This is a genomic window from Candidatus Methylomirabilota bacterium, from assembly GCA_036005065.1.
Classification (GTDB): domain Bacteria; phylum Methylomirabilota; class Methylomirabilia; order Rokubacteriales; family DASRDR01; genus DASYQW01.
This window is the reverse complement of sequence record DASYQW010000065.1, coordinates 1-57542: the sequence shown is the minus strand read 5'-3', so window position 1 is coordinate 57542 and position 57542 is coordinate 1. Positions and strand designations below refer to the sequence as shown.

Here is a 57542-nt window from a genome sequence, read left to right as displayed (position 1 = left end):
CGACTGGGTCGACCTCGCCGGGACCCTCCGGCAGATCTGGGGCGACGGGCGCGTCACGGCGGCGGTGATCCACTGCTCGGTGGACGCCTACGTCCACAACGGCTGGAGCATGGATCATCAGGGGCTGCCGCCGGTCGATCTCCCGATCCTCGCGGAGCCGGACGTCGTCGTGCCGCCCCTCCTCGCCCGCCTCGAGGGGCCGCGCGGGGGGCGGCGAGCCCCGGCGGCGCGACGCCCCAGGCCGGCGCCGGCTCCGGCCCGCCGGCCGGCCCCGCGAAAGGACGCGCGCGGCGTGGGGTTCCACGACCTCGCCGCCGCGCTCTCCGAGGCGGTGGGAGCGCGAGAGATGTGCCTCATCCGCCTGCCGCTCGGCTGGCCGGGAGACGCCTGCGCCTTCCGCTCGCCGCTCGACTACCTCGGCAGCGACGGCGGCGCCGGCATCGGCTCGGGGCCCGGCATGGCGGTGGGCGCTGCCCTGGCGCTGCGGGGCAGCGGGCGGCTGCCGGTGGCCATCCTGGGAGACGGCGACTACCTGATGGGCGTGACCGCACTCTGGACCGCGGCCCACTACGGCATCCCGCTGCTCGTGATCGTGGCCAACAACCGGTCCTACTGGAACGACGAGATGCATCAGGAGCGCGTGGCCCGGCAGCGCGGCCGGCCGGTCGAGAACAAGTGGATCGGGCAGCGGCTGGACGCCCCGGCGTTGGACCTCGCCGCGATGGCGCGCGCGCAGGGGCTGGTGGGGGAAGGCCCGATCACCGAGGCCCGCGACCTGGCCAAGGGACTGGCCGCCGCGATCGCCGCCGTCGAGAGCGGGGCGCCGTACGTGCTCGACGTGGTCGTCCCGCCGCGCGAGGCGAGCCCGCCGGGCGCGTCGAGGCCCGAAAGGAGCACGCGGTGACACGGACTCTCCGCCGCACGCTCGGTGGCATCCTGACGCTGATCCTGCTCGTCCCCGCCGGGGCCGGAGCCGCGGAGGCGCCGCTCATTCGCTTCGGCCACGGCTTCGCGGCCGAGGAGCAGGTCTGGCTGATGGTCGCCCGCCCCGACCTCACTCCCAACCAGGGGAAGCGGTACCGGCTGAAGTTCACCTCGTTCCAGGCGAACCCGGAGCGCTTCCAGGCCTACCTGGCCGGAGAGCTCGACGGCGGCACCGCCCCCGGCCTGGCCGCGATCTTCGGCCGGTCCCAGGGGCTGGACATGAAGGTGGTGGCCGGCATCTGCCAGGAGGCTGCCGGCAAGGAATGGTTCACCACGCAGTACATGGTCCGCGAGGACGGACCGATCAAGAGCGTCAAGGATCTCAAGGGCGGGACGGTCGCCATCGTCGGGATCAAGAGCGCCACCGACCTGTGGGCCCGGATGGCGATCCTGAATGCCGGTCTGGTTCCCGACAAGGACGTGAAAGTCGTTCCCATGCCGTTCCCCGCCATCGGGCCCGCCGTCCGCTCGGACAAGGTGAGCGCCGGGACCTTCGTCGAGCCCTTCTACTCCGCGGAAAAGGCCAAGGGTGGCCTCCGCACGCTCTTCAACGCCGTCGACTCCGTCGGCTTCGATCACGAGCTGCTCGACGTGTGGTTCGGCGAGAAGTTCCTCAAGGCCCAGCCGGACGCGGTCCGGGCCTTCCTGGCCGACTACGTGGCAGTGACGAAACACTACCTGGCCAACCCCGCCGAGGCCAAGCGAGACCTCCACAAGGCGGGGTTCGTGCGCACCCCGCTCGACATCTATCTCCGGAACGCCGACTGGAAGCGGGACCCCGGCGCCCACGTCGACGTGGCGAGCCTGAAGAGGCTCAGCACCCTCATGCTGGACAAGCTCGGCTGGCTGGAGAAGCCGGTCAACGTGGACGAGCTGGTGGACCTGAGCTACCTGCCGAGGTAGCGCCGGGCCGGATGAGCGGGCCCGGACCGATACCCGTCGCCGCGGGTCGTCCTCGGTCGTCGGCGGGCCTCAACGTATGCGGCATACGCGAAAGGCGGCCGGATGAGCGCGCTCGCCCTCGAGGTGGTGGGCCTCCAGAAGGTCTACACCAAGGACGGCCGCCGGTTCCCGGTCCTCGACCTCGACCGCTTCGCCGCCCGCGAGGGCGAGTTCGTCACGGTGGTGGGGCCCTCGGGTTGCGGCAAGAGCACCCTGCTCCACATCGTGGGCGGCTTCATCAGGGCGGAGGCCGGGACCATCCGGATCTACGGGCAAGACGTGGACGGGCCGGGCCCCGACCGCGGGATGATGTTCCAGGAGTTCGCCCTCTTCCCCTGGCGCACGGTGGCCGGAAACATCGAGTGGGGGCTCGAGGCGCAGGGAGTGCCTCGGCGGGAACGCGAGGCCATCGTGCGGAAGTACCTCGAGCTGATGGACCTCCTGGAGTTCCGGGGCCACCTGCCCTCCGAGATCTCGGGCGGGATGAAGCAGCGGGTGGCGCTGGCCCGCGTCCTGGCCTTCGACCCCAAGGTACTCCTCATGGACGAGCCGTTCGGGGCGCTGGACGCCCAGACTCGCGAGGTGATGCAGGAGGAGCTGACGCGCCTGTGGGAGCGCACGCGGAAGACGATCATCTTCGTGACCCACGACATCGAGGAGGCCGTGTACCTGGGCGATCGGGTGGTCGTGCTGACGGCGCGTCCGGCGCGCATCAAGGAAGAGGTCACCGTCCGGCTGGGGCGTCCCCGCGACATCACGGTGAAGAAGTCGGTCGAGTGCCTCGAGTACCGGAACCACGTCTGGGACCTGATCCGGAGCGAAGCCAGCGACCGCCGCGTCTGAACGGGCTTCCGGAGCAGGGTCACGTGTAGTAGGACTCGAGCCGCTCCCAGAACACCAGCCGGTCGCGGAGGAGCAGCAGGATCCGGTCGAGAGCCAGGCCGAGGAGCGCGATCGCCACCACCGCGGCCAGCATCCGGTCGGTCTTGAGCGAGGACAGCGAATAGATCACCAGGTAGCCGAGGCCGTCGGCGGAGCTGATCATCTCGGTGATGATGACGACGATCATGGCGATCGGCAGGGCCACCCGGAACCCGGCGAAGATGAAGGGTGCGGCGGCCGGGACGACGACCCGCCACAGGACGCGCCCTGGGGACGCCCCCATGTTGAGGGCCGACCAGACCAGCACCCGGTTGACGACGCGGGTGCCGGCGTAGGTGTTGATGACGATGGGGTAGAGGCACTCGAGGAAGACGAGCAGGATCTTCGAGAGGCTGCCGATGCCGAAGACGAAGATGAAGATGGGGAACAGGGCGATCTTGGGGATCGGGTAGCTCCCGGCGAAGAGCGGGTCCAAGACGCCGGCGGCCAGCCTGGAGCGTCCCATCAGCACCCCGATGCCCACCCCGGTGGCGGCGGCCAGCCCGAAGCCCCCCAGCGCCCGGTAGAGCGAGTGCCAGGCCTCGGTGAGGGCGTCCACGCGCACGGCCAGCAGGCCGAACTCGCGGAGGATACTCGCCAGCGAGGGGAAGATGATCGGGCTCAGCGTCCCGCTGCGGGCGGTGACCTCCCAGGCCAGGAGCCCGGCCCCCAGCAGCGCGATCCGCCGGAGACCGCGCAGCGCTCGGGCCCAGGCCGGGCCGTCGCTCACGCCGCCGCCTCCTGCCATGCCAGCACGCGCTTCCGGGCGGCGGCCAGCAGCCGGTCGCTCGCGTAGCCCAGGATGGCGATCGTCACGATGGAGACGTACATGAGGTCGAACCGCAGGCTCGCCTCGGACTGCCGGATGAGGAACCCGAGCCCCGAGCGCGCGTTGATCATCTCGGCCGAGAAGAGCAGGATGAACGACAGGGCGAGCGACACCCGGAGTCCCGCGAAGACCAGCGGGAGGGCGCTCGGGATCACGACCTTCCAGAAGATCCGCCGCGGGCGCGCCCCCATGTTCAGCCCGGACCAGACCAGGAGCGTCGGCGTCGAGCGCGCCCCGTAGTAGGCGTTGATGAAGGTCGGGTAGAAGCAGGCCAGCGCGATGACGAGGACCTTGGAGGCATCACCGATCCCGAACCACAGCATGAAGAGCGGCAGCATGACGATCTTCGGCACCGGGTAGGTCACGAAGATCACCGGACTCAGCATCTCGTCGAAGCCGCGGGCCACGCCGGCCCCCAGGCCCAGGCCGATCCCCAGGGCCGAGCCGAGGGCAAATCCGGGAAGCGAGCGCGCCAGGCTCGCCCCGATGTGGGGCAAGAGCTCCCCCGAGAGGAGTGCGGCGGCGAACTCCCGGGCGACCTCGACGGGGCTCAGCACGAAGTCGGGCAGACCGGAGAGCCAGAGAAGCTGCCAGAGCCCGACCAGGGCCAGCAACACGGCGATCCGAGCGAGGCGCTCCACGTCGCGCCGGCATGGTAGCAAGGAGTCGGGGACACGCGCAAGGCGCGCCGATGGCGAGCGGCGAGACTGGCGAAGGGCCCGAGCCCGCTGTTCGGCCGTCCCGCGCTCTGCTAAGGTAGTCCCAGGGAGGCGACGGGCGATGAGCGAGATGACGACGATCGCCGAGGCCGAAGAGCGCGGGCGCACGGACCTGTGGCCCTTCTGGCGGAAGCGCTATGCCCAGGGCGACCCCCTCCCCAAGCTCACCTGCACGGTGAGTCGCCCCATCTACCGGTTCGACGAGGGCGACCCCTTGCCCGAGGAGTACAAGGGCCTCCTGCTCCGCATGCTTCGCCACGAGGGGGAGCGCGCCGGCAACAAGAGCTTTCTCGGGCTCATGGGGACCTGCCTCGAGCTGGCCGAGGCGATGTTCCCCACTCCCGAGACGAAGCTCCTCAAGGCGGAGTATCTGGCCGAGGAGCTCAAGCACGCGATCATGTTCCACCGGTTGGCGGTGGGCCTCGACCGCAGCTTCGCGCTCAAGGACGTCCCCTACGCCCATTACGCCTTCCACCTGCCGCGCGAGACGTGGGCCGACGACGCCTACTTCCACTTCTTCGTCGACCTCAACGGCGCCTTCCACGCCCGCGACTGGCGGGAGTCGAGCTACGTCCCCCTGGCCAAGATGGCGGCGACGGTCGAGCGCGACGAGCTCGGGCATTCGGAGATGGGCTACTACTTCCTCTCCCAGATCGCGGGCGATCGGAAGGGGAGGATCCTCGCTCAGCACCTCCTCGGGAAGTGGTATCCGGCCGCCCTCGACATGTTCGGGCGCTCCGACTCTCCCAACGTGCCCAAGTTCATTCAGTGGGGGCTCAAGAGCGTGGGGAACGCCGACATCCGCCAGGCCTACAAGCGCTACGTGGACCGAAAGCTCGAGACCCTCGGCCTCGACGTTCCGGACGAGCGCAAGCACCGCCGGTTCCTCTGACGCCCGGCGCCGTCCCCCGCCCCGTACGTGGATCTCCGGTACTTCGAGCTGCACGATCTCCTCTGCGACGCCTTGATCGCGCTGGAGGCGCGGGACTATCCGCGCGCCGCCGCGCAGGTGCAGCGCGCGCTCGCCTGGGCCGAGGCGGACTGGCTGGCCACGCCCGCCAGCGGGCCGGGGCCAGCGTTGCGGTCGGTCCTCGGCGCCGAGGCGGCGGCCGACGCGGACGACGACGAGTAGCCGATGCTCGACGGGATCGTCGGCTGGCCGCCCGACGTCGCCCGGCGCTACCGGGAGCGCGGGTACTGGGCCGACGTTCCGCTCGGTGACGCGGTGGATCGGTCGATCGCGCGGCACGCCGAGCGGGAAGCGGTGGTGGACGGAGCCCGGCGGCTCACCTATCGTGAGCTCGGCCAGCTCGTGGATCGGCTCGCCCTGCACCTCGCGGAGCGGGGAATCGCCTCGGGCGCGCGCGTCGTCTTCCAGCTTCCCAACGTCTGGCCGTTCGTGGTCGCCTACCTCGCCTGCCTCAAGGTCGGCGCCATCCCCCTCACGTGCTTGCCGGCCCATCGCCACGCCGAGATCGAGTACCTGGCGCGCTTCACCGACGCCGCCGCCTGGCTCATCCCGTCCGAGTTCCGCAAGTTCGATTACGTGGCGATGGCGGCCGAGCTGCGCGAGCGCCTGCCCGCCCTCCGCGAGATCCTGGTCGTCGGCGACCGCGCGGGGCCCGGCATGACCGGGCTCGCCGACCTCCTCGGCGACCCGATCGAGGCGCGGAGGCCGCCGGGGACGCTGGCCAAGCTCCGTCCCGACGCCGACGCGCCGGCCGTCTTCCAGCTCTCGGGCGGGACGACGGGCCTGCCCAAGGTGATCCCGCGGACGCACAACGACTACCTCTACAACTCGCTCTGCTTCGCGGGCGTCGCGAACTTCGACCGGGACAGCGTCCTCCTCGTCACGGTGCCCGTCGCCCACAACTTCCCGCTGGCCTGTCCCGGGATCCAGGGCGCGGTCCTCGTCGGCGCCCGGATCGTCCTCGCCCCGGCCGCCGACCCCGAGACGGTCTTCCCGCTGATCGAGCGCGAGCGCGTGACCTGGATTCCCGCGGTTCCGGCCATGGCCATCACGTGGCTGAACGATCCCCGTCTCGGCCGCACGGACCTCTCCTCGGTCCGCACGCTGGCGGTCGGAGGCTCGCGGCTCAACCCGGAGCCCGCGCGGCGGATCCTGGCCGACATCGGGCCCGTCCTGATGCAGGTCTTCGGGATGGCCGAGGGTCTGCTCTGCTGCACGCGCCGGGGTGACCCGGCCGAGGTGATCGTCGAGACCCAGGGCCGGCCTGTTTCCCCCGACGACGAGATCCGGATCGTGGACGACGACGGCCGCCCGGTCCCGGACGGAGAGGCCGGGGAGCTTCTCTGCCGGGGTCCGTACACGCTGCGCGGCTACTATCGGGCCGCCGAGCACAACCAGGCGGCGTTCACGCCCGACGGGTTCTACCGAACGGGCGACCTGGTACGCCGCCACCCCAGCGGGAACCTGGTCGTCGAAGGGCGGAAGAAGGACCTCATCAACCGGGGCGGCGAGAAGGTCAGCGCCGAGGAGGTCGAGAACCTGATCCTCGCCCATCCCGCCGTCCTCAACGCGGCGGTGGTGGCCATGCCCGATGCCCTGCTGGGAGAGCGCGCCTGCGCCTACGTGGTCCTCCGGCCCGGCGCCCGGCTCACGCTGGCCGAGCTCACCGGGTTCCTCGAGACCCGGCGGATCGCCCGGTTCAAGCTCCCCGAGCGCCTGGAGGTGGTGGAGCGCTTCCCGGCCACCGCGGTCGGCAAGATCGCCAAGAAGGCGCTCCGTGACGAGATCGCCCGGAAGCTCCGGGGCGAGGGGCGGGCCGAGGCATGAGCGACCTCGTGGACGAGATCCGCGCGGCCTACGCGCGCTTCGGCATCGAGCTCGAGACCCCGGTGACCTACGGGACCTACTACCGCCTCCGCTGCGCGCGGTGCGGCGTCATGGTGGGCAATGTCGGCGACAAGCTCCTGCCCGGGATGATCGGCGCGCTTCTCGAGGAGAACTTCGACCTCTACGCGGCGGGCCTCCTCGGCTGTGCCTGCGGCCACCAGGCCGAGCGGGCCCGGGCCCTCGATCCCGCCCGGGCCGACGCCGCCCGCCAGCGCCTGGGGTGAGCGGGCCCCGGCCCGGGGCCCATCGCAGCTCGGCGTCCTCGGCCCTCGCTGGCGCTCAAACGAGCGGAGCGGCCGCAGAGGCAGGCGGCGTCAGCATCAGGTCCACCCTGGTCACACCCTCCCTCATGAGCCCTGTCAGGATAGTCCACCCCGGGCGCGGCACGCCAGCGGCCCCGTTCAGGATCGCCTCAGCTCCTCCCAGGACCTGATGGCGGCCGGCCGACGGGAGCCGGGCGCAGGAAGTCGAAGTCACACCCCTCGGACGCCTGGAGGACCCGCTCGACGAAGAGCCGCCGGTACCCGCGCGCCGGCGGCGGCGCGGGCGGCTGCCAGGCGGCCCGCCGCTGCGCCAGCTCGGCGTCCTCGACCAGGAGATCGAGGCGCCGGGCCCCGGCGTCCAGCAGGATCTCGTCGCCGTCCCGGACCAGGGCCAGCGGCCCGCCGACGGCGGCTTCCGGCGCCACGTGAAGGACCACGGTGCCCCCCGCGGTCCCGCTCATCCGCGCGTCGGAGACGCGGACCATGTCGCGCACCCCCGCCGCCAGCAGCTTGGCCGGGATCGGCAGCGAGCCCGCCTCGGGCATCCCCGGCGCTCCCACCGGTCCCGCGTTCTGGAGGACGAGGACGCTCTCCGGCGTGACGGGTAGCGCCGCCTCGTCCACCCGGGCCGTGAGGTCGGCGAGGTCGCGGAAGACGCAGGCCGGCCCCCGATGGCGCAGGAGGGCGGGCGTCGCCGCCGAGACCTTGAGCACGGCGCCGCCGGGGGCCAGGCTCCCGCGGAGAATCACGAGGCCGCCGTCGGCCTTGAGCGGGCGCTCGAGCGGGGCGATGACGTCCTGCCAGGCCCCGGGCGCCGGCGTGGCGTCGAGGACGGCGCCGAGCGACCGGCCGGTCACGGTGAGGGCGTCCTCGCGGAGCAGCGGCCGGAGGACGGCCATCACTCCGGGGATGCCCCCCGCCTCGGCGAGGTCCTCCATGTGGTAGCGCCCCGCGGGACGCACGTTGGCGACGACCGGCGTGGAGCGGCCGAGACGATCGAAGTCGTCGAGGCCGAGCGGTACCCCGGCGCGCCCGGCGATGGCCAGCAGGTGGACCACGGCGTTGGTGGAGCCCCCGAGCGCCATCAGGACGCGCACCGCGTTCTCGAAGGCCGCCCGGGTCAGGATCGCCGAGGGGCGCAGGTCTTCCCGGATCATCTCGACGATCCGGCGCCCGGCGGCCTCGGCCAGCCGCAGCCGCCGGGCCAGCGGCGCCGGAATCGCCGCCATGCCGGGGAGCGTCATCCCGAGCGCCTCGGTGAGCGCGGCCATCGTGCTCGCCGTCCCCATGACCATGCACGTTCCCGTGGAAGGGAAGAGCTCGCCCTGGACCGCTTCGAGGCGGGCGGCGTCGAGCGTCCCCGCCCGGTGCTCGCTCCAGAACCGGCGGCAGTCCGTGCAGGCGCCGAGGCGGGCGCCCTCGTAGCGCCCGGCCAGCATCGGCCCCGCCGTCACGACGAGCGCGGGGCGGTCTGCGCTGGCCGCGCCCATGAGCTGGGCGGGCAGCGTCTTGTCGCAGCCGCCGAGGAGGACGACGCCGTCCATGGGCTGGCCGAGGATCATCTCCTCGGTGTCCATGGCCATCAGGTTGCGGAAGAGCATGCTGGTCGGAGAGAGGTAGATCTCGCCGAGCGAGATCGTGGGGAACTCGAGCGGGAGCCCGCCGGCCTGCCACACGCCGCGCTTGACGGCCTCGGCGACCTCGCGGAGGTGGCGGTGGCAGGGATTGAACTCGCTCCAGGTCTGGGCGATGCCGACGATGGGCCGCTCGAGGTCATCCGGAGTGAGCCCGGCGCCGCGGGCATAGGCGCCCCGGATGAAGAGGCTGAAGGCGGGATCGCCGTAGTGCGTGAGACCGCGCCGGATGCCCTGCGGCGCCCGGTCGGCGGTCGGAGTCGGCTGGCTCATGAGAACCTCCTCCCTGGTGATGGCGCGTGGCTACGCGGTAAGATACCTCATCCCATGGAGCCGACGCCGGCCGGAAGCCATCTGACCGCCGAGGAGCGCCGGATCCTCGCGCGCATCCAGGACCGGCTGCTCTGGCTCGCCACCTATACGATTCACTACGCCAACACCCGGCGGGCGAACCCGTCGCCGGAGCGCGTCGGGGGGCACCAGTCCAGCTCGACCTCCGTCCTCACAGTGCTGACAGCCCTCTACTTCAAGCTGCTGCGGCCCGGTGACCGCATCGCCGTCAAGCCGACGGCGGCGCCGATCTTCTACGCGATCCAGGTGCTGCGCGGGCTGCTGCCGCCCGAGGCGCTCCTCCGGTATCGCGCGCTGGGCGGGCTGCAGGCCTATCCCAGCCGTGCGAAGAACCCCGACTGGTTCGACTTCTCTACGGGCTCGATGGGGTTGGGCGCGGTGGCGCCAGCCTTCGCGGCGCTCGTGGATCGGTACGTCGCCGACCACTTCGGCGGCCCGGGCGAGCCGGCCCCGGGATCGCCGGCGGCCTCGACGACGATCGGGCGCCCGCGCAACATCGCGCTGGTCGGCGACGCCGAACTCGACGAGGGGAGCGTGTGGGAGGCCTGGACCGAAGAGGCGATGGCCGACCTGGCGGGTCACATCGTCGTGGTGGACCTGAATCGCCAGAGCCTGGACCGCGTGGTCGGAGACCGCCGGAGCCGCCAGCTCGAGGCGCTCTTCGGCGCCCTGGGCTGGCACGTGATCCGGCTCCGCTTCGGCGGCCGCCTCCGGGCGCGCTTCGCCGCGCCGGGTGGGGCGTGGCTTCGCGCCCGCTTCGAGGCCATGGAGAACCTCGAGTACCACGCCCTCCTGCGGCTTCCTCCGGCGGCGGCCGGCCGGGCGCTCCTGGAAGGCGCGCCGGCCGACGTGCGGGCGGCGCTCGACAGGCTCGAGGATGGCGAGGCTCGGGCGCTCCTCACGGATCTCGGCGGCCATGACCTCGACGCCATCGTGGCCGCGTTCGCCGAGGCCGATCGGGTGGCCGACCGGCCGGTGGCCATCCTGGCCTGGACGCTCAAGGGCTGGCGGCTCCCGTTCGCCGGCGATCCGCTGAACCACGGCGCCCAGGTCACGGCCGACCAGCTTCAGGCCATGCAGCGCGAACTCGGCGTGGCGGACGGCGAGGAGCTCCGGCCGTTTCCGTCCGGCAGCGAGGAGGACCGCTACATCCGGCACGTGATGGCGGCCGGGATCGGGCTCCCGCGCCCGTACACCGACCCGCCGCCGATCCCGATTCCCGATCGCCTCGAGCTCCCGCTCCGGCCCGAGACGTCGACCCAGGAGGCCTTCGGCGATGTGCTGGCCGCGCTGGGACGTGATCCGGAGCTGAGCCGGGTCCTCGTCACCCTCTCGCCCGACGTGGCGACGACGACCCACCTGTCGGGCTGGGTGAACCGTCGCGGCGTCTATGCCGCTCGCAAGCGCGACGACGCATTCGAGCGCCACGGCCTCGCCTCGGTGGTGCGCTGGCGCGAGAGTCCCGGCGGCCAGCACATCGAGCTCGGCATCGGCGAGGCGTCCTTCTTCATCCTGCTCTCGGTGCTGGGCCTGGCCCCCGAGCTGACGGGTCGCCGGCTCCTGCCGATCGGGACCCTCTACGACTGCTTCCTGCCGCGCGGGCTCGACCCGCTCCTCCACGCCACGTACTCCCGGGCCCGCTTCATCCTCGTCGCGAGTCCCTCCGGGATCACGCTCGCCCCCGAGGGCGGCGCCCACCAGTCGGTCCTGACCCCGAGCCTGGGGCTGGAGGTGCCGAACCTCGTCGCCTTCGAGCCCGCCTTCGCCCGGGAGGTGGAATGGCTCCTGCTCGAGGCGCTGCGGCAGATCCAGGACCGCGAGCACGGGCAGGCCATCTACCTCCGACTCTCGACCAAGCTCGTGGACCAGGCCCTGCTCGACCCCGCGGTCGGGCGGCTGGGGGAGGCGGCCCTACGGGCCCAGGTCCTGCGCGGCGGGTACCGGCTGATCGATCACCGCGCGCGTCCCGGCTACGAGCCCGGCGCCAACGTCGTGAACCTGGTCGCTACCGGCGTGATGATCCCGGAGGCGGTCGCGGCCAGCCGCACGCTCGAAGCGGAGGGGATCTTCGCCAACGTCCTGGCCCTGACGAGCGCCCGCCGCTGCTACGACGGATGGCGGGCGGGGCTGGAGGCGCCGACTCGGAGGACCGGGCGGCCGGCCCGCGCCTGGATCCGGGCGCTGATGCCGCCCGACGAGGTGGAGGGCGAGGTGCCGGTGGTGAGCGTGCTCGACGGGCACTCGCACGCGCTCGCCTGGCTCGGCGTCGCGCTGGGCGTGCCCCAGGTCGCCCTCGGGGTCGACGGCTTCGGCCAGTCCGGCGCGCGCGACGACCTCTATCGCCACTACGGGATCGATGCCGGGGCGATCGCCGAGGCGGCCCGCCTCACCCTGGCCTGATGGCGGTGAGGCTCGTGAGTTTTCCGTACGCACTCTCCTTTGAGAGTGCGCCATGAGCCAAGAATGCTTGACACACCGAAGCCCTCTGGGCTATGAAGAGGCAATCCCGCCGCCAGCGACCTCGAACCGAGGCTGGGGACAGGTTGGGAGTGTCGGTATGGTCAAGGAGGCGTGAACATGGCATTATTTGGTCAGCAGCCCCGCAAGGATGACCCGGTGACCAAGCCCGAGCCCAAGGTCGAGACGCCGCCTGCCGCGCCGTTTCCGGCCCCGATGCGTTCGGCGGAGCCCCTACGGGGAGCGGAGGAAAAGCCGATGGCGATCAGCCAAGCGAAGCCGTCCGAGTCGGTCCTGGCCGCGGGCCTCACGATCGAAGGGAAGATCGAGGGCAACGGCAACATCCGCGTGGCCGGCCGCTTCAAGGGCAATGTCAACGTCAAGGGCGAGTTGACGATCGAGCCCGGCGCGTCGATCGACGGCGAGGTGAAGGCCGACACCGTGCTCGTCGGGGGCGAGGTGCGCGGGCACATCGTCTCCAAGGCCCGCGTGGAGTTCAAAGAGTCCGGCACGCTGATCGGCGACCTGAAGGCGGGCAGCCTCACGGTAGCGGCCGGGTCGAAGATGCGGGGCAAGGTCGAGTTCGGGTGGAAGGAGGGTGAGATCGAGGGCGCGACCGCACCCGAAAGCGCACCCCCCTCCGTTCGATGACCCTGCGCAGCGCCATGGCGGGCGACGCCTGGAACTGCCCGCACTGCGGAGAGCGCATCCTCCGCAGTGCGGCCACCTGCCCGGCGTGCCAGCGCCACCTCCGGTTCGATGCCGTCAGCGTCGCGCGGCCGTCGCCGTCTACCGTCTGTCCTCTGAGCGTGGACGGCACGATCCGCCACCCGGGAACCGAGGCCGCGTGGGAGTACTCCGTGCTCATCGAGATCCATGACGAGCGGGGCGAGCTGGTCGCCCGCCGCGTCGTCGGCGTCGGGGCCCTTCGTCCCGGCGAGACGCGGAAGTTCACCCTCCGCGTGGAGGTCCTCGTCCCCGAGAAGTCGACGCTGAGCGCCGCGTCCTAGGTCATTTCGGGGGGTCTCGGAAGACCCCGATGCCCCCCCGGCGTGGCGGCGGCGAAGCCGCCGCTCGGAGCACTCCTCGATGCACCACCGCGCTCGGTGGGTCGCTCGCCATCCTCCATCCGGAGAGAACCCCTGCTGGCGGAGCCACAGGCTGGGCAGGATCCGTCCCGCGCCCGCGCCGCCCGCCGGCGGGCGGCGTCGACTTGTGGGGGCGGGCGCCTTCGGCGTATATTCGGCATAACCACTCGGGATCCATTCGGCGCCCGCCGAGGTGTCCTTCCGTACCGGGTCCGTGTCCCGACCGGCCTTCCGCCGTCGCGGCGGGAGCGAGCAGGAGGATGGAGCATGAGGCGGTTCCGCATTCTGACCGTCATGGGCGGGCTCATGCTCGCCGCGCTGGTGGTGGCGTCGACGCCCGTCGCTGGCCAGGCGCCCAGGCCCGGCGGCACGCTCAACGTGATGCTACGCGAGGATCTCCCGCAAGGCTTCGCCATCCACGAGACCGCCACGATCTCGACCGTGTTTCCCGCCAGCCCGTGCTTCAACAACCTGGTGTACTTCGATCCCCTCAAGCCCGTGGAGAGTCCCGATACCATCATCGGCGAGCTGGCCGAGAAGTGGTCCTGGCAGGACAACTACCGCAACCTGATCTTCTTCCTCCGCAAGGACGTCAAGTGGCACGACGGGAAGCCCTTCACCTCGAAGGACGTCAAGTTCACCTTTGACATGCTGCGCGAGGCGTCCGACGCCCCGGCCAAGCTCCGCATCAACCCGCGGAAGGACTGGTACGCCAACGTGGAAGCCATCGAGGCGGCCGACGCCCACACGGTGGTCTTCCGGCTGAAGCGTCCCCAGCCGTCGCTCCTGACCATGCTCGCCTCGGGCTACACGCCGATCTACGCCGCGCACGTCCCACCGGCCAGCTACCGAACGGGCTGTATCGGCACCGGGCCCTTCAAGCTCAAGGAGTGGCGGAAGGGCGAATTCGTCGAGTTCGTCAAGAACCCCGACTATTTCGTGAAGGGCCGGCCGTACCTCGACGGCCTCCGCTACGTGGTCATCCAGGAGCGGGGGACGCGGACCGCCGCGCTCCAGGCCGGACAGCTCGACGTCGCCTTCCCCGGCGAAACCACCAAGACGACCGCCGAGCAGCTCAAGAAGGCGGTTCCTCAGCTGGTGGCGGCGCCGGTGGGCACGGCCGTCAGCGACAACATCATCATGAACGTCAAGAAGCCGCCCTTCGACAACGTGAAGGTGCGGCTGGCGGTGAGCTACGCCATTGATCGCCGGGGCCTGATCCAGGCCGTGCACCAGGGCGGGGCCTTCCTGGCGGGCTCGCTGCCGTCCAGGCCTTTCGGCATCTGGGGCCTCCTCGAGAAGGACCTGACCGCGCTGCCGGGCTATGGAAAGCTCGAAGACATGAAAGCGCGGGCGAAGAAGGTCTTGGCCGAGGCGGGCATCACGCCCCAGAATCCCCTCCGCGTCGAGATGGTGACCCGCGCCATCGCGATCTACGTGGACATGGCCTCCTTCGTGATCAACGAGCTGAAGCAGGTCGGCATCGAAGCCACCCTCAAGCAGATCGAGACCGCGCAGTGGCACGCGATGGCCACCCGGGGGGACTACCAGATCGGCGCCAACCTCACCGGTCTGGGGGTGGACGACCCCGACGCCAACTTCTACGAGAATTACGGCTGCGCCTCTCCGCGCAACTATAGCCAGTACTGCAGCGAGCAGGTGACGACGATGATCGACCAGCAGTCGCAGGAGCTGGACCCGAAGAAGCGCCTGGCCCTGGTCCACGCGATCCAGAAGAGGCTGGAAGAGGACGCGGCGCGGCCGATTCTGGACTATCGGCTCGATTACTTCACGGTCTGGCCGCACGTCAAGAACATGATCCCGCACCACAACATCTACAACTTCGGCCGCATGCAAGAGGTCTGGCGGGACAAGTAGCAGCGTCGCTGGAATCCGACGGAATGGGGGAGGCGACGGGCCTCCTCCATCCACGTTCAGGAGCCTCGGGTGAAGACCTACGTCGCCCAGCGGCTGGGCATCGCCGTGCTGACCTTGCTGGGCATGTCGGTCGTGATCTTCGTGCTGCTCCGCCTCGCCCCGGGCGACATCGTCGACATCCTGTTCTCGACCGCCGGCTTCGTGGACCCGGGCGCCCGTACAGAGATCATGCGGGAGCTCGGCCTGGACCGGCCACTGTGGGTCCAGTACCTCGAGTGGCTCCGCCAGATCCTGTCGGGGGACCTCGGCAAGTCCTACCGCTACGATTTGCCGGCGTGGGAAGTCATCCGACCGCTGATCCCCGTCACCGTGGAGCTGGCCGTGCTCTCGACCCTGATCGCCGTGCTCCTCGGCGTGCCGACCGGCGTGGTGAGCGCGGTCCGCCAGGACACGACGCTCGACTACGTGCTGCGCGTGGTGAGCCTGGCCGGGCTCTCGATGCCGTCTTTCTGGCTCGGGATGGTGATCATCCTGGGGCTGGTGGCCTGGCTCGGGTGGATCCCGCCCATGACCTACGTGCGGCCCACCGAGAACTTCCGGCTGCACGCCGTGCAGTTCCTGCTCCCCGCCCTGGCGGTGGGCTATCGCTCATCGGCATTGATCATGCGCATCACGCGCTCGTCGCTCCTGGAGGTGCTGCGCGAGGACTATGTGCGAACGGCATGGGCCAAGGGGCAGCGCGGCCGAGTGGTGATCTGGCGGCACGCCCTCAAGAACGCGATCCTCCCGGTGGTGACAGTGATCGGCATCGAGTTCGCCTTCCTCATCGGCGGGCTGGTAGTGACCGAGACGGTGTTCAATTTGCCGGGCGTGGCCCGCTTCCTGGTCCAGGCCATCCTCTGGCGCGACTATCCCATCGTCCAGAACCTGGTGATGTTCATCGCGATCATTGTCATCCTCTCCAACCTCTTGGTGGACCTCCTCTACGGCGTGCTCGACCCACGGGTGCGGTATGGCCGTTAGGTCCGCCGGCCTGGGGGTGGACGCCGTCATCCTGGTGCCGGCGCCGACGCGCCCGGGCGTGGGAGCGGTGGTGGCCCGGTTCGCGAGGAAGAAGCCGCTGGGCGCCGCCGGTGGCCTCGTGATGATGATCATCGTCTTCACCGCGGTGTTCGCCGATCTGGTCGCGACCCGAGATCCCATCGCGACCGACGCCGCCCACACCCTGGCCCGGCCGAGTACCCAGCACTGGCTGGGCTCGGATCACCTCGGGCGCGACATCTACTCGAGGATCGTCCACGGCGCGCGGGTGTCGCTCATCGTGGGGGTGGCCTCCACGCTGCTGGGCTCGGTGCTGGGCGGCATCATCGGACTCCTGTCCGGCTACATCGGCGGCAAGACGGACCTCATCGGGCAACGCATCCTCGACATTCTGCAGGGCTTGCCCCTGCTCGTTCTCGCGCTGGTGATGTCGGCTTCGCTCGGCCCTTCGATCCAGAACGTGGTCATCGCGATCTCGATCCCCATCGTCCCGAGGGCGGCCCGGGTCATCCGCTCCAGTGTCCTCTCCATCCGGGAGATGCAATACGTGGAGGCCGCGCGGGCGGTGGGGATAGGCCATCTTCGGATCGCGTTCCGTCACATCCTTCCCAACACGATCGGGCCCTTCATCGTCCTCTGCACGGCCCAGCTCGGCAGCGCCATCCTGGTGGAAGCGGCGCTGTCGTTTCTCGGGCTCGGCGTGCCGGAGCCGTACCCGTCGTGGGGGCGGATGCTGTCGGTGTCCGCCGCCGAGTACGCCCAGAAGGCGCCCCACCTCGTGCTGTTTCCGGGCATCGCCATCAGCCTGGCCGTGTTCGGCTCCAATCTCTTGGGCGATGCCCTGCGGGACACACTCGACCCGCGCCTCCGCGGCGCCTGAGCGGCCCGGCCCGATGCCCATCGCCCCGGGTCGTCCTCGGTCGTCGGCGGGCCTCAACGTATGCGGCATACGTCTCGGCCCGCCTCCTGGGATTGGTGCGCCTCGGACGGCGGGGCCCCAGCCCCGCGACGTCCTGCGGCGCGCCCCTCGAACCTGCGTCCTACCGGGACTCGGGCCTCGGGCCGGTACCATCGCACGGCGTTTGTCCCTCGTCTTGCCGTGGGGCGGCGCTCCGTGATGCGGGAATCGCCGGTCCCCACGCCGCTCATGAGTGAAACCGCGCTCGACGCCCTGTCGCTTCCGCGCCGCGTGGCCGCCGCCGAGCTCCTGGCCGAGATCGTCCGCACCGAGCACGCGCTCGCGGAGCTCTACGACCGCTTCGCCGCCGGCACCGCGCTTCCTCATCTCCGTGGCGCGCTGGCGGAGCTCGCCGCGGCCAAGCGAGCCCACGTCCGCATGCTCGAGCCGCTCCTCGGCGCGCTTCACGGCGACGCGCGTGTCGCCGCCACCGCCGGACCCGCTCCGGCGACTCTCGATGCCGCAGTCGAGCGCCGTTCCGAGGCCTTCGCCCAGGCATTCCAGGGCGAGCGCGCCCTCGAGGTCGCCTACCGCGAGCTGGCCGGACTGCTCGGGGACCTGAGCCCCTGGCCGGACCTGCCCCGGCTGGCGGCCGAATCCGCCCGCCACCGCCGCCTCCTCCGGGACCTCTATGTGAGGTATTCCTAGGGGCCAACCTCTACCACCGGTTGTTTCCTGCCGAAGCCCCGTTTTTTTCTTTTTGGAACGGCATTTTTCCACTTGACAGGCCTCGGCGCCGCTTTGTAGCATGGGCTCCACAAAGTGGGATGAAGTGGGATTTTCTGGGGGGCAATGGCCAGGGCAGAGCTGTCCACCCTGGCCCGGTGGCCTTCGGGATGACGGGAGAGCCGGGGAGGATGGGAGCGGGTGTTCCGGGGGCGGTACCACCACACGATCGACCCCAAGGGGCGCCTCAGCATCCCGGCCAAGTTCCGCGAGGAGCTGGCCGAGCGCGGCACCGACACGCTCGTGCTGACCGAGGGCGATCACTGCATCGTGGCCTACCCGATGGACGAGTGGGAGCGGTTCGAGGAAAAGCTCCGGCAGCAGCCGCAGTTCTCGCCCGAGATGCGGACCTTCGTCCGGATCACGGTCGCCAGCGCCAAGGACTGTCCCGTGGACAAGGCCGGCCGCACGCTCGTGCCGCCCGAGCTCCGCGAGTTCGCCGGCCTTCAGAAGGACGTCGTGATCGCGGGCGCGCTCACCCGGTTCGAGATCTGGGGTCGCGAGCGCTGGGACGACCACTACCATCGCATGCGCGGGAGCTTCGACGAGAGCGCCCGCAAGGCCAGCGAGTTCGGGCTGTGAACGCCGCGACGCCGATCGAGCCGTCCCCGCCCCCGTCCGAGCTTCATCGGCCCGTGCTCCGCGAGGAGGTGGTGCGCTGGCTCGCCCCGGTGCCGGCCGGCGGCTGGATCGTCGACGGGACGGTGGGCCTCGGCGGCCACGCGGCCACGCTCCTGGAATCGACCGACACATCGCGGCTCCTCGGGCTCGACCGTGATGCGGCCTCGCTCGAGCTCGCGACCCGGCGGCTTCTGCCCTTCGGCGCGCGCGTCGTCCTCCGGCACGCCGACTTCCGCCACCTCGCCGCCGAGGCGGCGGCGTGCGGCATCGAAGCGGCGCACGCGATCCTGCTCGACCTCGGCCTCTCGTCGTTTCAGCTCCAGGGCGGCGGCCGCGGCTTCTCGTTCCAGGCCGACGAGCGGCTCGACATGCGCCTCGACACGCGCCAGCGGCTGACGGCGGCCGATCTCCTCCGCGAGACGCCCGAGCCCGAGCTGGCACGGCTGATCGCCACCTACGGGGAGGAGCCCGCGGCCCGCCGCATCGCCAGCCGTCTGGCGGCGGCCCGGGCCCGCGCTCCGATCACGACGACTCGGGCGCTTGCCGATCTCGTCATCGCCGCCATTCCGCCCCATCGCCGCCCGCGCCGTCTCCACCCGGCGACCCGGACGTTCCAGGCCCTCCGCATCGCCGTCAACGACGAGCTGGGAAGCCTCGAGGCCGCGCTGCCGCAGGCCGCGCGCCTCCTCGCGCCCCGCGGCCGCTTCGGAGTCATCGCGTTTCACTCGTTGGAAGATCGCCTCGTCAAGCGCGCGTTCCGGCAGTTCGCGGCCGAGCCGGGGTTCCGGCTGGCCACGCCCAAGCCGGTCCGGCCGGGCGCGGACGAGATCCGCCAGAACCCCCGTGCCCGGAGCGCCAAGTTCCGAGTGCTCGAGCGAGGTTGAGGAAAACGATGACGCGGTTCATGCACAATCAGGCCGGATCGCTGGTTCGCGAACGGGATCGTCGCCGCCTGCGGGCGATGGCCGGGGTACTCTGCCTCGGCTGTTGCCTGGTCGGAGGCGTGCTCGGGTATGTCTGGCTCCACGTCCAGCGCGTGCGGGTGTCCTACGAGCTGGAAGACCTGCGGAGCCTCCTCCAGGAAGTCGGAGAGCAGAACAAGCGACTCCGCCTGGAGCTCCTCTCGCTACGCTCCTACGCGCGCGTGGACTCGGCCGCGCGCCCGCTCGGGCTCACCGAGCCGGCGCGCGACCAGGTGCGGCTCGCGCGGGAGTTCGTGCCCTCCGAGATCGCCGAGCCGGGCAGCGCGGCACTCCGAACCGCCGCCGAGGACCATGCCATGACCGCACCACGCGGCCGACCGTAGATCCGGCCGGGGCAGCATGACGAGGTCGACGTCCCGGTTCCGGACCCGCGCGCTCGTCCTGGCCGGCGTCCTCTTCGCCATCCACCTGGTCGTAGTCCTCCGCCTCGGCCACCTCCAGCTCCTCCGCCACGACGACCTGTCCCGCCTCGCCGAGCGCCAGTACGCGAAGACGATCCCCCTCAAGCCTCGGCGGGGCCCCATCTATGACCGCCACGGCCGCGTCCTGGCCGTTTCGACCGAGGTGGAGTCCGTCTACGCCTTGCCGCGCCGGATTCCCGACCGGGCGGGGACGGCGGCCCGGCTCGCGCCGCTCTTGGGCGAGCGGGCCGAGGAGCTCCTCGAGCGCCTGCAGGCCGACCGGCCGTTCGTCTGGCTCAAGCGGAAGCTCCCCCCGGCGGCGCTCCAGCCGATCCGTGCCCTGGGGCTGCCGGGAATCGGGAGCTTTCCCGAGTCCTTGCGCTTCTACCCGAACCGCGAGCTGGCCGCTCACGTCCTCGGCTTCGAAGGGTTCGACGATCGCGGGCTGGAGGGCGTGGAGCTGGCGCACGACCGCACCCTGGCCGGTGAGGCCGGGCTGGCCCTGGTCGAGCGCGACGCCCTGGGGCGCGACGTGACCGCCCAGCCCACGATCCTCAAGCCGCCGACGCCCGGGCTCGGCCTGGTGCTGACGCTCGACGCCACCATCCAGTACGTCGCCGAGCGCGAGCTCGACGCGGCCTGGCGCCGGACGGGCGCGCGGGCCGGCATGATCGTGGCCATGGACCCCCGGACCGGCGAGATCCTGGCCATGGCCCAGCGGCCGACCTTCAACCCCAATGCCTATCAGAGCGCCAGGTCCGAGCTGTGGCGGAACCGCGCGATCACGGACCCCTTCGAGCCGGGCTCGACGTTCAAGGCGATTCTGGCCGCCGCCGCGCTCGAGGAGGGGGTCGTCCGCCCCGACGACCGCTTCTACGGCGAGCAGGGCGTCATCACGGTGGCGAACCGGGCGATTCACGACTGGAAGCGCTACGGATGGCTGTCGTTCCGCGAGATCCTCCAGTTCTCGTCGAACGTCGGCGCGATCAAGGTCGGCCTGTCGCTCGGCCGCGACCGCTATTACAAGTACATGACGGCGTTCGGGTTCGGGAGCCTCACCGGCCTCGGGCTCCCGGGTGAGAGCCGGGGCCAGCTCCGCCCGCCTCAGCGATGGTCGGGCCTGTCCCTGGCCACGATGTCGATCGGCCAGGAGGTGTCGGTCACGGCGGTCCAGATGCTGGGCGCCATGGCCGCCATCGCCAACGACGGCCGGCTCATGCAACCCCACGTGGTCCGGGCCGTCCTGGAAGGCAACGGCCGGGAGGTGCGCCGGACGGAGCCGCAGACGGTCCGCCAGGTCATCTCACCTGGGACGGCGGCGACGCTGCGGGAGATCCTGACGGCCGTGGTGGCCACGGGAACCGGCCACAAGGCCACGGTCGAGGGGTTCGCCGTGGCCGGGAAGACCGGCACCGCCCAGAAGCTGGACCCGGCGACGCACGTCTATTCCCGTAAGCCCGGCGTGCTGTCCTTCGTGGGGTTCGTCCCCGCACACGCTCCACGGCTGGCGATGTTCGTCATGCTCGACGAGCCGAAGACGGTGGTCTGGGGGTCCGAGGCGGCGGCGCCGATCTTCGCCGTGGTCGCCGGACAGGCCTTGCGGCATCTGGAGATCCCGCCCGCGGACGTGCCCTCGGTCCAGATCGTCCGCGCCTCCGTGTCTGCCGAGCCGCCGCCGGTCGCCCCAGCGGCCCTCGCCCCCCTGGTGGAGGCCGACGCCGAGGCGCCGGTGATGCCGGATCTGGTGGGGCGGACACTCCGGCAGGCGCTCGTGCTCCTGGCGACCTACGACGTCGAGGTGGCCGTGGCGGGGAGCGGCGTCGTCGTCCGCCAGGCGCCGCCGGTGGGGACTCCCCTGGCGTCCGGGGCGGTCTGCCGGCTCGAGCTGGCCCCGCCGCTGGCCAGCCTGGCAGACGGGCGAGCGGTGGGGACGCGATGACCGGAGAAGGCGTGCCGCTGGAGCGGCTCCTCGGCGCCCTGCCGGACAAGGCCCTGCACGGCCCCATGCCGGCCGAAGTCCGCGGCCTCACCGACGACTCCCGGCGCGTGAGCGCAGGCGGCTGCTTCGTGGCGGTACGCGGGCTCCGGGCCGATGGGCATCGCTTCATCCCGCAGGCCGTCGAGCGCGGCGCGACCGCCGTGGTCGCCGAGCCGCCCGATCCGTTGCCGGGCCGCGCGGTCGGACGCATCCTGGTGCCCGACACCCGCCGGGCGCTCCCGCGCCTGGCCGACGCCTACTTCGGCCACCCGTCGCGGGCGCTCACGGTCGTCGGGGTCACCGGCACCAACGGGAAGACGACGACCTCCTACCTGGTCGAGGCGCTCCTGCGAGCCCGGGGGCTCGCGACCGGCGTCATCGGGACCATCTGGTACGTCATCCGCGGGGCGGCGCGGGAAGCGACCCAGACGACGCCCGACACGCTCGAGCTCCAGGGGCTCCTGGCCGAGATGGTCGTCGCCGGGGTCGGCGGTGTGGCGATGGAAGTCTCTTCCCACGCCCTCGAGCAGCGGCGCGCGGATGGGGTGGCCTTCGACGTGGCGATCTTCACGAACCTCACGCAGGACCATCTCGATTTCCACGGGACGATGGAGCGCTATGCCGAGGCGAAGGGCCGGCTCTTCTTCGAGCTCCTCCGCGAGAGCGGCAAGCCGGGGGCCGCCGCCGTGCTCAACGCGGACGACCCGGTCGGCGCGCGCTGGGCGCGGGCACTCGAGCCCGTGTTCCCGGGCCGCGTCCTGACGTTCGGCTTGGGCGGGCCGGGGGCCGAGCACGCCGTGCGCGCGCGGGCCTACGAGTCCGGCCCCGGCGGCATCACGCTGGAGGCGGAGACGCCGCTCGGACCGGTCGGCCTCGCCTCCGCGCTCATCGGCGAGCACAACGTGATGAACCTGCTCGGGGCGGTGGCCGCCGGTGTCGCCCTGGGGCTGTCGCGCGACGCCATCGCGACGGCCCTGGCCGGGGTCCGCTCGGTTCCGGGCCGCTTCGAGCGCATCGACGCCGGCCAGGACTTCCTCGTCGTCGTCGACTACGCCCACACGCCCGACGCGCTCCGCCGCGTGCTCGAGGCGGCCCGCCCGCTCACCCCGGGCCGGCTGGGGGTCGTCTTCGGCGCCGGCGGGGACCGGGACCGCGGCAAGCGTCCGATCATGGGCCGGATCGCCGCCGAGCTGGCGGATCGCGTCTGGCTGACCTCGGACAACCCGCGCTCCGAGGACCCGCGCGCCATCCTTGAGGAGATTTCCGTAGGTGTGGTGCCGCCTCCCCCCGGCGGCTATACTAGTCATCCCGACAGACGCGAGGCGATCCGCGACGCGCTGGCATGGGGGCGTGCCGGGGATACGCTCGTGATCGCCGGGAAGGGCCACGAGACGTACCAGATCGTCGGCAGCCAGACCCTCCCCTTCGACGACCGCCAGGTGGTCCGCGAGATCCTCGCCGGGTTGAGACGGTGACACCATGGCCGCGCTGACGCTCGCTGACGTGATGCGGGGGACAGAGGGGGCCCTGGTGGCCGGGCGACTCGAGGGGCGCGTCAGCGGCGTCTCCATCGACAGCCGGACCTGTGCTCCCGGCGCCGCGTTCTTCGCGATCCGCGGCCATCACCAGGACGGGCACGCCTTCATCGGCGACGCCCTCCAGCGCGGGGCGGCGGCCCTGGTCGTGACGCACCTCCCGGCCGATCTCGCCCTCCCGGCCGCGGTCGCGGTCATCCTCGTCGAGGACACCACGCAGGCGCTCCAGCGTCTCGCCGCCTTCCACCGGCGCCGCCACGGGCTGCCGGTGGTGGGCATCACGGGCTCCAACGGGAAGACGACGACCAAGGAGCTGGCGGCGGCCGTCCTGGCGCAGCGATTCCGCGTCCTCAAGGCGGCCGGAAGCCTGAACAACCAGTGGGGCCTTCCGCTCACGCTTCTCCAGCTCGAGGCCGACCACCAGGTGGCCGTGGTCGAGCTCGGCATGAACGCCTTCGGCGAGATCGCCGCGCTCGCACAGATCGCCCAACCGACGATCGGCGTCCTCACCACCATCGCGCCCGCTCACCTCGAAGGGCTGGGCTCGATCGAAGGGGTCCAGAAGGCGAAGGCCGAGCTGGTCCACGCGATCCCGCCGGAGGGGGTCGTGGTCCTCAACGCCGATGACCCGCTCGTGCTCGCCCTCGCCCGCGAGGCCCGGGCTCCCGTCCTGACCTATGGGCAGGCCGAGCAGGCCGACGTCCGGCTCTCCGCGGTCGCGCCGGCGCCGGGCGGGCTCGCGTTCACGGTGACGGCCGGGGGACGCTCGGCGGCGATCCGGCTGCCGCTGCTCGGTCGGCACAATGCCTGGAACGCGGCGGCCGCGGTCGCGGTCGGCACGGCGCTGGGCCTCCCGCCGGACGCCGCCGCCGAGGGGCTCGCCCGCGTGGCTCCCGTCAAGGGCCGCCTCCTCACCCACGAGGTGGCCGGCGTGGTCGTGCTGGACGACACCTACAACGCGAATCCCGTCTCGCTGCGGGGGGCGCTCGACACCCTGCGGGAGCTGGCTCCGCACAGCCGGGCGTGGGTCCTGCTCGGCGACATGCTCGAGCTGGGCCCGGCGAGTGAGGCCGCGCACGCCGAGGCTGGACGGTGGGTGGCGGCCCTTCCCGCCGCCGGCCTGGTCACGGTTGGGCCGGCGATGCGGGCGGCGGCGGCGGCCGCCCGGGCGGCCGGGTGCCCGGACGTCGCGGCGTTCGATGCCCCGGAGGCGGCCGTGGCGTACCTGATGGCGCGCGTCGCGCGGGGGGACCGCGTGCTGGTCAAGGGGTCGCGCGGGATGCGGATGGAGCGCGCCGTCGACGCGCTGCTCGCCGGACTCCGCGGGGGTGGGCCGGAGCCGCGCCGGTCATGCTGACGCTCCTCACCGCCTACGCGAAGTACCACATCGTCTTCAACGTGTTCCGGTACATCACGTTCCGGACGGCGATGGCGCTCCTGAGCGCACTCCTCATCTGTCTCGTCCTCGGGCCGTGGGTGATCCGGAAGCTCTTGGCGCTCCAGATCGGGGAGAAGATCCGCGTCGACGGCCCCGAGCGGCACCGCGGCAAGGCGGGCACGCCGACGATGGGCGGGCTGTTGATCCTGAGCGCGCTCTTCGGCTCGTGTCTGTTGTGGGGGAACTTGCAGAACCGCTACGTCTGGGTCGTGATGATCGTGACGGCCCTGCTGGGGGCGATCGGGTTCTACGACGACTGGCTGAAGCTCCGGCGGGCGCGGCCGCTCAAGATCCGCGAGAAGTTCACGATGCAGACGGCCGTCGGCGTGGGGCTGGGCGCCTATCTCTACCGCTACCCCTCGGACGGGGTGACGACCCAGCTCGTGGTGCCGTTCGCCAAGGAGTGGGTGCCGGACCTCGGGCCCTATTACATCCTGTTCGTGGCGCTGATCGTCGTCGGCTCCTCCAACGCCGTCAACCTGACCGATGGGCTGGATGGCCTGGCCATGGGGCCCGTGATCGTGGCGGCCATCGCGCTCGGGATCTTCTCGTACGTGACCGGGCACGCCCGTCTCTCGGAGTACCTCTTCATCCTCAAGGTGAAGGGCGCCGGCGAGCTCGCGGTCTTCTGTGGGGCCCTGATGGGCGCCAGCGTGGGCTTCCTCTGGTTCAACAGCCACCCCGCCGAGGTCTTCATGGGCGACGTGGGCTCACTGGCCCTCGGTGGCGCGATCGGGGCGCTGGCGGTGCTGTCCAAGGTGGAGCTGCTGCTGCCGTTCATCGGCGGCCTCTTCGTGGTCGAGGCGGTATCGGTGATCCTCCAGGTGGCATCCTTCCGCCTCACCGGCCGGCGGATCTTCCGGATGGCCCCGATACATCATCACTTCGAGCTCCGGGGCTGGGCGGAGTCGAAGATCGTGATCCGCTTCTGGATCTTGTCGTTGCTCATGGCGCTGCTGGCCGTGACGACCCTCAAACTCCGATGAAGCACGGGCCCATTCGCCGAATCGTACTCCGGTCTCGCCGCGCCTCAGACTTCCGGCTTTTCCTGGGGGGAGGCAGGCCCGATCCCTTCGCCGGAGGGCGAAGGGCGCGGCTGTGCCGCGAGGGCCGTCGGAAGGGGGGCGAAGCCCCCCTTCGAGGAGGTCTGAGATGATGGCGGCGGCGCTCGAGCCCGCGTGGATCACGGCCGAGCGGGGCGCGGCCTGGCGCACGGCCCTGGCCGGGCGGCGGGTGACCGTGGTGGGGCTCGCGCGGAGCGGCGTGGCGGCGTCCCGTCTTCTCCTCGCGTGCGGCGCCGAGGTGACCGCCACCGACGCCCAGGCGGCCTCGGCCTTGAGCCCGGTCGCGCAGGCGCTCGCCGCCGAGGGCGTGAGCCTCTACGCGGGCGGCCACCCGCCGGCGGCGTTCCGCGACGTGGAGCTCGTGGTCGTGAGCCCCGGGGTACCGGCCGACCAGCCGGAGCTCGCCGACTGCCGGCGGCGCGGCGTGCCGGTCATCGGAGAGATCGAGCTCGCGTACCGGGCCATGACGGCGGACGTCATCGCGGTGACCGGAACCAACGGCAAGACCACCACGACGGCGCTCGTCGGGGCGCTCCTCCAGGCGTCGGGCCGGCCGGTCCTGGTGGGTGGCAACATCGGGCGGCCGCTGGCGGCCGAGGCGCTCGCGTTCCCGGCCGACGGGCTGGTGGTGGCGGAGGTCTCCAGCTTCCAGCTCGAGACGACCGACGCGTTCCGCCCGCGGGTGGCGGCGCTGCTGAACCTCACGCCGGACCACCTCGATCGCCACCGGACGCTGGCCGCGTACGCGGAGGCCAAGGCACGGATCTTTCTGCGCCAGACCGCCGACGATTGGGCCGTCGTCAATGCCGACGACCCGGGCGCCGCGGCGCTGGCGACCCGGCCGCGGGGTCGGGTCCTGTGGTTCAGCCGCCGCGCCCCCGTCGACGCCGGGGCCTACGTGGATGGCGGATGGGTGACCCTCCGGCTCGGTACTCAGGCGGCGGCCGTGTGCCCCCTCGAAGAGATCTTCCTCCGCGGCGACCACAACCTGGAGAACGTGCTGGCGGCCACCGTCTGCGCCGCATGGGCCGGCGTGCCGCCCGAGCGCCTGCGGGCGGCCATCAAGGCGTTCCGCGGGGTCGCCCATCGTCTCGAGTGGATCCGCGAGCTGCGGGGCGTCGCCTTCTACAACGACTCCAAGGGGACCAACGTGGACGCGACGCTCAAGGCGCTGGCGTCCTTTGGCGAGCCGGTGGTGCTCATCGCGGGCGGGCGCGACAAGGGCCAGGACTTCACCCCGCTGGCGGCGGCGGCCGGGCGGGTCAAGGCGGCCGTGCTGATCGGCGAGGGCCGGGTTACCCTCGGGCCCGCGCTCGCCGCGGTGACGGCCGTCCACGCCGCCGACTCCATGGGGGGGGCGGTGCGGCAGGCCTTCGCCCTGGCCGCCCCGGGGGACGTGGTGCTGCTGTCGCCGGCCTGCGCGTCGTTCGACATGTTCCGCGACTACGAGCACCGCGGCGAGGTCTTCCGCGAGGAAGTGTGGCGTCTGGACCCGCCGGCCCGCGAGGGCGGGTAGGCGGACGGGGGAGGGACGGCGGGTGGGGGAGGGACGTCGCGTGATCGGGCGGGGCCGATAGTGCCGCGCAAGGTCAGCCCGGACTACTTTCTCTTCCTCGTCGTCCTCGGCCTCCTCGGCTTGGGCGTCGTGATGGTCTACTCGTCGAGCGCCATCCTCGCCATGGACCGATTTCACGACCCGTACTTCTTCCTCAAGAAGCAGTGCTTCTGGGCCGTCCTCGGGCTGGGCGTCCTGTGGAGCGTCATGAGCGTGGACTACCGACGGTGGCGGAGCTTCGTGTTCCCGCTCATGGCGGTGGCCTTCGCGCTCCTCTTCCTGGTGCTGATCCCACCCTTCGGGCAGGAGATCAACGGGACGCGGCGCTGGCTCCGCTGGGGGCCGTTCTCGTTCCAGCCCACCGAGCTCGCCAAGCTCGCCCTCGTGCTCTACCTGGCGGACTTCCTCGCCCGCCGCCAGGTCACGCTGGAGCGCTTCTGGCGGGGGTTCTTCCCGCCGCTGCTGGTGACGGGCGCCATGGCCGCTCTGATCATGCGGCAGCCCGACCTCGGCTCGAGCGTGGCCCTGGTGGCGGTGATCCTCTGCATGCTCTTCCAGGCGGGGGCCCGGCTGTCGCACATGGCGCTGGTGGGCGCGGCGGCGGTGCCGGTGATCGTGGTGGCGGTCACCGGCGCCAGCTATCGCCTGCGGCGGGTCTTCGCGTTCCTCGACCCGTGGGCGGACCCCCGGGGCGCGGGCTTCCAGATCATCCAGTCCTACCTGGCGCTGGGGGGCGGCGGGCTCACCGGCCGCGGGCTCGGGGAATCGAAGCAGAAGCTCTTCTACCTCCCGGAACCTCACACGGACTTCATCTTCGCGATCGTGGGGGAGGAACTGGGCTTCGTCGGTGCCGTCGTCACGGTCGCCCTCTTCAGCCTCCTGCTCTGGCGAGGCGTCCGGATCGGGCTGCGGGTGGCCGATCCGTTCGGCGCCCTGGCCGCCCTCGGGATCACGGCGATGCTGACCACTCAGGCCCTGGTGAATCTCGGGGTGGTGGTAGGGCTGCTGCCGACCAAGGGGCTCCCGCTGCCTTTCGTGTCGTTCGGCGGCTCGTCGCTCCTGGTGGCCATGGCCGGGGTCGGGGTGCTGCTGAACATCTCGCAGCACGCGGATGTCTGAGAGCGTGGGGACCCAGGCATGAGCGCCGCCCGCATGCTGAAGCGGTACCAGCAGATCCACTTCGTCGGGATCGGCGGTGCCGGGATGAGCGGGATCGCCGAGGTGCTCCTCACCCTCGGCTACCGCGTGACCGGCTCCGACCAGAAGCGGAACGAGGTCGTCGAGCGACTCGAGCGCCTGGGGGCCAAGGTCTTCATCGGGCACGCGGCGAGCCAGATCGAGGGGGCTCACGTCGTCGTCTACTCCTCGGCCGTCGCCCGCGACAACCCGGAGCTCCAGGCGGCCCGCCAGCGCAGCATCCCGGTGATCCGGCGGGCCGAGATGCTGGCCGAGCTGATGCGCGTGAAGTACGGCATCGCGATCGCCGGGACGCACGGAAAGACGACGACCACCTCGATGGTGGGGGCCGTGCTGGCCGAAGCGGGGCTCGACCCGACGGTGGTGGTCGGCGGGCGCGTCACCGCCTTCGGGGCGAATGCGCGGCTGGGGCAGGGAGAGTTCCTGGTGGCGGAGGCCGACGAATCGGACGGCTCCTTCCTGCGGCTCACGCCGACCATCGCGGTGGTGACGACGATCGATGCCGAGCATCTCGACTACTACCGCGACCTCGTCGAGATCCGGGAGGCGTTCCTCCACTTCGTCGACAAGGTGCCCTTCTACGGGGCCGCCGTCCTCTGCCTAGACCAGCCCGAGATCCGGGCGCTCCTGCCCCGGATCGAGAAGCGCGTCATCACGTACGGACTCGGGGCGCCGGCCGACCTGGTGGCCGCCTCGCTTCGTCTCCACGAGCTGAGCGCCCGCTTCGAGGTGCTCCATCGCGGGGAATCGCTGGGAGAGCTCTCGCTCCAGGTCCCGGGGGCCCACAATGCGGCGAACGCCCTGGCCGCCGCGGCGGTCGGCCTCGACCTCGAGGTGCCGTTCGCGGCCATCCAGGAAGCGCTGGCGAGCTTCACGGGGGTCCAGCGCCGCTTCCAGGTCAAGGGTGAGGCGGGCGGGATCCTGGTCGTCGACGACTACGGGCATCATCCGGCCGAGATCCGGGCCACGCTCCAGGCGGCGCGCCAGGGCTTCGGCCGGCGGCTCGTCGTCGTGTTCCAGCCGCACCGGTACACGCGGACATTCCACCTGCACGCCGAGTTCCTGTCGGCCTTCGCCGACGCCGACGTGCTGGTGATCACCGACATCTACCCGGCCGGCGAACCCCCCATTCCCGGGGTTCATGCCCGGACCCTGGCCGAGGGGGTCGCCGCCCGAACCACCCGGGAGGTCCGTTACGTGAGCGACCGAGGAGAGCTCGTCGAGTTCCTCCTCGGCGCCGTGCGACCCGGCGACCTGGTCCTCACGATGGGGGCCGGGGACATCGGGGGTGTCGCCGATCAGGTGCTGGCACGCCTGACCGCCTGCGCCCTCGACGTGGAAGGAGACCGCCATGCTGGGTGAGATCCGCGGTGAGGTCCGCTTCAAGGAACCCTTGGCCTTCCACACCTCCCTCCGCTGCGGGGGCCCGGCCGACATCTTCGTGCTCCCGCAGGACGTGGACGACGTCCGCAAGGCGCTGATGTACGCGGAGAAAGAGAAGCTCCCCGTCGTCGTGCTGGGGGGCGGCAACAACGTCCTCGTCAAGGACCGAGGCATTCGGGGGATCGTCATCAAGCTGGAAGGCTGCCTCGGCCGCATGGAGTTCCACGGTGAAGAGGTGACCATCGGGGGCGGCGCGGGCCTGTCGACGATGATCCGCGAGGCGGCGTCGCTCGGCCTGGGCGGGGTGGAATGCCTGGTGGGCATCCCGGCCACGATCGGCGGCGCCCTGGCCATGAATGCCGGGACGCAGGACGGGTCCATCGGCGACTTCGTCTCGGCCGTCTACTTCTTGCACGCCGACGGAACCATCGGGGAGCTCAAGCCCTCGACCGGAACCTTCGCCTACCGGACCTTCAGCTTCCCGCCGGGCTCGATCCTGCTGGGGGTCCGCCTCACGCTCCACCGCAAGCCCCAGAAGGAGATCTACGCCGAGATCAAGGCGCGTCTGAAGCAGAAGAAGTCCACCCAGCCGCTCGCCCTCGCGTCGGCCGGGTGCGTCTGGAAGAACCCCTCCTTCGACCAGGCGGGCAAGCTCCTCGAGAAGGCCGGGCTCAAGGGCAAGCGCGTCGGCGCCGCCGAGATCTCCGCCAAGCACGCCAACTTCATCGTCAACCGGGGTGGTGCCACCGCGGCCGACGTCCTGGCGCTCATGGAGCTGGCCCTGGAGCGAGTCCACAAGCAGACCGGTATCCAGCTACAGCCGGAGCTCCGGATCTGTGGCGAGTAAGAGCGGCGGAAGGATGGCTTCCAGGGTGCCCTCGCTGAGTGGTCCCGGCCGGAGCCGAGGCGCGCTCCTGGTCCCGCGAACCCGTCCCGGGCGTCCGGTCGATACCGCGTCGCGCCAGCCGTTCATCGCCAGTCAGCGGCACCCGGCCCGCCGGTCCCGGCGCCTGCGCCGCGCGCTCCGTACCACGGGGTGGGTGCTGGGGACGGGGCTCGGGCTCACCGTGCTCGCCGCCGTCGCCGGCGCGGGCGTCCACGCGCTGACGACCACTCCCCTCCTCGCCGTCCGGCACGTCGAGGTGCGAGGGACACGCCGCATCCCCGAGGCCGCCATCCTGGCGGCCGCCCGGATCGAGCCAGGGACGAACCTGCTCCTCCTGGATTCGGAGGCCGTCGTCGACCGCGTGGAAGCGCTGCCCGGTGTCCAACGCGCCCGCGTGATCCGCCATTTGCCGGGCCGGGTCGCCGTCGCGGTCGACGAGCGCCAGCCCTACGCGCTGATCAACGTGACCGGGCCCGAAGGCGGCCTCCACTGGGTCGACGCCGACGGCCACCTGGTCGGCCCCGAGCGACGCCCGACCGCGCCCCCGCTGCCGATCCTCGGCGGCGTCGAACGCCCCTCGGCCGGCGCCGACTACCCGGTCGGGGACCGCCTCCAGACCGGGCTCGCGCTCCTGCGCGCCGTCCAGCGCACGGGAGGCCGGGTCGCGGCCGTCGTGTCCGAGATCGACCTGTCGCGGGGCGAGGGCCCCGTGTTCTACACCGCGGAGGGCGTGGAGGTGCGCGTGGGCCGTGAGGGCTGGGATGAGCGCCTCGCGCGGCTCGACGGCGTGCTCGGCGAGCTCGAGGAGCGAGGGGAGCGCGTGGAATCCGTGGATCTCCGTTTCCGCGACCTGGTGGTGCTCAAGCCCCGCGGCCTGACCGCCAGGCGGGCGCACAAGGAACGGTAACGATGCGGAAATCGCCCACGATCGCGGGTCTGGACGTCGGGACCACCAAGGTCTGCGCCTTGATCGGGGAGGTGAGCTCGAGCGGAGTGGACATTCTCGGCATCGGCCAGCACCCTTCGCGGGGGCTTCGGAAGGGGATGGTCGTGAACATCGACTCCACGGTCGAGGCGATCAAGCGCGCCGTCCAGGAGGCGGAGCAGATGGCCGGCGTGGAAGTCGACGCCGTCTACGCGTCGATCGGGGGTGGGCACCTCACCGGGATCAACAGTCAGGGCGTGGTGGCCGTCCAGGGACGGGGCCGCGAAGTCGGCCCGGCCGACGTCGAGCGGGCCCTCGGGGTCGCGCGCGACGTGCCGCTGGTGCCCGACCGCGAGATTCTCCACGTCCTCATCCAAGCCTTCTCGATCGACGACCAGGACGGGATCCGTGAGCCGCTCGGAATGCTCGGCAGCCGTCTGGGCGTCGAGGTGCACCTCGTCACCGGAGCGGTGGCGGCGGCCCAGAATGTCGTGCGCAGCGTGAACCGGGCCGGGCTGACGGTGCGAGACCTCGTCCTGCAGCCGCTGGCGTCGGCCGAATCGGTCCTGACGCCGGACGAGCGCGACCTCGGCGTGGTCGTGATCGACATCGGGGGCGGCACCACCGACGTGGCACTCTTCCGCGAGGGCGCCGTCTGGCACACGGCGGTCATTCCCCTCGGCGGCGACCACATCACCAACGATATCGCGGTAGGGCTTCGGGCGCCGCTGGCCGATGCCGAGGAGCTCAAGAAGGTGTACGGCTGCGCACAGACGGCGCTCATCTTCGAGGAGGAGACGGTCGAGGTCCCGTCGATCGGGGGCCGCAAGCCGCGCGTGCTCTCGCGACACACGCTCGCGCGGATCATCCAGGCGCGGATCGAGGAGATCTTCACGCTGGTGGCGCGCGGCATCACCCAGGCCGGGCTGGAGGACGCGGCCACTGCCGGCGTCGTCGTGACGGGCGGCGCCACGGTCATGGCGGGGGTACCCGAGCTGGCCGAGTCGATCTTCGATCTCCCCGTCCGCCGCGGGATCCCGAAGTGGGTCGGGGGACTGTACGACCGGGTGGAGAACCCGATGTACGCAACCGGCGTGGGGCTGGTCCTCTACGGGGCCCGGCGCGACCGGCCGGCCGGGACGGCCTTCGCGGGTCCGGCCGCCGACGGGTCGCTGCCCGGCGTGGGGCGCGCAGTGCGCCGGGTACGGGAGTGGGTCGGGCAGCTCTTCTAACTTCGGAGGGGGCCTCGACGGCCCCCGGAGAATGCCCCCGCGGCAAAGCCGCGGCCGTCGCCTTTCGGCGACGGCTTCGGGGCCTGCCTCCCCCCCGCGGCGGGGGAGGAGCTGAGGGAGCGCGGGGAACACGAGCCTTTCACGGGAGGGGGGGACAATGGCGGAGGGGTTGATCTTCCGGCTCGAGGAAGAGGACGACCAGCTCGCGGCCAAGATCAAGGTGGTCGGGCTCGGCGGCGGGGGGTCCAACGCGGTGAACCGCATGATCGCCTCGCGGTTCGCCGGCGTGACTTTCATCGTGGCCAATACCGATGCGCAGGCGCTTCGAGCCTCCCCCGCGCCGATGAAGATCCAGCTGGGCGCCAAGCTCACCGGCGGCCTCGGCGCCGGCTCCGACCCCGAGATCGGCCGGCGAGCGGCGAGCGAGGACCGCGAGGTCCTGCAACAGACCTTGGGCGGCGCGGACATGATCTTCATCACCGCCGGCATGGGTGGCGGGACGGGCACCGGCGCCGCCCCGGTCGTGGCGAGCCTGGCCAAGGAGCTCGGGGCCCTCACGGTGGCGGTCGTCACCAAGCCGTTCGCCTTCGAGGGGAGCCGCCGCAGCCGGCAGGCGGACGCCGGGATCCAGGAGCTCCGGGGGATCGTCGACACGCTCATCCAGATCCCGAACCAGCGCCTCCTCACCGTGGTCGAGAAGGGCACCTCGCTCCAGGAGGCCTTCCGGGTCGCGGACTCGGTGCTCCACCAGGCGGTCCAGGGCATCTCGGACCTGATCCTCGTGCCGGGGCTCATCAACCTGGACTTCGCGGATGTCCGCACGATCATGTCGGGGATGGGGCTCGCGCTCATGGGCGCCGGCGTGGGACGCGGCGAGCACCGGGCGATCGACGCCGCCCAGAAGGCGATCGCCAGCCCGCTCCTCGAGGAGACCTCCATCGAGGGAGCCCGGGGGGTCTTGATCAACATCACGGGCGGTCCGGACCTCACGCTCCACGAGGTGAACGAGGCCGCCAGCGCGGTGGCCGAGGCGGCCCACGAGGAGGCCAACATCATCGTGGGCGCGGTCGTGGATGAGACGCTCGTGGAGGAGATCCGGGTCACCGTCATCGCCACCGGGTTCGACGACCGGCGAGGCGCACCGGCGATCGGGGCGCCGGCGGCCCTGGTGGGGGCGGGCGTCGGCCCGGCCCTGGCCGGTCGAGCCGTTGACCTCAAGGCCTTCCGCGGTGGGGAGCGGGCGCCCTGGCGCCGGCCGCGCGTGGACGGCGTCCGCGCCGACGGCAGCGATCCGCTCGCGGACGACCTGGATATTCCGGCGTTCCTGCGGAGGCAAGCCGACTAGCGTGCGGGGCCCCGCTCGGCCGTGTCGGGTCACTCACGTGGTGGCCGGCTAGCCGGGGGCGCCCGCGCTCACCCGCGTCTCCCAGCCCGTGGTGACGTTTCACAACACGCCCCCGACCCACCTCACCCTCGATCCGCTCGCGGCGGTCGGCGTCCGCCACGCCTTCACGACCCGCCACCACGCTCCGATCGGGCCCGTCTCCGCGTCGGCAGGCCCGTTCGGTGACGGCCCCGCGCTGGCGTCGCTCGGGGTCGGCCCGGGCGCCATCCACTATGCCCGGCAGGTCCACGGCGCGCGCTGTCTCGTGGCTGACGACGTCCCGCCCGGCCTGGCCGGCGTCGGCGACGCCCTCATCACCGCGGCGCCGCGCCGGCCTCTGGCCATCTTCACCGCCGACTGCCTGGCAGTCGTCCTGGCCGACCCCGAGTGTCGCGTGCTGGCCGTCGCGCACGCCGGCTGGCGAGGGACCGTCACCGGGCTTCTCGGACACCTCGTCGCGCTCCTGGTCTCGCGCTTCGGAGTCCGGCCCGCGCACCTCCTGGCCGCCATCGGGCCGTCGATCGGCCCCTGCTGCTACGAGGTGGACGAGCCCGTCACGGGTCCCCTGCGCGCCGCGTTCCCGCGGGAGTGGGCGCGCTGGGCCCGCCCGCATGGCCCGGGCAGGTGGTGGCTCGATCTCTGGCAGGCCAACGCCGACCAGCTGGCCGCGGCCGGCGTGCGACCCGAGGCGATCGTCAACCCGCGTCTCTGCACCTCCTGTCGCCGTGACCTCTTCTTCTCCTATCGGCGCGAGGGCGGGGGCGGGCGGCTGGCCGCGCTGGCCCTGCTCGACTGAAGGCCGTCCCGGATGGGGGATTGGTGGCAGGGCCCCGACAGAAAGGCTACAATACACGATTACCTATGGGTGACGGCCAGATCGGGGCCAATGTGGCGGCCGTCCGGGAGCGGGTGGCCCGCGCGGCCGAGCGGGCCGGCCGCCGGCCCGACGCCGTGCTGATCGTCGCGGTGTCCAAGACGGTGCCGGTGGAGCGGATCCAGGCGGCGATCGACGCGGGCGTGCCGGCGCTCGGGGAGAACCGGGTCCAGGAAGCCCGCGAGAAGATCGCCGTGCTGGGCCGGTCCGTGCCCTGGCACCTGGTCGGCCACCTCCAGACCAACAAGGTGCGCGACGCTCTCGCGTGCTTCGACGTGATTCAGTCCCTCGACCGCCTCCCGCTCGCGGAGACGCTCTCGGCGCGGGCCGTTCGCGAGGGCCGCCGAGCCGAGGTCCTGGTGCAGGTGAACGTGGCCGACGAATCGTCGAAGGGCGGCTTCCGGCCGGCCGCGCTCCGCCCGGCGCTGGAGGCGATGGCCGGGATGCCGGGCCTCCGGCTGCGCGGGCTCATGACGATTCCCCCGCTGCCCCGGGACCCGGAGGAGTCGCGCCCGTACTACCGCGAGCTGGCGAAGCTCCGGGAGACGGCGCGGGGTTGGGGGCTCGGTCCCGACCTGGGCGAGCTCTCGATGGGGATGAGCGGGGATTTCGAGGTGGCGGTGGAGGAGGGCGCGACCCTCGTGCGAGTGGGTACGGCGATCTTCGGGCCCCGAGGGCACTGAGCCCGTGACGGAATCCATGCGAGACGTTTCTCGGCGGGGACAACGGCAAGCAGCGGGCGGCAGCAGGCGCTCCCGCCCCAAGCTGAACCGAGGGCGCGTGAAGAGATCGATGCGGGATGTGGCCGTGCGGGGACAACGGCAAGCAGCGGGCTGCTGGTGGGGGGAGTTGGGGGGGAGCGGCAGCAGGCGCTCCCGCCCCAAGCTGAACTGAGCGGTGTCGATCAAGGGGAAGAAGGTCGGCTTCCTGGGTGGCGGCAACATGGGCGAGGCCCTGATCCGCGGCCTCCTCAAGACCGGCTTGATCCCGCCCGAGAACCTCTTCGTCGCCGACGTGCGCCTCGATCGGCTCGAGGAGCTGGCGCGGTTCTACGGTGTCCACACCCTTTCGGACAATCGCCTGCTCGTGCGCCGGGTCGACGTCGTGATCCTGGCCGTGAAGCCGCAGATCCTCGCGATGGTCCTCACCGAGATCTCCCCGGTGGTCGACGGGAAGCTCCTCGTCTCCATCGCCGCCGGGGTGTCGACCGGCAAGATCCGGAGCTGTCTCCCCCCGGGAATCCGGCTGATCCGGACCATGCCGAACACGCCGGCCCTGGTCCTGGAAGGGGCCACCGCCATCGCCCGGGCCGAGGGGCTGGAGCCTGGCGACCTGGAGACGGCGCAGGAGATCTTCTCGGCGGTCGGCAAGGTGGTGGTGCTCGAGGAGGAGCTGATGGACGCGGTGACGGGACTGTCGGGCTCGGGCCCCGCCTACATCGCTCTCGTCGTCGAGGCGCTGGCGGACGGCGGGGTGCGAGTCGGGCTCGACCGCCAGACAGCCATGACGCTGGCGGCCCAGACGGTCCTGGGGTCGGCGCGGCTCCTGATCGAGACGGGGACGCACCCGGGTCAGCTCAAGGACATGGTGACCTCGCCCGGTGGCACGGCCATCGCCGGCATCCACACGCTCGAGTCCGGAGGGCTCCGCCGGACGCTGATCGACGCGGTGGAGCGCGCCACCCAGCGCTCCCGCGAACTCGGCCGGGGCGACCCCAAGTAACCACATGTTCGTCTTCCGCGAGCTCCTGCTGACCGTGGCCTGGCTGATCGAGTACGTGCTCTGGGCGTACATGTGGATCATCATCATCCGGGCCCTCGTGTCCTGGGTGAATCCCGATCCGGGGAACCCGATCGTGCAGTTTCTCTACCGCATCACGGAGCCAGTTCTCGGGCCGATCCGACGGCGGCTCCCCACTGGGCAGACCGGGATCGACTTTTCGCCGATCATCGTGATCCTGGCGATCATGTTCCTTCAGCGATTCCTCGTCCCGGTCCTCGTCCAGGCGGCCTACCGACTCAGCTGAGCCCGGGGGCCAGGAGGACTCCCATGCGATTGTCGGCGATGGACATTCGGCAGCAGCAGTTCGGAGTCAAGCTGATCCGCGGCTTCGACCCCCAGGAGGTGGACGCGTTCCTCGAGGAAGTGGCCGACGACTGGGAAGACCTGGTCAAGGAGAACAACCTCCTGAAGGAGCAGCTGGCGACGCTCGAGGACCGGACCCGCGACCTGGAAGGGCGGGAGAAGACGCTCCAGGAGACCCTGATCACCACGCAGAAGATGGCCGAGGAGTTCAAGGAGAACTCGCGGCGCGCGGCCGAGATCGTCCTGCGGGAGGCACAGCTCCAGGCCGAGAAGCTCCTCGAGGAGACGCGCCAGGAGCAGGGCAAGCTGATGTCGGAGATCGCGGCCTTCAAGCAGCAGCGGCGCCAGCTGGCCGAGGAGCTGCTGTCCACGCTCCGGATGCACCAGCGGCTCATCGAGCAGAAGCTGGCGGCGCCCGATGCCGGCTGATCGGGTCCGGGAGCCCCGGGAGTCCCGCCTCACCGTGGAGGTGAGGCCGCGGGCGGCGCGGAACGAGATCGCCGCCCAGGCCGGCGCGGCGCTGCGGGTCCGGGTCACCGCGCCCCCCGCCGGCGGCGCCGCCAACGAAGCGGTCCGGGCACTGCTCGCTCGGGTGCTCGATCGCCCCCGCTCGGCCGTCACGATCCTGCGCGGTCAGAGCGCGCGGACGAAGCTGATCCGGGTCACCGGGCTCTCGCCGGACGAGCTCGAGGCCCGCCTGGCCGCGCTCCGGTAACCTTGGCGCCCACGCTCGCCTTCACCACGGTCGCCTGGCTGGGCGATCGCGTCCTCCTCCTCGATCAGCGGCGGCTCCCGGGCGAGGAGGTCTCCCTCGAGTGCCGCACCTGGGAGGAGGTGGCCGAGGCGATCCGCTCGCTCGCCGTCCGGGGCGCTCCGGCCATCGGCGTGACGGCGGCCTTCGGCGTGGCGCTGGCGGCGCTCGCCAGCCAGGCGACGCGCTTCGACGACTTCATGGCGGACCTCGAGGTGGCGATCAAGGGCCTCGCCGCCACCCGGCCGACCGCGGTGAATCTCTTCTGGGCGCTCGAGCGGATGCGCCGGGATGCCGTCGATCACCAGGCACTCCCGGTCGCGACCCTGCGGGCGCGCCTCGCGGCCGAGGCGGAGACCATCCTGGAGGAGGACATCGCGGCCAACCGGCGCCTCGGGGCTCACGGAGCTTCGCTCGTCCCCGAGGGCGCGCGCATCCTGACGCACTGCAACGCCGGCGGGCTGGCCACCGCCGGATACGGGACGGCGCTCGGCGTCGTCCGAGCCGCCGTCGAGGCCGGCAAGCGACCCTTCGTCTGGGTGGACGAGACGCGGCCGGTCCTGCAGGGGGCGCGGCTCACGGCGTGGGAACTCGCCAAGGAGGGGATCCCCCACACCCTCATCGCGGACGTGGCAGCGGCCTCGATGATGGCGCGAGGCGAGATCGACCTCGTCGTGGTGGGCGCGGATCGGATCGCCGCCAACGGCGACACCGCGAACAAGATCGGAACGTACGGCCTGGCCGTCCTGGCCCAGGCTCACCGGCTTCCGTTCTACGTGGCGGCGCCCTTCTCCACCATCGACCCCACGCTCCCCGACGGCCAGGCGATCCCCATCGAGGAGCGCGACCCGCGGGAGATCCAGGAGCTGGCGGGCCAGCGGATCGCGCCGGCCGCGTCTCCCGCCCGGAACCCGGCCTTCGACGTGACCCCGGCCGCGCTCATCACCGCCATCGTGACCGAGCGCGGCGTCTTCCGCCCGCCCTTCGACTTCGGCCGATAGGTCATTTCGAGGGGGTCTCGGAAGACCCCCGATGCCCCCCCGTCGTGGCGGCGGCGAAGCCGCCGCTCTGAGCGCTCCCCGAGATACCACGCGCTCGCTGGTCGGCGCCGGGCCGGATTACTCCGACACTCTCCTGGGTCGCGGGCGGGGGCCCCCGGCCTGACCGGTCTCCGGTTGACCGGAGACGGACCCCGCCATATAGTGGAGAGGCGTGGCCGGAACCCCCAGGGGTCGGGTTCGCCGTCGGCCCCCAGCTCGAAAGGAGCGCCGCATGAAGAAGTACTATCTGATGGCCCCCGGGCCGACGCCCATCCCGCCCGAGGTGCTCCAGGCCCTCTCGCGTCCGATCCTTCATCACCGCACCCCCGAGTTCGAGGCGCTCTTCGCCCGCGTGCGGGCCTCGCTCGCCGAGCTCCTGGAGACCCGGAGCGAGGTGCTGATCCTGGCGGCCTCGGGGACGGGCGCCATGGAGGCCGCGGTGGTCAATCTCCTGTCGCCGGGGGACGAGGCGCTGGTGGTCCGCTGCGGGAAGTTCGGGGAGCGGTGGGGCGCGATCTGCCAGGCGTTCGGCGTCACCGTCCACGCCCTCGACGCCCCCTACGGGGAGACCGTCCCGCCGGAACGGGTGGCGGCGGCCCTCCGAGCCCACCCGGCGGCCAGGGCGCTCTTCGCGACGCAGAGCGAGACGTCGACCGGGGTCCTCGAGGACATCGAGGGCTATGCCGCGCTGACGCGGGCCACCGACACCCTGCTCGTCGTCGACGCCGTCTCCTCGTTCGGCGCCGTCCCGTGCCCGATGGACGCCTGGGGCATGGACGTCGTCGTCACCGGCTCGCAGAAGGGCCTGATGTGCCCGCCCGGCCTGGCCTTCATCGCGCTCAACGACCGCGCGTGGCGCGCGGCCGACCGCGCCGCCTGTCCCAGGTACTACTGGGACCTCCGGACCGAGCGGAAATGGCAGGCCAAGCGCCAGGCCCAGTACACCCCCGCCGTCTCGCTCCTGATGGGTCTCGACGTGGCCCTCGGGCTCATCAGGGCGGAGGGTCTGCCGCAGGTCTACCGCCGCCACGAGCGCCTGGCTCGCGCCATGCGCGGCGGCGCCGAGGCCCTCGGTCTCACCCTGTTCACCCGCGCGACCCCGAGCCCCGCCGTCACCGCCCTGGTGTCGCCCGCGGGTCTCGACGGGGAGGCGGTCGTGCGCGCGTACGGGGAGCAGCACAACATCACGATCGCTGGCGGCCAGGGTGAGATGAAGGGCCGAATCTTCCGCCTCGCCCACCTGGGCTACGTCGGCGAGTACGACGTCATCGTGGGGCTGGCCGCTCTCGAGCGCGTGCTGGCGGGACTCGGCGCGCCGGTGGAGCTGGGGGCCGGCGTCGGTGCCGCCCAGCGGCTCCTCGTCAAAGAGGGCTAGGTCGGTGGTGCCAGAGCGCCGCGCCCAGCGTCCGGAAGACGTCGGAGGGGGGCAAAGCCCCCCTCGGAAGCAAAAGCGGGTGCTCGTCACCGATTCGCTCCAGGACGTCGGCGTCCAGGTCCTCCGCGCCGAGGGGCTCGAGGTGGACGTGATCCCGACGCTGCCTCCGGCCGAGCTGGCCCGGCGGGTCGCCCCCTACGCGGGCCTCATCGTGCGGAGCGCGAGCAAGATCACGGCGGAGGTGATCGACGCCGGCCCGGCCCTCGAGGTCATCGGCCGGGCCGGCATCGGGCTCGACAACGTGGACGTGGACGCCGCCAGCCGCCGCGGCATCGTGTGCATGAACACGCCGGGTGGAAACACGATCTCGGCCGCCGAACACACGATGGCGCTGCTCCTCGCCATGGCGCGCAAGCTTCCCCAGGCCCACGCCCAGCTCAAGAGCGGGAAGTGGGAGCGCGAGCGCTTCCTCGGCGCCGAGGTCTACGGGAAGACGCTCGGGGTGATCGGACTCGGCCGGATCGGGGCCGAGGTGGCCCGCCGGGCGCAGGGCTTCGCCATGACGGTGATCGCCTACGATCCCTATCTCACCGAGGAGGTGGCCCAGCGCCTCGGAGTCGAGCTGGTGGATCTGGACACGCTCTACCGGCGGGCCGACTTCGTCTCGGTCCACGTCCCGCTGACCCGGGACACCCGGGGGCTGATCGGCGCCGCCGAGCTCGCGAAGATGAAGGACGGGGTGCGCCTGGTCAACTGCGCGCGGGGCGGCATCATCGAGGAGGCGGCGCTGGCCGCCGCCATCCAGGCGGGGAAGGTGGCGGCCGCGGCCTTCGACGTCTTCGAGCACGAGCCGCCGTGGGGCTCGCCGGTCCTCGACCTCGACCAGGTCGTGGTGACGCCGCACCTCGGCGCCTCCACCGAGGAGGCCCAGACCTCGGTGGCGGTGGCGGTCGCCCAGCAGGTCGCGGACCTGCTCGTGCGGGGCATCGTCCGCAACGCGGTGAACGCGCCGAGCGTGGACCCCGAGGTCCTCAAGGAGCTCAAGCCCTACCTCCTTCTGGCCGGCAAGCTCGGCTCCTTCCTGGGCCAGGTGGGGCAGGGGCGCATGGCCGAGATCAAGCTCCACTACGCCGGCGAGGTGGCGGGGCTCGCCGTGCAGCCGCTCACCGTGACGTTCCTGCGCGGGTTTCTCGCGGTCATCCTGGAAGAGAACGTCACCGACGTGAACGCGCCGTATCTGGCTCGGCAGCGTGGGCTGCGGGTGGTCGAGTCGAAGACGCCGGTCAGCGAGGACTTCGCGAGCCTCCTGAGCGCCGAGCTCAGGACCGACGTCGGCACCTGGCAGGTCGCCGGAACCCTCTTCCACCGGAAGGAGCCGCGGATCGTCCAGGTCGACGGGTACGGGATGGAGGCCCATCCCGAGGGCTGGATGGTGGTGTTCTCCAACGACGACGTCCCCGGCGTGATCGGCCGGATCGGGACCCTCTTCGGCACTCACGGGATCAACATCGCGGGGATGCAGCTCGGCCGGCAGCGCCCGGGCGGGCGGGCCGTCTCCATCCTGAACCTCGACAGCCCGGTTCCCGACCACGCCCTGGCCGAGCTCCGGGCCCTGCCCAACATCCGCTCCGCCGTTCTGGTCCGGTTGTAGAAGCAAAAAAGCCCCTGGCGTTCGCCCGGGTTTGCCCGTATACTTCTGCGGGTTTGCCCCGCTTCAGGCGTGGTTGGGTATGGACCGACGTAGCCTTCACTCGCAGCTCCCCACCGGGGTCAAGATCTATCTGCCCGATGAGGCCGCCCGGCTGCGCGGGCTGCAGGAGCGGCTGCTCGGCGTCTTCCGTCTATGGGGCTTCCGCGAGGTCGTGACCCCCACCTACGAGTTCTTCGACGTCCTCGCGCTCGGCACCGACGAGTCCCTCCAGGAGCGGATGTTCAGGTTCGTCGACCGCGAGACGGGCCGCATGCTCGCCCTCCGCGCCGACGTGACGCCTCAGATCGCCCGCATCGCCGCCACCCGTCTCCGGGATCAGCCCAAGCCCTACCGCCTGGCCTACCGGACGAACCTCTTCCGCTACGACGAGCCGCGGGTGGGACGCCAGCGCGAGTTCTATCAGGCCGGGGTCGAGCTCATCGGGCTCGACAAGCCCGAGGCCGACGCCGAGATGATCGCCATGGCGATCGAAGGGTTCCGGGCGGCGGGGCTCAGCCGCTTCCAGATCGACGTGGGGCAGGTCGAGTTCGTCCGCGGCATCCTCGAGGGTCTCGGCGTCGAGCGGCTGGTGGCGCGGGCACTGCGGGACGCCCTCCGCCGGAAGGACCGGGCGGAGCTCGAGCGCCTGGTAGGAGAGCTGCGGGTCCCACCGGCGACGGCCGACCTCCTCCTGGCGTTGCCCACGCTCCACGGACGCGCCGGCGTCCTCCCGCGCGCCGCGGCCCTCGTCCAGAACCCGCGCTCCGAGCGTGCCGTGGCGAGCCTCAGCGAGGTCCATCGGCTCCTGACCGCTTATGGTCTCGGCGACGCCGTCATCCTCGATCTCGGGGAGGTACGCGGCTTCGACTACTATTCGGGCGTCAACTTCGAGGGGTACGTGGAGGGCTTCGGCGCCGAGGTCTGCGGGGGCGGGCGCTACGACCACCTCCTGGCGCGCTTCGGGGACCCGTGTCCGGCGACGGGCTTCGCCTTCGACGTGAACCGGCTCCTCCTCGCGCTGGAGGCGCAGGGCGTCGAGCTGCCCGTGCGGGGGCCCGAGGTCTTCATCATCGACTTCACGGAGGACAAGGCGACCGCCCTCGTGCTGTCGCGCCGCCTTCGCGACCTCGGGCTCGCGGTGGCCCGGGACATCATGAGCCGGCCGCTCCACGAATCGCTCGCCTACGCCCGGGAGATCCGGGCCACCCGTGTCCTGGTGATCGACCCCGACGGCCTCGGCCGCGGCGAGGTCCGCATCGTCGACCCCACCAGCGGCCAGGACGAGCCCGTACCGCTCGGGGAGCTCCTGGCGGCCCCGGCTCGCCTTCTCGAGCCCGCGGGGGGTCTGGTGAGCGAGGCCGACCACTGATGACAAACCTCCCGCGCGCAGCCCCCCTCCGAGGATCGACGCGTGCCTAACATCGTCGTGGTCGGCGCCCAGTGGGGGGACGAGGGCAAGGGGAAGGTCGTCGACCTGGTGGCTCCCTGCGTGGAGGTCGTCGCCCGCTATTCCGGCGGCCCCAACGCGGGGCACACGGTCGTCGCCGGAGGCCGGCGGTACGTGCTGCAGTCGCTGCCGTGCGGGGTGCTTCGGCCCGGCAAGCGCAGCGTCATCGGCGGCGGCGTCGTCGTGGATCCCCAGGCCCTCCTCGAGGAGATGGACGGGCTGTGCGCGGCCGGGATCGCGCTCGACCACGTCTACGTCTCCCAGAGCGCGCACGCCATCCTGCCGTATCACCGGGCCCTCGACCAGGCGGATGACCAGGCTCGCATCGGCACGACCGGCAAGGGCGTCGGGCCGGCCTACGCCGACAAGGCGGCTCGGCTCGGCATCCGGATGGGCGACCTCCTGGACGAGGCGCTGCTCCGGCAGAAGCTCGAGCTCAACCTCCGCGTGAAGAACCACGTGCTGCGCGGCCTCTACGGGCACCCCGGGTTCGGCGTGGAGGAGCTCCTGCGGGCTGTCCGCGCCCAGGCCGAGCGGCTGGCCCCCCACATTGCCGACACGACTCTCCTGCTCCACCGGTGGATCGCGGCCGGGGCGAGCGTGATGTTCGAGGGTGCCCAGGGGACGATGCTGGACATCGACCACGGCACCTATCCCTACATCACGTCCTCGAGCGCGACCGCCGGCGGCGCCACCGTGGGAACCGGCGTGCCGCCGACCCGGATCCACGGGGTCCTCGGCGTCACCAAGGCCTATGCGACGCGCGTGGGCGGCGGCCCCTTCCCGACCGAGGTCGCGGGCGACCTCGGCGAGCTGATCCGGGCCCGCGGGAAAGAGTACGGCTCGGTGACCGGCCGGCCGCGACGATGCGGCTGGTTCGACGCGCCCCTCCTCCGTCATGCGGTGCGGGTGAACGGGCTCGACACGGTGGCGGTGACCAAGCTCGACGTGCTCGACCAGTGCCAGCGCGTCCGGGTGGGCGTGGCCTACCGTTACCGCGGGGCGCCCCTTGACGAGCTGCCGCTGGAGGAGCGCGTGCTGGCCAAGATCGAGCCCGTCTACGAGGAGCGGCCGGGCTGGATGGCGCCGACCGAGGGACTGCGGGTCTGGGAGGAGCTTCCCGGGCGCGCCCGCGACTACCTGAGCTGGATCCAGGACCTGATCGGCTGCGAGATCTCGCTGATCTCGACCGGGCCGGGGCGCGACGAGACGATCCTCGTCGGGGCTTCTCGGCTCGCGCGCTGGTTCCCCGACCTCCAGCAGGTCTCGGTCGGCTGAGCTGTCCGTGAGCTCCTGCCGCGCGGCCGGGCTCATCCGGACGCGCCGGCGGCGCGCGAGTGGTGGTGCGGCTCGCCATCTGAGGCCGATGATGCCCGACCTGCCGTCCGGGACCGTGACCTTCCTCTTCACGGATGTGGAGGGGTCGACCCGGCTCGTGGAGCGGCATCCCGAGGCCTACCGCGGCGCCATCGCTCGGCACCACGCGATCCTGGGGGCGGTCGTTGAAGAGCACCGCGGGTACGTGTTCGAGACGGTCGGCGACGCCATATACGCGGCGTTCCCGTCGCCCCGGGACGCGGTCGCCGCCGCGCTCCGGGCTCAGCGTGATCTCCAGGCCGAATCCTGGGGCGACCTCGGCCAGCTCCGGGTGCGGATGGGACTGCACACGGGGGAGGTCGAGCGGCAGGGGTCTCACTATTTCGGCCCGGCCCTCTACCGTTGTGCTCGGCTGACGAGCGCCGCCCATGGTGGACAGGTGCTGCTCTCGTCGGCCGCGGCGGAGCTCGTGCGGGACGCGTTGCCCGCCGGGTCGGATCTCCGTGACCTCGGCGAGCATCGGCTCAAGGACCTGCAACGGCCGGAGCGAATCTTCCAGCTCCTGGCGCCCGGGCTGGCCACCGACTTTCCGGCTCCGCGGGCGGTCGAGGACTTCGCTCACAACCTTCCGGTCCAGCCGACGCCGTTCATCGGTCGCCGGCGCGAGGTCCAAGCGGCCCATGCCCTCCTTCGAGATCCGGATACGCGACTGCTCACGCTCACGGGGCCCGGCGGGGTCGGCAAGACCCGAATCGGCCTCCGGGTGGCCGCCGACTCGCTCCGCGAGTTCCCGGGGGGCACGTTCTTCGTCGAGCTCGCTCCGGTCATCTCGGCGGACCTGGTGATGCCGAGCATCGCCAAGATGCTGGGGATCCAGGAGAGCGCCGCCCGGCCGATCCTGGACAGCCTCAGGGAGTATCTCCACGACCGGCATCTCCTGCTCCTGCTGGACAACTTCGAGCACGTTCAGGCGGCGGCGGCGCAGGTGGCCGACCTCCTGTCGGCATGCCCGGGATTGAAGGCGCTCGTCACCAGCCGCGAGCCCCTGCATCTGCGCGGTGAGCGACAACTCCCCGTGCCTCCGCTGGAGCTGCCGGACCGCACACGGGTGGAAGGGGTCGAGCAGTTGACGCGCTACGAGGCGGTTCAGCTGTTCATCCAGCGGGCCCAGGCGGCTACGCCCGACTTCGCGGTCTCGGAGCGGAACGCGTACGCGATCGCCGAAGTGTGCCACCGCCTCGATGGCCTGCCGCTGGCCATCGAGCTGGCCGCCGCTCGCGTCAACGTCTTCGCGCCGCCGGCGTTGCTGGCGCGGCTGGAGCATCGGCTCTCCCTGCTGACGAGCGGACCCCGGGACGTGCCCGCCCGCCAGCAGACGCTGCGTCAGGCGATCGCCTGGAGCTACGACTTGCTGACTCCGGCCGAGCAGATGATGTATCGTCGGCTCGCGGTGTTCGTCGGTGGGTGCACGCTCAGCGCGGCTGAGGCGGTGTTCGGAGAAGGGCCGGGTCCGAGACTCGACGTGCTGAATGGGATGGCGGCCCTCCTCGACAAGAGCCTCCTCCGTCGGGACGAAGGGTTTGCCGGGCCGCGCTTCAGGATGTTGGAGACCGTCCGCGAGTACGCGCTGGAGCGCCTGGACGAGGCCGGCGAGGTAGACCGGTTCCACCGGCGCCACGCCGATTACTGTCTGGGGCTCGCCGAGCAAGCGGAGCCGAGCCTGGTCGGGTCAAGTCAGGCCGAATGGCTGGACCGGCTGGAGGCGGAGCATGACAACCTGAGCGCAGCCCTCCACTGGTTCGGCAGGAATGGGCTGGCCGATCAAGGGCTCCGGCTCTGGGCGGCGCTCCGACGATTCTGGCACGCCCGCGGTCACTTCACCGAGAGCCGGGAGCGTGTGGCCGAGCTGCTCTCGCTACCGGCGGCCCGCGAGCGAACCGCCGGGCGGGCCAAGGCTCTGCACGGGGCGGGGTACCTCGCCCGGGAGCAGGGAGACTACCGCGAGGCCCGCGCCTTCTTCCAGGAAAGTCTGGAGATCTTCCGCGAGCTCGGCGACGCGCCCGGGATCGGCTGGGCCCTGGTCGACCTCGGTTTCCTCACTCGGACCGAAGGCGACTACGCGGCCGCTCGCGACCTGCTCGAAGAGAGCCTCCTTGTGCTGAAGCGGAGCGGCGACAGGCGCGGGATCGCGGCAGCACTCGGCAACCTCGGGCTCATCGCCCGCGACCAGGGCGATGCGGAGGCCGCCGAGGGATACCTGAGAGACAGTCTGGGCCTCTGGAGAGAGCTCGGCGATCGTGTGGGCTACGGCTGGGCGCTCACGGGCGTGGGGATGGTTGCCCGGGTCCAGGGCCGATACGATGAGGCGCATTCCCGCCTCGAGGAGGCCCTGGCGGTCTATCGCGAGCTGGGAGACCGGCAGAACACCGCCAACGTGCTGAGCACGGTCGCGCGCTTGGCCCGCGACCGGGGCGCGTACGACGTCGCCCGGACGCGCTTGGCGGAGAGCCTGGCGATCTTCAAGGACGTAGGGGACCGGCGCGGCATCGCGTTCGTCCTCGAGGGCTTCGCCGGTCTGGCCGCCATCGAGGCCCAGCCGGCCCGCGCGCACTGCCTGGCCGGGGCCGCCGCCGCGCTGCGCCGGACCATCGGCGCGGCCGCGCCGCCCGCCTGGCAGGCCGATCTGGAGCGCAGCCTGGAGGCGGTGAGCCGGGAAGTCAGCCGTGAGGCGGTCGACGAAGCCAGCGCCCGGGGTTGTTCGATGACGCTCCCGGACGCCATCGCATTCGCCCTCGCTCAGCCGGCCCGCTCGTAGACCGAGACGTGGGCCGCGCTCTCTCCGGTAAACGGCTCGCGGGAGAAGCCGCCCCACCGCTCGCGCAGCCGGAGCCCGGCGAGCCGGGCCATCAGATCCAGCTCTGACGGCCAGGCATAGCGCAGCCACACCGGATAGAGCCGGGCGCCGTGCGGCGTGATCACCACGTTCTGCGCGCGGACGAGCTGCCGGACGGGGTCGTGGAGGGCCACCTCGAGATGCACGACCTCCGGCTCGACCACGATCGCCCCCACCCGCTGACCGCGGTCGAAGCGCCCGAGATCGGGCACGAAGGCCTCCAGCGCGAACACGCCGTTCTCCGCGAGGTGCTCGGCCACCCGGGCGAAGCAGCGCACCTGATCGTCCTGGGCGAGAAGGCCGAAGAAGGTGTTGAAGACGACGTAGACCAGCGAGAAGCGGCGGCCCAGCGCCAGGTCGGCGAAGTTCCCCATCGTCACCGGCACCCGCTCGCTGCCGGGCTTGGCCCGGAGCTTCGCCACCATGGCCGGCGAGGCATCGACGCCGTGCACCTCGAGGCCCCTGGCGGCCAGCGGCAGGGCGATGCGGCCGGTGCCGATCCCGAGCTCGAGGGCGGGACCCCGCCCGGCGATACCGGCCAGGAACGCCACCGCGGCATCGGTATTGGGCGGCATCCGCGGCGACTCGTCGTACACGTCGGCGATGCGCTCGCCGTAGGTGGAGGCGTCGTACTCGGCCATGGCGGCCGGGTGGGAGTCGCCGACGGGCTACGTGAAGCTGAAACCCATCGTCCGGCAGTGATAGTAGAGGCCGCCGTCCTGGACGATGAGGAAGAGCGCCAGCGCGTCGCCGTCGTTGTGATGGGAGTGCAGGAGCGTCGGCGGCGTGATCATCGCGGCGCTCGGCTCCCAGTCGACCCGGGCGCCGTCGATCAGGGAGTAACAGCCCGTCCCGGCCACGACCAGCGTGACCGCCACGGCGTTGTGGCGGTGAGCGCGCTGGGACTCCCCGGGCAGGAGCGAGTTCATCGCCAGCGTGAAGGACGGCGTCGTCGTCCGCGAGCCCTCCAGCGCGGCATTCCCGAAGTTCACCGACTTGCCGGGCATGGCCTGCCCGCGGGGGTCCTGGTAGACGGCGTAGAGCTGCCGGCGGATCTCGGCCGCCGGGTAGTGGACCGCCGCGATGGATCCCTCGCCCGGCGCCGGGGGCCGGCAGCGCTCGAAGGCGAGCTGGGGCTCGTTGGTGACGACCCACAGGACCGCGTCGGTCGCCGCCCGGTGGGTGACCGTGCTGCCACCGGGAAGCCCGAAGGCGTCGCCGTCCTGCCAGGCGATCGGCTCGCCACCGCGCGCGCCGAAGGTCGTCGTGCCCGAGCCGCGAATCACATACGCCAGCTCGGTGCTGGCGGTGAAGGCCGTGGTGAGGCTGTCCCCGGTCCGGATCCGCGCATAGCGCGCCAGGATCAGCGGCGTGGTGGCGGGGCCATCGAGCTCGAGCTCGCCGCTCAGGTCGAGCGGGATCAGCCCGGTCGCGGTCGCCGGATCGAGCGCGCGGTCGCGCTCGTCCAGGAAGACGCGAGGCGGGATCGAGGGACGCTTGATGTTGAAGCCGTCGAGTGACGAAAGGTAGCGGGCGTTGGCGGAGAGCGCGGTGGGCGGGCGGCCGGCCTCGGTGTCCAGGCCGAAGAGCGCCCGGAGCGGGAGCTCGTCGACGGTCTTCGCCATCTCGGTATCCTCCTCGGTGGGGTGTGAGCGATGCTAGCCCGAGGGCGCGCCGAGCGTCAAGCGTCGGCTGCACCCGAAACTTGACAGGGACGGGCTTCCGCCCACAGACTGCGGCCCCGAGAGCACCGCATGGCCGCGCCGAAACGCCCCGGGCTCGAGACCGCCGACCCTCGCGTCGGCCAGACGCTTTCCTTCGAAGGCCACGAGTGGGAGGTCACCGACCACTCGAGCTACTGGAGCCCCGAGGGATACCGCGTCACCGAGTGGTGCTGCGAGACCGGGGACACCGAGGCCTACCTCCTGAAGGAGGTGCAGGAGGGGGTGCCCACCCGGTGGTTCTTCACGCGGCATATCTCCTCGGACGCCGTGGCGGTCGCCGGGGGCGAGGCCCTGCCCGCGTGGGTCGCCGGCCACCGCGACGCCGCCCCGCCCGAGACGGTGACGTACGCGGGCGGCACCTACCGCCACGTCGACACCACCGAGGGCACCTACGAGGACGAGCCCGGCCAGCGCGTCCCCAAGACCACGTGGGACTACTGGGACGAGGGGCGCGCCACGAATCTCGCGGTCGAGCGCTGGGGCGACGGCCGCGTCGACTGCTATCACGGCCGCTACATCGAGCCCGGCCAGGTGACACTCGATCCGGCGGCGTCGGGAGACGCCGGAGTCGCGTCCGCGAGCGCCACGCCCTTCGTCGCATCCGGCCTGCGGGCCGATGCCCGCCCGGCCGCCACCCGCCAGACGCCGGCACTCCGGAGGCGCCTCAACCCCTTCCTGGCCGCCGCCGTGTGCCTGCCGATCGTCTACGTGCTGCCCTTCTTCCTCGGGCGCCCGTTCGACCAGTCGATCTCCGCGTCGCTGCCGCTCGCCCTGCTCGGGGGCTGGGTCTTCGCGCTCGCCCGCGCGCCGGCCGCGGCCGCCACCGGCCTCCTCCTGGCGGCGCTGCTGACCGTGGTCTTCTGGTGGTATCCTCCGCAGACGCGGGCGGTGGGCTTCCTGGCTCTCCTCGTCGCGCCGGCGGTGGTCCTCTGGGGCGGCGGGCGGCGGGAGGCGGCCGAGGGCCACTTGCCCGTGCTCTACGCGGCATTCGTCGCCGTGGCCGCGCCGCTGCTGGTGCTCGGCCTCTTCCACTATTTCCGCTTCGCCCCCATGCCCCACAGCCTCGGCCAGCTCGCCCTGGCCCTCGGGCCGGCCGCGCTCGGCGGCGCCCTCGGGTGCGCCGCGCTGGCGGTGCTGCTGACGTTCAGCGACACGGAGAGTCCGTGAACCCGACCTCGACGGCGCCGTCCGGTCCCGGACCGGGCTGCGGCCCGAGCAGCTCAAGGGCGCAGGCCCGAGCCGGCGCGAGGCGTATGCCGCATGCGTTGAGCGCCGGCGAGGGCCGAGGACGCCGAGATGCGACGGATCCCGGCCCCGTCCCAGGGTGACGCCGTGAGCCACGTCTTCCTCGACACGAGCGGCGGCCATCTCCGGCTCTACCTGAACGGTGACCTCCAGTTCGACGCCCGGGACGAGCGCCTCTACCACGAGCCGCTGGCGCTCCTTCCCATAGCCCTGGCGGCGAGCCGGGCGCCGCGGCGAGCGCTTCGTGTCCTGATCCTCGGCGGCGGCGATGGTCTGGCGTTGCGCGAAGTCCTTCGCGTCGCCGAGGTCCGAGAGGCTCACGTCGTGGACCGGGATCCCGAGGTGCTCCGGCTCGGGCGGGGGCCTCTGGCCGAGCTGAATCGCGGCGCCTTCCGGGACCCTCGCGTGCGCGTCCACGTCCTCGACGCGCGGGAATTCCTGGGGCGCGCCCGAGGCTTCGACGTCCTGATCTACGACCTCACGTACCCCGACGACGTCGCCGGCGCGGCCCTGTTCAGCGTGCCGTTGTTCCGCAAGGCGCGGGCCGCCCTCCGGCCGGCCGGCCTCCTGGGTGTGAACGCGGTCTCCCCCGAGCTGACGCCGCAGGGCTTCGGCTGCGTGGGGGCGACGCTCGGCGCCGCCGGGTTGTGGGCGGTGCCCTACGCGCTCGCGCTCCCGTCCTTCCTCGAGGAGGGCTACGGGCGCTGGGGCTTCCTCTTCGCCTCGCCTCGGTCCATCGCTCGGGCCGAGCTCCGCCGCCTCCGGCTGCCGGAGGGCACCGAGCTCACGGCGGAGACCGTCCTCGCGGCGACGCGCGTCCCGGCGGCCGCCCGGGGCGCCATGGAGGCGGCGCCGAACCGAACCGACGAGCTCCTCTACTACCTCCACAACGCCGCGCCCCTCGCCTGGGCCGCCCCCTGGCGAGCCCTCCGCTTCCGTCCGGGCCCCGGCGAGCCCGGGCCGCGGCTCACGGCCGCGCAGGGATTCGCCCGCTGGCTCCACGAGCCGGCCGGCCGCCGCTCGCTCGAGGAGCTCCTGCGGTGTCTGCCGCTCTCCCGGCGGGGCCAGACCCGGGAAGCGCTCCTCGACTGGAGTCAACACGCCGAGACCCTCCTCCGCGAGCTCGATCTGAGGGCCTTTGTGGACACGGCGCTCCGCCGCGCGGGGGAGCTCCCCCGGGCCTGGGTCCGCGAGCTTCGCGCCCTGCGCGCCCGAATCCGGGACGGCCTGCCGTCGCTGCGCGACCTGCTCGAGCACGCCTATCGCGTCTTCGCCATCTACCTCCTCGTGCTCCTGCTGGTGAACCTCTTCTTCCCGGACAACCTGTACGCCAAAGGCTTCAGCTCGTCGGGGACCCGAAGCTCTTCTTCGTCGTCGGGAAGCTCGGGAGAATCGCTTCCCTTCTACGGCTTCAATTTCACGGCTCCGGGCCTGCGTCCCATCCCGTACGGCTTCCGCCCGAGCGTGCTCGGGGAGCCGGCGTGGGCGCCGACGCGGCAGCCCCGGCGCGTCTTCGATCCCCTGGGCCGCGAGTATCCGGCGCGCAACCTCGCCCTCGCCGATCCTCAGGGGACCCGGCGGACGATCCCCTCGCTCGTCGCCCTCACGCCGGAGCTCCAGGTGCTCGAGTCGGGCGCGCTCGCCTGCACCACGGCCCCGCCCGGGTACCAGTGCCTGCTCGAGCCGGGCCGCGTGCGGGTGCTCGACGCCGACGGCCGCGAGATCCTCGCCCTCCTGCCGCCGCGCGAGCTCGAGGCCGAGGCGCCGGTGCATCTCGACGCCCAGGGCCGCGTCCTGGAGCGGGCCATCCAGGACCACCGGCGCTGGGTGGAGTGGGTGCGGTGGGCGGCGCCGCTGCCGCAGGGGGTCGAAGCCATCTCGGAGCTGGCGCGCCTCGAGGCCATCCGGAAGGCGGTCGAGACCGGCAAGGGCGTCTGGGTGACGCGACCGCCCGCGCCGGCGGTGACCCGGTCTCCCCGGTGGGTTCCCGTCACCCCGGGCATCTATCTCGAGCCGGCCCAGTACGCGCACCAGGATCCGACGCTCGTCCTCGTCCACCCGGACGGGAGCGTCCATCGGCGCCCGGTCGCGCCGCCGACCGCCCTGACCGACGAGGACCGCTTCGTCTTCGGCGTCCTCAACCAGCGGCTGACCCAGGGCCGCGATCAGTCCCTCGCCGGCCCCGTCGCCCGCTGGGTCGAGCGTCACGGCGCGGCGCTCGGCGTCTCGCCTCCGGCGACACCGGCCCCGCGCTCATGAGACGGATCGCCCCTCTGGAGGCGCGCCATCGCGCCGCGTGGGACGCGCTGACGGCGGACCATCACGGCGCCGGCTTCATGCAATCCTGGGCGTGGTCGCGCTTCAAGGAGCTCGAGGGCTACACGGTCGTGCGGCTCGGGATCTTCGAGGGGGCCACGCTGCGCGGCGGGGCCGTCGCCTACGCGTTCCCGTCTCCCGCCGAGGGGGGCCTGGTCGCCGTCCCGGACGGGCCGGTCCTCGACTGGGAGACGCCCGGCGCCGCCGCCGCCTTCCGGGCGCTCCTCGAGGCGCTCCTCGCCTCGGCAGCCGGCAAGCGGGCGGTGGCGGTGCGCGTCGAGCCTCGGCTCGAAGCGGTGCCGGCGCCCCTGGGCGGCCTGGCGCGGGCGCCGGTCGACCTCGTGCCGGAGGAAACGCTCGAGGTCGACCTGGGGCCCGACGCCGTGATGCTGGCGCGGATGAAGCCGAAGGGCCGCTACAACGCGCGGCTGGCCGGGCGCCGGGGCGTCGAGGTGGTGAGCTCGACGGACCCCGCCGACGTGCACGAGTTCTACCGCGTGCTGGCGGAGACCGCGCGCTATCACGGCTTCCTCCTCGAGCCCAAGAGCTTCTTCATCAACCTGGTCCAGGCTCTGTGCCCGGAGATGGGACGCTTGGCCTTCGCCCGCTACAAGGGGATGACGCTGGCGGCGGCGCTGACGGTCCGCCATGGCGGGACCGTGACGTTCCTCTACGGGGGTCACCTGCCGCTCTTCCCCGACGTGATGGCGAGCTACGCGCTGCACTGGCACATCCTGCGGGAGGCGGCCCGCGAGGGCTACCGCATCTACGATTTCTACGGCTACGTGGCGCCCGGCCGTCCGGACCATCCCTACGACCGCTTCTCCCGCTTCAAGGAGAAGTTCGGCGGGCGCCACGTCCGGCGGATCGGATCGCGCGACGTCGTGTTCTACGACCGCCTCGCCGACGTGGCGCTCCGGGCCCTCCGTCGAACTCCGGCGGCCGGCCGGCCTCCGGCAGCCCGGCCGGCGGCGGCCGTCGGCGGCCGGCCGGCGGGAGGGGAGGGGGCATGACCTACGGGCTCAACGCCGTCACGTATCTCCTGCTGAGCTTCGCGCTGGCCTGGGTGGGGAAGCTCGCCTATGGCGTGGCGAATCCGCCGGCGCGCGTCGACCGGGAGGTCACCGCCCGGGACAACCTGGCCTTCGCGGTGCCGCTCGGGGCGTACTACCTCGGCATCCTCATCGTGATGGGCGCGCCCCTGTCCGGTCAGCCGCGCGGGGATCTCCTGCGCGAGGCGCTGGCCGTGGCCGGCTGGGGTCTCCTGGCCATCCTGCTCCTGAACGTGGCGGCCGTCGTCAACCGGCGGCTCCTCTTTCACGGGCTCGACTTCGCCCGCGAGATCCTCGAGCGCCGCAACCTCGCCTGCGGCATCGTCGCGGCCGGCTCGCACATCGCCAACGCGCTCCTCGTGCTGGGGGCCCTGGCCGACGAGGGGGGCCTGCTGCCCGCCGCGGTGTTCTGGGTGTACGCCCAGATGCTGCTGGCCCTGGCCGCGGCCGCCTTCCTCCGCCTCGTGCGCTACGAGTTCGCGGCCGAGATCCGGCGGGGCAACCAGGCGATCGCGCTGAGCGTGGCCGGGGTGTTCGTCGCCATGGCGAACGTGCTCCGCATGTCGATCTCGGGGCCGTTCGAAGGCTGGACCCCGGCCTTCACGGCGGCCACCGGGTACGCCCTGGCCGGCCTGATCCTCCTCTTCGCCGCCCGCCAGCTGACCGACTGGGTGCTGCTGCCCGGGGTGACCATCCACCAGGAGGTGGTGGAGCAGGAGATCCCCAACGTCGGCGTGGGCTACCTCGAAGCGCTCTTCTACCTCGGTGCGTCGTTCCTCATCGGCTGGAGCCTCTGAGCCGCCACGCTCGCTATGCCGGGCGTGCGGTGAAGGTTCCCTCGACCCACTCTCGGAGGAGATGACATGAGCTACCCGGAACCGATCGACAGCATGGTGTATCCGCGCTACTCGGGCATCGCCACCTTCATGCGCCTGCCCCACCTTCGCGAGACGCGGGATTTGGACGTGGCCTTCGTCGGGGTGCCGTTCGACACCGCCGCCGGCTATCGCGTCGGAGCGCGCCTGGCGCCCCGGGCCATCCGGAACGCCTCCAGTCAGGTGCGCATCCACCATCCGATCTACGACCTCACCGTCCACAAGCAGATCCGGATCGCGGACTACGGCGACGTGCGGACCACGCCGTTCGAGATCGAGCGGACGTTCGAGTGGATCACCGAGGAGTTCGACGCCATCTACGCCCACGGCTGCAAGGCGATCGCCGTCGGCGGAGACCACAGCATCACGTTCCCGATCCTGCGGGCGGTCGCGCGGCATCAGGGGCCGCTGGCCATCGTCCACATCGACGCCCACACCGATACCCACGACACCCAGTTCGCCCACAAGCTGACCCACGCCACGACGTTCCGCCGGGCCCACGAGGCGGGACTGATCATCCCCGAGAAGGTCGTCCAGCTCGGCATTCGCGGCAGTCTCTTCTATCCCGACGACCTCCAGTGGTCGACGGAGCACTACCGGATGATGCCGGCCCACGAGATTCATCGGCGGCCGATGGACGACGTGGTCGCCGAGATCCGCGAGATCGTCGGCGGCGCCCCGCTCTACTTCACCTTCGACATCGACGGGATGGATCCGTCCTGTGCGCCGGGCACCGGGGTCCCGGAGATCGGGGGGCTGACCAACTGGCAGGTCATGCAGATCATCCGGGGCCTGGTGGGGCTCAACCTGGTCGGCGCCGATCTCGTCGAGGTCTCGCCTCCGTGCGATACCAACGACATCACCTCGATCACGGCCGCCCACATGCTGTTCGAGATCGCCTCGGTGTTCGCCGCCAACAAAGCGGGGCGGTGACCGCCGGGAAAAGACGCGGGCAGGCGAGCAGGCCACCATCGAGCGTGTTGTCGACGCCTGTCGCTACTCTGACGCTGCTTCTGCTGGCCGTCCTGGCGGTCCCGCTTCGTGCCGGGGACCCGGTTCTCGGACACCGCCACGTTCAGCTAACGGACGCTGCCCGCCAGCGAACCTTGACGTTCGAGCTGTGGTACCCGGCGCCGCCGGGCGGGAAAGCCACCATCCCGGACAGCCTCTACGTACAGTCCGCGCGGGTCGAGGACGCGTCACCGGTCCCCGGTCGCCGCTCCCTGATCCTTCTCTCCCATGGACTCACCAGCCGGCCCGAATCGCTCGCTTGGCTGGCCGACCGCCTGGTTCGCTGCGGATTTGCGGTCGCTGCCCCGCAGCATCTCGATCCGACCTTCAAGACTCCCCACATGGACCACTGGCAGCGGGCCGAGGACCTGCGGTTCGTGCTCACCTACCTCCTTCAGTCGGATGATGGTCGGCGGTCTATCGATTCGCGGAAAGTGGGCATGGCCGGCTTCTCGCTGGGTGGAGGAACCGGTATCTGGCTTGCCGGCGGGCGGGCATCGGCCTACCGGCGGACTGCCAATCCCGGGCCTCGCTGGGCGCCGCCCGACGAGTTCCCCCCCGTGGATTCCCCCATCTATCGACGCTTGATGGAGACCACCGACTTCAAGGCGGCCGCCGCCGACCACTCGGACCCTCGCATCCGCGCCTTCTACCTGATGGCGCCCTCCTTGGGCTGGGCATTCGAGCCGCAAGACTTAGCCAGAATTCACCGTCCGCTGCGCATCGTGGTTGGCAAGAATGACGAGATGCTGGTCCCCGAAACCAACGCCCTGCATTACGCCCGTTCCATTGCCGGATCCGAGCTCATGGTTCTTCCGCCTCCGACCGGACATTTTGTCTTCCACGCCGCCCTGCGCCCCGGTCAGGAAAGCCGCTTCGACCCGGATGGCACCCTGCGAGCCATTTATACCGACCCGCCGGGGGTGGACCGACGCGACGTGCAGCATACCGTTGCCGCCGACTGCTGCGCCTTCTTCCAGCGATGGCTGCTCTCTCCGTCCCCATGAGATGAGCCGATGGGCGTGGTCATCGGGCTGACCTGTCCCCGCTGCGGGGCCGAATACGCCGCCGAGCCGCTCTTCGACGGCTGCCCGGCCTGCCGGCCTGCCGGCCTCGGTGTCAACCTCTGGCCGCGCTACGACGAGGCCGCCGCGGCGCGGACCCTCACGCGCGGCAGCCTCGCCGGACGCCCGTGGGACATGTGGCGCTACGGCGAGTTGCTGCCGGTGGACCCGGGACGGCGCGTGGCACTCGGAGAAGGCGGCACGCCGTTGACCGAGCTGCCGCGGCTGGCCAGCCGCTATGGCCTGGCCCGCCTGTACGCCAAGGACGAGACCCGCAACCCCACCTGGTCGTTCAAGGACCGGCTGGCCGCGGTCGCCGTGTCAAAAGCGGTCGAGGCCGGGGCGCGGGTCGTGCTGGACTCCTCGACCGGCAACCAGGGCGCGGCCACCGCCGCCCATGCGGCGAAGGCGGGCCTGCCGGCGGTGGTCTTCACCTTCGGGCGGGTGCCCTGGACGATGAAGGTCTTCATGGCGGCCTACGGGGCGATGGTGCTCCAGATCGACGACGACGTGGCCCGCCGCCGCACGCTGGAGGCCTGCGTCCGTGAGCTTC

General features: G+C 71.7%; 52 protein-coding genes (1 of these 52 running past the window's edge). 47 read left to right on the top strand and 5 right to left on the bottom strand.

Annotated features, from left to right (window positions below; genetic code table 11):
- From VGW35_05135 to VGW35_05125, 3 genes are all read left to right on the top strand, one after another.
- Nucleotides 1-904, top strand: the 3' portion of a protein-coding gene (locus VGW35_05135; GenBank protein HEV8307030.1) for a thiamine pyrophosphate-binding protein. Its footprint begins 851 nt before the window's first position; 904 of the gene's 1755 nt are visible here — the last part of the coding sequence; the start codon falls outside the window, past its left edge; the stop codon is at nt 902-904.
- The gene (locus VGW35_05130) at nt 901-1887 is read left to right on the top strand and encodes an ABC transporter substrate-binding protein (GenBank protein HEV8307029.1); all 987 of its coding nucleotides are present in this window, start codon (nt 901-903) and stop codon (nt 1885-1887) included. Before VGW35_05135 ends, VGW35_05130 begins: the two co-directional genes overlap by 4 nt.
- A 102-nt stretch (nt 1888-1989) precedes the next feature.
- On the top strand, nt 1990-2769 hold the full coding sequence (locus VGW35_05125; protein HEV8307028.1) for an ABC transporter ATP-binding protein: 780 nt from the start codon (nt 1990-1992) through the stop codon (nt 2767-2769).
- 19 nt (nt 2770-2788) lie between these two features.
- Here the strand turns inward: VGW35_05125 and VGW35_05120 are convergent, their stop codons facing one another.
- A complete protein-coding gene (locus VGW35_05120) occupies nt 2789-3577 on the bottom strand; it encodes an ABC transporter permease (GenBank protein HEV8307027.1) in 789 nt (262 codons plus the stop codon).
- Nucleotides 3574-4317 (bottom strand): ABC transporter permease, encoded by a 744-nt coding sequence (locus VGW35_05115; GenBank protein HEV8307026.1) that lies wholly within the window; start codon nt 4315-4317, stop codon nt 3574-3576. The genes VGW35_05120 and VGW35_05115 overlap by 4 nt, the downstream gene beginning before the upstream one ends.
- Nucleotides 4318-4456: 139 nt before the next feature.
- Here VGW35_05115 and VGW35_05110 point away from each other — a divergent pair, with 139 nt between their 5' ends.
- The 4 genes from VGW35_05110 to VGW35_05095 are packed head-to-tail and all read left to right on the top strand — an operon-like array spanning nt 4457 to nt 7476.
- Complete coding sequence (locus VGW35_05110) at nt 4457-5287, top strand: Phenylacetic acid catabolic protein (protein ID HEV8307025.1); 831 nt, start codon at nt 4457-4459, stop codon at nt 5285-5287.
- 27 nt (nt 5288-5314) lie between these two features.
- Nucleotides 5315-5527 (top strand): hypothetical protein, encoded by a 213-nt coding sequence (locus tag VGW35_05105; GenBank protein HEV8307024.1) that lies wholly within the window; start codon nt 5315-5317, stop codon nt 5525-5527.
- 3 nt (nt 5528-5530) lie between these two features.
- Entirely contained in the window at nt 5531-7192 is a 1662-nt protein-coding gene (locus VGW35_05100; protein ID HEV8307023.1) for an AMP-binding protein, read from the top strand.
- Nucleotides 7189-7476, top strand: coding sequence for a hypothetical protein (locus tag VGW35_05095; GenBank protein HEV8307022.1), 288 nt, complete (start codon nt 7189-7191; stop codon nt 7474-7476). Before VGW35_05100 ends, VGW35_05095 begins: the two co-directional genes overlap by 4 nt.
- 188 nt (nt 7477-7664) lie before the next feature.
- Here the strand turns inward: VGW35_05095 and VGW35_05090 are convergent, their stop codons facing one another.
- Entirely contained in the window at nt 7665-9422 is a 1758-nt protein-coding gene (locus VGW35_05090) for an IlvD/Edd family dehydratase (GenBank protein ID HEV8307021.1), read from the bottom strand.
- 54 nt (nt 9423-9476) lie between these two features.
- Between VGW35_05090 and VGW35_05085 the strand changes: the two genes are divergently transcribed.
- The 33 genes from VGW35_05085 to VGW35_04925 all read left to right on the top strand — a co-directional run bounded on the left by VGW35_05085 (nt 9477) and on the right by VGW35_04925 (nt 47624).
- Nucleotides 9477-11900, top strand: a complete 2424-nt coding sequence (locus VGW35_05085; GenBank protein ID HEV8307020.1) for a pyruvate dehydrogenase — start codon at nt 9477-9479, stop codon at nt 11898-11900.
- 216 nt (nt 11901-12116) lie between these two features.
- The gene (locus VGW35_05080) at nt 12117-12608 is read left to right on the top strand and encodes a polymer-forming cytoskeletal protein (GenBank protein ID HEV8307019.1); all 492 of its coding nucleotides are present in this window, start codon (nt 12117-12119) and stop codon (nt 12606-12608) included.
- Entirely contained in the window at nt 12605-12967 is a 363-nt protein-coding gene (locus tag VGW35_05075; protein ID HEV8307018.1) for an FxLYD domain-containing protein, read from the top strand. Before VGW35_05080 ends, VGW35_05075 begins: the two co-directional genes overlap by 4 nt.
- 345 nt (nt 12968-13312) lie before the next feature.
- On the top strand, nt 13313-14923 hold the full coding sequence (locus VGW35_05070) for an ABC transporter substrate-binding protein (protein ID HEV8307017.1): 1611 nt from the start codon (nt 13313-13315) through the stop codon (nt 14921-14923).
- Nucleotides 14924-14992: 69 nt separating this feature from the next.
- Nucleotides 14993-15946: an ABC transporter permease gene (locus VGW35_05065; protein ID HEV8307016.1), complete on the top strand. Its 954-nt coding sequence runs from the start codon at nt 14993-14995 to the stop codon at nt 15944-15946.
- Nucleotides 15936-16844, top strand: coding sequence for an ABC transporter permease (locus VGW35_05060; protein HEV8307015.1), 909 nt, complete (start codon nt 15936-15938; stop codon nt 16842-16844). Before VGW35_05065 ends, VGW35_05060 begins: the two co-directional genes overlap by 11 nt.
- A gap of 237 nt (nt 16845-17081) precedes the next feature.
- The gene (locus tag VGW35_05055; GenBank protein HEV8307014.1) at nt 17082-17570 is read left to right on the top strand and encodes a ferritin-like domain-containing protein; all 489 of its coding nucleotides are present in this window, start codon (nt 17082-17084) and stop codon (nt 17568-17570) included.
- A gap of 219 nt (nt 17571-17789) precedes the next feature.
- Nucleotides 17790-18230, top strand: a complete 441-nt coding sequence (gene mraZ / locus VGW35_05050) for a division/cell wall cluster transcriptional repressor MraZ (protein ID HEV8307013.1) — start codon at nt 17790-17792, stop codon at nt 18228-18230.
- The gene (rsmH, locus tag VGW35_05045; GenBank protein ID HEV8307012.1) at nt 18227-19153 is read left to right on the top strand and encodes a 16S rRNA (cytosine(1402)-N(4))-methyltransferase RsmH; all 927 of its coding nucleotides are present in this window, start codon (nt 18227-18229) and stop codon (nt 19151-19153) included. Before mraZ ends, rsmH begins: the two co-directional genes overlap by 4 nt.
- An 8-nt stretch (nt 19154-19161) precedes the next feature.
- A complete protein-coding gene (locus tag VGW35_05040; protein ID HEV8307011.1) occupies nt 19162-19575 on the top strand; it encodes a hypothetical protein in 414 nt (137 codons plus the stop codon).
- Nucleotides 19576-19591: 16 nt separating this feature from the next.
- The gene (locus tag VGW35_05035; GenBank protein ID HEV8307010.1) at nt 19592-21592 is read left to right on the top strand and encodes a penicillin-binding transpeptidase domain-containing protein; all 2001 of its coding nucleotides are present in this window, start codon (nt 19592-19594) and stop codon (nt 21590-21592) included.
- Nucleotides 21593-21603: 11 nt separating this feature from the next.
- Nucleotides 21604-23106, top strand: a complete 1503-nt coding sequence (locus tag VGW35_05030) for a UDP-N-acetylmuramoyl-L-alanyl-D-glutamate--2,6-diaminopimelate ligase (protein ID HEV8307009.1) — start codon at nt 21604-21606, stop codon at nt 23104-23106.
- A gap of 4 nt (nt 23107-23110) precedes the next feature.
- The gene (gene murF, locus VGW35_05025) at nt 23111-24523 is read left to right on the top strand and encodes a UDP-N-acetylmuramoyl-tripeptide--D-alanyl-D-alanine ligase (GenBank protein ID HEV8307008.1); all 1413 of its coding nucleotides are present in this window, start codon (nt 23111-23113) and stop codon (nt 24521-24523) included.
- A complete protein-coding gene (gene mraY, locus VGW35_05020) occupies nt 24517-25590 on the top strand; it encodes a phospho-N-acetylmuramoyl-pentapeptide-transferase (GenBank protein HEV8307007.1) in 1074 nt (357 codons plus the stop codon). The genes murF and mraY overlap by 7 nt, the downstream gene beginning before the upstream one ends.
- A 166-nt stretch (nt 25591-25756) precedes the next feature.
- Nucleotides 25757-27184 (top strand): UDP-N-acetylmuramoyl-L-alanine--D-glutamate ligase, encoded by a 1428-nt coding sequence (murD, locus tag VGW35_05015; GenBank protein HEV8307006.1) that lies wholly within the window; start codon nt 25757-25759, stop codon nt 27182-27184.
- Between the two features lie 60 nt (nt 27185-27244).
- The gene (gene ftsW / locus VGW35_05010) at nt 27245-28342 is read left to right on the top strand and encodes a putative lipid II flippase FtsW (GenBank protein ID HEV8307005.1); all 1098 of its coding nucleotides are present in this window, start codon (nt 27245-27247) and stop codon (nt 28340-28342) included.
- A 33-nt stretch (nt 28343-28375) separates the two neighbouring features.
- A complete protein-coding gene (murC, locus tag VGW35_05005) occupies nt 28376-29782 on the top strand; it encodes a UDP-N-acetylmuramate--L-alanine ligase (protein HEV8307004.1) in 1407 nt (468 codons plus the stop codon).
- Complete coding sequence (gene murB, locus VGW35_05000; protein HEV8307003.1) at nt 29772-30650, top strand: UDP-N-acetylmuramate dehydrogenase; 879 nt, start codon at nt 29772-29774, stop codon at nt 30648-30650. The genes murC and murB overlap by 11 nt, the downstream gene beginning before the upstream one ends.
- 25 nt (nt 30651-30675) lie before the next feature.
- Nucleotides 30676-31596 (top strand): FtsQ-type POTRA domain-containing protein, encoded by a 921-nt coding sequence (locus tag VGW35_04995; protein HEV8307002.1) that lies wholly within the window; start codon nt 30676-30678, stop codon nt 31594-31596.
- A gap of 2 nt (nt 31597-31598) precedes the next feature.
- Nucleotides 31599-32846, top strand: coding sequence for a cell division protein FtsA (gene ftsA, locus VGW35_04990; GenBank protein ID HEV8307001.1), 1248 nt, complete (start codon nt 31599-31601; stop codon nt 32844-32846).
- 157 nt (nt 32847-33003) lie between these two features.
- Nucleotides 33004-34191, top strand: a complete 1188-nt coding sequence (gene ftsZ / locus VGW35_04985) for a cell division protein FtsZ (GenBank protein ID HEV8307000.1) — start codon at nt 33004-33006, stop codon at nt 34189-34191.
- 88 nt (nt 34192-34279) lie between these two features.
- Nucleotides 34280-35026: a polyphenol oxidase family protein gene (locus VGW35_04980; protein ID HEV8306999.1), complete on the top strand. Its 747-nt coding sequence runs from the start codon at nt 34280-34282 to the stop codon at nt 35024-35026.
- A gap of 65 nt (nt 35027-35091) precedes the next feature.
- A complete protein-coding gene (locus VGW35_04975) occupies nt 35092-35787 on the top strand; it encodes a YggS family pyridoxal phosphate-dependent enzyme (protein ID HEV8306998.1) in 696 nt (231 codons plus the stop codon).
- 220 nt (nt 35788-36007) lie between these two features.
- The gene (gene proC, locus VGW35_04970) at nt 36008-36826 is read left to right on the top strand and encodes a pyrroline-5-carboxylate reductase (protein HEV8306997.1); all 819 of its coding nucleotides are present in this window, start codon (nt 36008-36010) and stop codon (nt 36824-36826) included.
- A gap of 4 nt (nt 36827-36830) precedes the next feature.
- Nucleotides 36831-37130: a YggT family protein gene (locus VGW35_04965; protein ID HEV8306996.1), complete on the top strand. Its 300-nt coding sequence runs from the start codon at nt 36831-36833 to the stop codon at nt 37128-37130.
- A gap of 23 nt (nt 37131-37153) precedes the next feature.
- On the top strand, nt 37154-37618 hold the full coding sequence (locus tag VGW35_04960; GenBank protein ID HEV8306995.1) for a DivIVA domain-containing protein: 465 nt from the start codon (nt 37154-37156) through the stop codon (nt 37616-37618).
- Nucleotides 37608-37904, top strand: a complete 297-nt coding sequence (locus tag VGW35_04955) for a DUF167 domain-containing protein (GenBank protein HEV8306994.1) — start codon at nt 37608-37610, stop codon at nt 37902-37904. Before VGW35_04960 ends, VGW35_04955 begins: the two co-directional genes overlap by 11 nt.
- A 2-nt stretch (nt 37905-37906) precedes the next feature.
- Nucleotides 37907-38941: an S-methyl-5-thioribose-1-phosphate isomerase gene (gene mtnA, locus VGW35_04950; protein ID HEV8306993.1), complete on the top strand. Its 1035-nt coding sequence runs from the start codon at nt 37907-37909 to the stop codon at nt 38939-38941.
- 271 nt (nt 38942-39212) lie between these two features.
- Entirely contained in the window at nt 39213-40355 is a 1143-nt protein-coding gene (locus VGW35_04945) for an alanine--glyoxylate aminotransferase family protein (protein HEV8306992.1), read from the top strand.
- A gap of 79 nt (nt 40356-40434) precedes the next feature.
- The gene (gene serA, locus VGW35_04940) at nt 40435-42006 is read left to right on the top strand and encodes a phosphoglycerate dehydrogenase (GenBank protein ID HEV8306991.1); all 1572 of its coding nucleotides are present in this window, start codon (nt 40435-40437) and stop codon (nt 42004-42006) included.
- Nucleotides 42007-42085: 79 nt separating this feature from the next.
- On the top strand, nt 42086-43414 hold the full coding sequence (gene hisZ / locus VGW35_04935; protein ID HEV8306990.1) for an ATP phosphoribosyltransferase regulatory subunit: 1329 nt from the start codon (nt 42086-42088) through the stop codon (nt 43412-43414).
- 42 nt (nt 43415-43456) lie between these two features.
- Entirely contained in the window at nt 43457-44770 is a 1314-nt protein-coding gene (locus VGW35_04930) for an adenylosuccinate synthase (protein HEV8306989.1), read from the top strand.
- Between the two features lie 88 nt (nt 44771-44858).
- Nucleotides 44859-47624, top strand: coding sequence for a tetratricopeptide repeat protein (locus VGW35_04925; protein ID HEV8306988.1), 2766 nt, complete (start codon nt 44859-44861; stop codon nt 47622-47624).
- On the opposite strand, the gene VGW35_04920 is transcribed toward VGW35_04925, so the two are convergent.
- Both VGW35_04920 and VGW35_04915 read right to left on the bottom strand, forming a co-directional pair.
- Entirely contained in the window at nt 47606-48343 is a 738-nt protein-coding gene (locus tag VGW35_04920) for a class I SAM-dependent methyltransferase (GenBank protein HEV8306987.1), read from the bottom strand. The genes VGW35_04925 and VGW35_04920 overlap by 19 nt on opposite strands.
- Before the next feature lie 27 nt (nt 48344-48370).
- A complete protein-coding gene (locus VGW35_04915) occupies nt 48371-49327 on the bottom strand; it encodes a cupin domain-containing protein (GenBank protein HEV8306986.1) in 957 nt (318 codons plus the stop codon).
- A 129-nt stretch (nt 49328-49456) separates the two neighbouring features.
- Here VGW35_04915 and VGW35_04910 point away from each other — a divergent pair, with 129 nt between their 5' ends.
- From VGW35_04910 to VGW35_04880, 7 genes are all read left to right on the top strand, one after another.
- On the top strand, nt 49457-50593 hold the full coding sequence (locus VGW35_04910; protein ID HEV8306985.1) for a DUF4178 domain-containing protein: 1137 nt from the start codon (nt 49457-49459) through the stop codon (nt 50591-50593).
- A 129-nt stretch (nt 50594-50722) separates the two neighbouring features.
- On the top strand, nt 50723-52930 hold the full coding sequence (locus VGW35_04905) for a hypothetical protein (GenBank protein HEV8306984.1): 2208 nt from the start codon (nt 50723-50725) through the stop codon (nt 52928-52930).
- Nucleotides 52927-54000 (top strand): peptidoglycan bridge formation glycyltransferase FemA/FemB family protein, encoded by a 1074-nt coding sequence (locus VGW35_04900; GenBank protein ID HEV8306983.1) that lies wholly within the window; start codon nt 52927-52929, stop codon nt 53998-54000. The genes VGW35_04905 and VGW35_04900 overlap by 4 nt, the downstream gene beginning before the upstream one ends.
- Nucleotides 53997-54836 carry a DUF350 domain-containing protein gene (locus VGW35_04895; GenBank protein ID HEV8306982.1) on the top strand — a complete coding sequence of 280 codons (840 nt, stop codon included), beginning with the start codon at nt 53997-53999 and terminating at the stop codon, nt 54834-54836. The genes VGW35_04900 and VGW35_04895 overlap by 4 nt, the downstream gene beginning before the upstream one ends.
- A gap of 66 nt (nt 54837-54902) precedes the next feature.
- Nucleotides 54903-55847, top strand: coding sequence for an agmatinase (gene speB / locus VGW35_04890; GenBank protein HEV8306981.1), 945 nt, complete (start codon nt 54903-54905; stop codon nt 55845-55847).
- Nucleotides 55848-56020: 173 nt separating this feature from the next.
- Nucleotides 56021-56932 (top strand): hypothetical protein, encoded by a 912-nt coding sequence (locus tag VGW35_04885; GenBank protein HEV8306980.1) that lies wholly within the window; start codon nt 56021-56023, stop codon nt 56930-56932.
- Nucleotides 56933-56941: 9 nt separating this feature from the next.
- On the top strand, nt 56942-57542 hold a 601-nt coding region (locus tag VGW35_04880), incomplete at its 3' end, for a pyridoxal-phosphate dependent enzyme (GenBank protein ID HEV8306979.1).

Excerpts from the sequence above, each read along its gene's own strand:
- VGW35_05125 (HEV8307028.1), top strand. The coding sequence starts at position 1,990 with ATGAGCGCGCTCGCCCTCGAGGTGGTGGGCCTCCAGAAGGTCTACACC.
- VGW35_05110 (HEV8307025.1), top strand. The coding sequence starts at position 4,457 with ATGAGCGAGATGACGACGATCGCCGAGGCCGAAGAGCGCGGGCGCACG.
- VGW35_05100 (HEV8307023.1), top strand. The coding sequence starts at position 5,531 with ATGCTCGACGGGATCGTCGGCTGGCCGCCCGACGTCGCCCGGCGCTAC.
- VGW35_05095 (HEV8307022.1), top strand. The coding sequence starts at position 7,189 with ATGAGCGACCTCGTGGACGAGATCCGCGCGGCCTACGCGCGCTTCGGC.
- VGW35_05090 (HEV8307021.1), bottom strand. The coding sequence starts at position 9,422 with ATGAGCCAGCCGACTCCGACCGCCGACCGGGCGCCGCAGGGCATCCGG.
- VGW35_05085 (HEV8307020.1), top strand. The coding sequence starts at position 9,477 with ATGGAGCCGACGCCGGCCGGAAGCCATCTGACCGCCGAGGAGCGCCGG.
- VGW35_05075 (HEV8307018.1), top strand. The coding sequence starts at position 12,605 with ATGACCCTGCGCAGCGCCATGGCGGGCGACGCCTGGAACTGCCCGCAC.
- VGW35_05070 (HEV8307017.1), top strand. The coding sequence starts at position 13,313 with ATGAGGCGGTTCCGCATTCTGACCGTCATGGGCGGGCTCATGCTCGCC.
- VGW35_05060 (HEV8307015.1), top strand. The coding sequence starts at position 15,936 with ATGGCCGTTAGGTCCGCCGGCCTGGGGGTGGACGCCGTCATCCTGGTG.
- VGW35_05055 (HEV8307014.1), top strand. The coding sequence starts at position 17,082 with ATGCGGGAATCGCCGGTCCCCACGCCGCTCATGAGTGAAACCGCGCTC.
- VGW35_05040 (HEV8307011.1), top strand. The coding sequence starts at position 19,162 with ATGACGCGGTTCATGCACAATCAGGCCGGATCGCTGGTTCGCGAACGG.
- VGW35_05035 (HEV8307010.1), top strand. The coding sequence starts at position 19,592 with ATGACGAGGTCGACGTCCCGGTTCCGGACCCGCGCGCTCGTCCTGGCC.
- murF (HEV8307008.1), top strand. The coding sequence starts at position 23,111 with ATGGCCGCGCTGACGCTCGCTGACGTGATGCGGGGGACAGAGGGGGCC.
- mraY (HEV8307007.1), top strand. The coding sequence starts at position 24,517 with ATGCTGACGCTCCTCACCGCCTACGCGAAGTACCACATCGTCTTCAAC.
- murD (HEV8307006.1), top strand. The coding sequence starts at position 25,757 with ATGATGGCGGCGGCGCTCGAGCCCGCGTGGATCACGGCCGAGCGGGGC.
- murC (HEV8307004.1), top strand. The coding sequence starts at position 28,376 with ATGCTGAAGCGGTACCAGCAGATCCACTTCGTCGGGATCGGCGGTGCC.
- murB (HEV8307003.1), top strand. The coding sequence starts at position 29,772 with ATGCTGGGTGAGATCCGCGGTGAGGTCCGCTTCAAGGAACCCTTGGCC.
- ftsA (HEV8307001.1), top strand. The coding sequence starts at position 31,599 with ATGCGGAAATCGCCCACGATCGCGGGTCTGGACGTCGGGACCACCAAG.
- ftsZ (HEV8307000.1), top strand. The coding sequence starts at position 33,004 with ATGGCGGAGGGGTTGATCTTCCGGCTCGAGGAAGAGGACGACCAGCTC.
- VGW35_04975 (HEV8306998.1), top strand. The coding sequence starts at position 35,092 with ATGGGTGACGGCCAGATCGGGGCCAATGTGGCGGCCGTCCGGGAGCGG.
- VGW35_04965 (HEV8306996.1), top strand. The coding sequence starts at position 36,831 with ATGTTCGTCTTCCGCGAGCTCCTGCTGACCGTGGCCTGGCTGATCGAG.
- VGW35_04960 (HEV8306995.1), top strand. The coding sequence starts at position 37,154 with ATGCGATTGTCGGCGATGGACATTCGGCAGCAGCAGTTCGGAGTCAAG.
- VGW35_04955 (HEV8306994.1), top strand. The coding sequence starts at position 37,608 with ATGCCGGCTGATCGGGTCCGGGAGCCCCGGGAGTCCCGCCTCACCGTG.
- VGW35_04945 (HEV8306992.1), top strand. The coding sequence starts at position 39,213 with ATGAAGAAGTACTATCTGATGGCCCCCGGGCCGACGCCCATCCCGCCC.
- hisZ (HEV8306990.1), top strand. The coding sequence starts at position 42,086 with ATGGACCGACGTAGCCTTCACTCGCAGCTCCCCACCGGGGTCAAGATC.
- VGW35_04925 (HEV8306988.1), top strand. The coding sequence starts at position 44,859 with ATGATGCCCGACCTGCCGTCCGGGACCGTGACCTTCCTCTTCACGGAT.
- VGW35_04920 (HEV8306987.1), bottom strand. The coding sequence starts at position 48,343 with ATGGCCGAGTACGACGCCTCCACCTACGGCGAGCGCATCGCCGACGTG.
- VGW35_04915 (HEV8306986.1), bottom strand. The coding sequence starts at position 49,327 with ATGGCGAAGACCGTCGACGAGCTCCCGCTCCGGGCGCTCTTCGGCCTG.
- VGW35_04910 (HEV8306985.1), top strand. The coding sequence starts at position 49,457 with ATGGCCGCGCCGAAACGCCCCGGGCTCGAGACCGCCGACCCTCGCGTC.
- VGW35_04905 (HEV8306984.1), top strand. The coding sequence starts at position 50,723 with ATGCGACGGATCCCGGCCCCGTCCCAGGGTGACGCCGTGAGCCACGTC.
- VGW35_04900 (HEV8306983.1), top strand. The coding sequence starts at position 52,927 with ATGAGACGGATCGCCCCTCTGGAGGCGCGCCATCGCGCCGCGTGGGAC.
- VGW35_04895 (HEV8306982.1), top strand. The coding sequence starts at position 53,997 with ATGACCTACGGGCTCAACGCCGTCACGTATCTCCTGCTGAGCTTCGCG.
- speB (HEV8306981.1), top strand. The coding sequence starts at position 54,903 with ATGAGCTACCCGGAACCGATCGACAGCATGGTGTATCCGCGCTACTCG.